Below are 54,141 nucleotides of genomic sequence, written 5' to 3'. Positions count from 1 at the left end.
GTGGCTCCTGGCTCGCCGACGGAGCCTGCGAACCCTGCTGGCAGGCCTGGGAGCCCTGGTCGCGCTGTCCACGCTGGCCCTGGGAGCCGCAGTCCGGACGGAGGCACAGATGGTGAAGACGGACGCCATGGCGGCCGCTGACGCCATGCCCTTCGAGTTCGTGCTGATCTTCGGCGGCGCAGGCTCGCTTCTCGTCGCCATCGTCTACGTGCCGGCGGCCTGGGGTCTGAAACGGCATGCCCGCCTTCTCGCTGTCAGGTTGTTCACCCTGACCGGTACGGACGAGCCTGAAGCGCTGCTGGAACGGGCCGAGCAGCGATCCCGGTTCGAGCACTTGCTGGGCGCCGAGCCGGGGCCGCTCGCCGATCTCCAAGCGGGCCTTGTGGTGCTGGCTCCTCTGCTGGCCAGCGCCGTAACCGTCTGGCTTCCCCACTGAGCGCGCGGCCCCCGCAGACCTGCGTCCGCCTCGATGCATGCCGTGACCGCGGAACCTCACGCCGCGTTCGTCTGCGGCGTGGCGGCCAGGCTCTGTTTGATCTGCCGGGTGAGCTCGTCGGCGACGATCTCGGGCCGGCCCGTCTCGATGCCGTGCAGGGCTTGGGTCGCGACGTCGGCGGCGGCGGTCTTCTGGTCGGCGGGGACAGCGGCGGCCATGTCGGTGTCCATGTATCCGACGTGCAGCGCCGAGACGGCGATGCCGCGAGGCGCCAGCTCCTCGCGGATCGCACCGCTCAGCGCCCAGGCGGCGGCCTTGGACGCGGCGTAGGAGCCAAGGGCAGCCGGGTGCACCCAGGATAGGACGGACAGGACGTTGAGCACGGCGCCGCCGCCGTTGCCCTCGATGATGGGCGCGAAGGCCCGGGTCACGCTGAGCGGTCCGAAGAAGTTGGTGTCCATCTCCCGGCGCACCTCGCCCAGGTCGCCTTCGATCAGCGGCGCACCGGTGGAGATGCCCGCGTTGTTGATGAGCAGTGTCGCGTCCGACGCGATGCGGGCGGCCTCGCGTATCGACTCCTCGTCCGTGACGTCCAGCCGCAGCGGGGTGACGCCCGGCAGGTCGACCGTCTCGGGGCGGCGGGCCGCCGCGTACACCTTGGCGCCGTGCTCGACGAGCTGGGCGGCCAGGTGCCGCCCGAGGCCCCGGTTGGCGCCGGTGACCACTGCGACCGCGTCCTTCAGCTTCATGTCTGCTCCTTCTCCTGGCGGGGGCCGTCGGGCCACCCTGGTGTTTAGATTATGCCTCCAATCTAAACACCGAGCTAGGATAGATGCCAGTCGACATCCAAACGGGAGGTGGTCATGGGCCGCGTATCGCAGGCGCAGGCGGAGGAAAATCGCAGGCGAGTGGTGGACACCGCCTCCCGGCTGTTCCGGGAGCAGGGCACTCAGATCAGCGTCGCCGACCTGATGAAGGCAGCCGGTCTCACCCACGGCGCCTTCTACAAGCAGTTCACCTCCAAGGAGGCACTTGTCGACGAGGCCACCGCCCGCGCCTTCGAAGAGCTCACCCGACACCACGCAGCCGGGCTCGAGCAGTACGACGGGCAGCGGGACGCCGCTCAGCGGGCCTTGATCGACGCCTATCTCTCCGTCGAACACCGTGACGACCCGGCGGACGGCTGCCCGGTCGCAGCCCTCGCCACCGACGTCGCGCGCGGGGACGAGGACGGCGCGGCGCGCCGCGTCTACACCGAGGGGGTGGCCGACTTCGCCGACTTCCTCGCCGATGGCGAACAGGACGGCATCGTGCGCCTCTGCACCCTGTTCGGTGCGCTGGTCCTGTCCCGGGCCACCAAGGGCTCTCCACTCTCCGAAGAGATCCTCACCGCCGCACGCGCAGCCTTGACGGCGGAGGGCTGAGCAGGGGCGGGGCGCCTTGGCGGGCCCCTGCCAGTCATGTCACAGCGGCGGCCACCGACCTGTTCATCAGTGCCATGCCACCCCAGGGCGGCACGTCATCCGGGACTGCACTTCGCCGCCAGTGTGGGACGGCCACCCCCGAGCGTGAGGATGCGGGGCTCCCCTCCGCCGCATCCTCACGAGGGCCCACCCGCAGTTGGGGATGCGGGAGTACCCCCGCTTGCCGGTGGGCGGAGGCTGGCGCCGTGTTGTCGGTGATACGGCTCCAGCCGGCCTTTGTTCTGGCTCGAGGGCTGGGAGCCTGAGGGAGTCACGCGCAGAGTGACAGCGCGCGGCCTCTTCGTCTGAGGTCAGAGTATGGCTTGATGGGGCATCAGCGATAGAGGGCCCCAGCAGCTCACCTACGAGCGTTGCCAGTTGATCGAAGGTGCTGTCCACACATCTGGATCAGTAGAACGCCCAAGTAATCAGAAGAACGCCCAAGTAACTCGACATGTCAACCTTCTCTCGAGGCAACCACCCGCATGGGTTGCCTGTCGGGCGCATGGACGTTTCTGCATCATCTTTCTTCGTACGGTGGTCGGGCGTTGCCCCAGCCCCTGGTGACGGTCCGTCGGCCGCACGCTCCCGTCCGTTGGGGGTCTCACTTCAGGAAGTGTCATGGGCATCAACGACGCGCGTTCAAGCTCGGATCTGTGCGGGGCCCACGGGCCGCCGCGGCTGCCGCATCCATCTCGGTGTGCGCGCAGTTATCGTCAGCGCGGGTTCACCGTGGTCGAGTTCTACGGAGCGATCGACGTGAGTAGCGCCCCCGGTGTCCAGGTGCATACCGACGCCGCCACTGCAGCGCCGTACGCCCGGGTGATCGTGGACTTGCGACCGGTGGAGTTCTTCGACTGCTCCGCGCTCTCGCTGCTCTGTCGGACACGGCGCAGGGCCCTCGAACTCGACGGCTACCTGGGGCTGGTCTGTACCCGGCCGTGGCACCTGCGGATCCTTGAGGTGGCCGGACTCGACGTGCTCTTCAAGCCCTTCTCCACGCTCGAGGACGCTCTCTGCTCCGGATGATCGGCCTGTCACCAGCCGCTGCCCGGCGGGCGCGAGATCGGCTGGCTCCGTCAGCTGTCCGAGTCCTCGGAGGGTGGCAGGTCGCGGAGGTCGACGTGGTCGTCGATGACGGCATGGGCCAGGTCGGACAGGGTCGTCGTCCGGGTGTGGGCGTGGGCGCGCAGCAGGGCGAGGGCTTGGCCGGTGGTGAGGGCGTGACGGTAGCTGATCATGCCGATGGCCTGGTGGACGACGGCGTCCGCAGGCAGGAGCCAGGCGTGAATGAGCTCGTCTTCGCTCGGGACGGGCATGGCGAGGAGCAGGAGGTCGGCAGCGTTGACGTGGTTCTGTGCGGTGTGCAGGTCGGCGTCGGAGATCGGTCCGGGCCGGTGGCGGTAGAGGCTGAGGACGAGGCCGGCCTGTTGTGCCGGGTCGGCGCCGTTGAGGACGGGCAGGGCGAAAGCGGCGCGGATGTGGTGTGCCTTGGCCTGTTGGGCAAAGACGGGCCAGTGCAAGGTGGCGGCCGGGTCATCGAGGTCGGCGACCAGAACCGGAGCGCGCTCGCTCAGGGCCTGTACGCAGGGGCCTTCACCGAGACTGATCTGCAGTTCCTCGCCCTTGCGTGCCAGCGGGCCGACCGCGCACAGCGAGACCCGTTGCGCCAGGGCGGCGTCGGCCGCCAGGGTGAGTCCCACGGAGTACGCGCTGTGCAGGGCCCTGCGGCACGCCTCGCCGATGCGCAGTCCGGGTTCGGCGTCGCGGGTATAGCGGGCGGCGAGGATCACGGCCTCCCGCCGGGCGGCCGTCATCGGAGACTCGGTGAGGAGGCGGGCAGGCGTGCCAACCTGAGGCGGGTGGTCATGGTGGCGTCCGAACTCCGGCATTCACCGCCGACGCTGCCCTTATCGGAAGCCAATGTCAGGGTGGGGTGGGCGAGCGGTGTCGCCTTCGGGCAGCCGGTGTCTCCACCCTACGCCTCGTCTCGTGTGCGGCGGCGTCCGCAGCCATGCGGTTGTCTGCCTGTTTCGTTCCTGGGGCGTTGGCGGAGGGGGCCGACCGCCGCGTCGGCTTCGGCAGGACACCGTAACGGGGAGGAGGGCATGCGCAGTAAGAAGCCCCCTAAACTGGGCTGGTCAGCGGTGTCCTCCGTGCCGCGGAGGTCCCTCCTGAGGCTGCTGCAAACGGGAGGTGAAGAGCGATGGGCACTGACAGTGACTTGACTGCCGTGCTGCAGAGCCTGCACCCCTCTTCCGGGGATGCGGGCCTGGCCCCGGGGAATGCGGGTCTGGTCGGCGCGGACCCGAGGCTGTGCGCCCAGGCTCTGCGGGTGGACGGCATCGCCGTCTCCGCGACCACCGGCAACGGCCTGAGCGAACTGCTGTGGTTCACGCCGGGTACCAGCGCCTGGCTGGAGGACCTGCAGTTCACCCTCGGACAGGGACCAGCCCTCCAAGCGGCCGCCACGTGCCGACCCGTCCTGGTGGCAGACCTCGCCCGCGTGCCGGCGGAGCGGTGGCCGGCGCTGGTGCCCGAAGCCACCGCGCTGGGCATCGGCGCGATCTTCTGCTTTCCCCTCACCGTCGGCTCCGCCTGCCTGGGGACGATGACTTTGCAACGCACCACACCGGGTCCGCTCTCGGACGCCGCGATGACCGACACCTGGCTGGTCACCAACGCCCTGATCCCCATCCTGCTGGAGAACAGCCCGCAACAAGAGGCCTTCGCCACCGCAGAGGACTCCGCCGACTTCTACCGGGCCGCCGTCCACCAGGCCAGCGGCATGGTCAGCGTCCAGGCCGGGGTCAGCCTCGCCCAGGCCCTGCTCCTGCTGCGCGCCCACGCCTACCGGCACGAAAGGCCCGTGCTGGAGGTAGCCAACGACGTGGTAGCCAGGCGCCTGGCCTTCCACGATGATGAAAACGGGCCGGACATTCCTGCCGGTGAAGGGACTGAAGGGCCATGAAACGCGAAGAACAACTCCTGGCAGCCATGGTCGATGCCGTGGACACCCTCGTCTGCGACTTCGACCTGATCGACTTCCTGCACCAACTGTGCGACCGGTGCAACGACTTGCTCGACGTCTCCGCCGTGGGCGTCATGCTCGCCGACCCCGCCGGGGGCCTGCAGCTGATCGCCGCATCGGACGAACACACCCGGCTGCTGGAACTCTTCGCTCTCCAAGTCGACCAGGGCCCCTGCGTGGAATGCCACCGCACCGGCACCGCCCGCTTCAACATCGCTCTGACCTCCCCCGCCCAGACGGCCGCCTTCCCCCTCTTCGCCGAGCGCGCCCGCCAGGCCGGCTACGCCACCACCCACGCTCTGCCCATGCGACTGCGGCAAAAAGTCGTGGGAGCCATGAACCTCTTCGACTCCCGCGACCAAAAACTGAGCGACGCCGACGCACGCGTGGCCCAGGCACTGGCCGACGTCGCCACCATCGCCATCCTGCAACACCGCACCGTCGTCCACGGCAACATCGAACGCGCCCAGCTCCGGGCCGCCCTCTCCAGCCGCATCGTCATCGAACAAGCCAAAGGCATCCTCGCCGAACGCTGGCAATCCACACTCGACGAAGCCTTCGACGCCCTGCGCCAACACGCCCGCGCCCACCGACAAACCCTCGCCGGACTCTGCCAGCAACTCATCGACGGCACCCTGAACTCCTCAGCCATCCAACGCCCCTGACCGCGCGACTGTCCCGATCGCCCCCCCCGGGTGCCCCGGCGGAGGGGCGCGTCCCCACCCCCGCCGCAGCAGGCCCACTGTTTCCCTTCTGCATCAGACCGGCGGGGGGTGCCCCAGGCGGGCGGTTCGTCACGGCTGGAAGTGGTTTCCACTCGCGCGCGCCGCTCGCGCCATGATCGGCTCCGCGGCCTCCTCGGCCGTATTCGGAGGCACGACAATCAGGTCCCAGCGCCCTTCGCCGGGGGCGGTAAGGATGACGGTGCGCGTGGTGCCGGCGGTCCGGCGCCTTTGCAGACGGACGACCTGACCGGCCACGAGCATCCGGCTCGGCGTCGTCGACCATGCCGCGCCGTTCAGTACGACGGTGGCGATGTGGCCCCAGTTGCGGGGCAACCCGGCGAGCAGCGCGGGGAGTTCGGTGAGCAGGTCGTACGAGCGTGGCCACCATGCCCCGTCGATCGCGCGGGGCCCGCCGGTGGGAGGTGCCAGCCGCAGGCGGAGCAAGGGTTGGGAGGGGAGTGGGGAGATCGGCGCGAGTGTCATGAGGTGCGACTCCTGCCTGCTGTGCGGTGGAAATGTGGTTCCGGGTGGGTGGAGGCGGCTCGGAGGAAGCCGTCAGAGGCGACGGGCGGCTACACGGGCCGGCGTCGGCCAGCGCACCTCGTGCACCAGGCCGAGGCGTTCGAGGAGGCGGATGACTGCGGCCGACGGGTCGAGCTGACCTCGGCCCACACCGTGGCGGGCGCTGGTCGGGTCGGCGTGGTGCAAGTTGTGCCAGCTCTCACCGAACGAGAGCAGGGCGAGCGGCCACAGGTTGGTGGCCCGGTCGTGGCGTCGGGTGCGGAACGGGCGCTCGCCGATCATGTGGCACAGCGAGTTCACGCTCCAGGTGACGTGATGCAGCAACGCGATACGGACAAGTCCCGCCCACAGCAGCCCGGTTACTCCGTGGAGCCAGCTGCCCCCGATGGCCCAGCCCAGGCCGAACGGCAGGGCGAGGGTGACAAGGCACAGCGCCGGAAAGGCGCGGGAGACCGCACGGATGTCACGGTCGGCCAGCAGGTCCGGGGCGTAACGCTCGGCTGACGTGGGGTCGTTGCGGAACAGCCAGCCGATGTGTGCGTGCAGCAGTCCGCGTAACTGGCCCCGCAGATGCGTGCCGTAGCGGTACGGGGAGTGGGGGTCGCCCGGGCGGTCGGTGAACGCGTGGTGGCGGCGGTGCGTGGCGACCCAGCCGAGGACATCGCCCTGGAAGCTCATCGATCCTGCCACCGCGAGAGCGACGCGCACGGGACGGACCGCACGGTAACTACCGTGCGTGAGACCGCGGTGGAAGCCGACCGTGACGCCGAGACCGGTGATCACGTACAGGGCGATCCCGAGAACGATGTCCCCGGGATGGATCAGACGCCCCCACAGCAGCCATCCGGCGGCACCGAGTCCTACGAACGGCAGCACGACGATCACCGCCGTCACCACCACGGCCAGGCGTTCCATACCGTCCCGCGGGGGCGCCGGCCTCCCGTCAGGAAAGGGCGAGTCGCCGTCGTAGCTCTGGTCCGGCGGGAGTGTGGCGGGATGCGTGGTGGACGTCAAGGACATCTGCGGCTCCTCGGCCTGGTTGCGAATGGCGCGGCCGGGGTCGGGGGCTGCCCCTGAACGGGTGGCGAGGGAAAAGTGAGGGTGCTCCGAGGTGATCGGGCACCGGCTTGCACACCCCCTCGCCTCCTCCACCGTACTCCTGCCTGCCCGGAAAAGGACTGGACGTACGCCGAAGCCCAACGGGCGCTACTGGTAGGCGAGTTTGAGATGTGGGCGCTTGGCGGTTTTGTTGGATCAAGGCGGAGGTAAGTGATGGCGGCGGGTCCAGCCTGGCCCTCCGGGGCGATGCGATCCCCGGTTTCCCACGTGCCCTGCACGCCGGTGAACCTGCGAATACGCCTGTGACGTCTGGTCAGCCGTGCGTGGGCGAGGTAGCCGTGCCCGAGGATGATCTGTCCTGACGTACGTGGACGGCGGCGGCCTCCGGATGGACCTCGGGCCCCGCACGATCGACAACACGGACCTTCGCATCGCCAACCCCCGTGGCGGATGGCATCGGTGGGGAAATCGGGTCGACACGCGAGCCTGCGATGCACTGTGATGGCCTCCATTACCTGCCGCTCGGGCGGGTCGATTACTGGAGCTGTTCTTGGCAGTCGACGGAGTCACGGATGTTCGTCCCTCGATGGACGCCGCGCTGGTGAGAGGTCTGATCGACGCGCAGTTTCCGCACTGGGCCGCGTTGCCCCTGAAACTGCTGGAACCGGCCGGCTCGGACCATGTGATCTACCGCTTGGGCGAGGAGTTGTCCGTCCGGCTGCCCCGCCATGCCGACGCCATTGGGCAGGCCCAGAAGGAGTCCGAGTGGCTGCCCCGGCTGGCCCCGCACCTGCCTCTGGCCATCCCCGCGCCCGTGGCCGTGGGGGAGCCCTCCTTGGGCTATCCGTGGCCGTGGGCGGTCTCCCGCTGGCTGAACGGCGAGGTGGCGACGGTCGAGGCACTGGCCGATTCGTCCGCTGCCGCCGTCGAACTCGCCGGGTTCCTGACCGCTCTCCAACGCTGCGTGCCCGAGGGAAGCTCGGCCCTGGGCGCCCGTGACGACCTCGCCGCCCCGCCGCTGGCAGCACGGGACCGGGCGACCCGAGCCGCCATCGCCACGGTCGCCGACGCGTTCGACGCCGCGGCCATGACCGAGCTGTGGGAGGCGGCGCTGGACGCTCCCCGGTGGCAGGGGCCGCCGGTCTGGGTCCACGGCGACTTCCACACCGGCAACCTGCTGACCGTCGACGGCCGTCTCAGTGCGGTCATCGACTTCGGCGGGCTCGGCATCGGCGACCCGGCCTGCGACCTCACCATCGCCTTCACCCTGATGTCGGCAGAGCCCCGGGCCGCCTTCCGCGCCGCTCTCGGCGTGGACGACGCCACCTGGTTGCGGGGCCGCGGCTGGGCCCTGGCCACCGGCCTCAACGCCTACACCTACTACGCCGCCGTCAACCCCCGGGTCGCCGCGCAGACCACCCGTCAGATCACCCAGGCCCTCATCGGCTAGCCCCGCAGGTGCACGAGAACGCCCATACGCAGCAAATGTGTGCCTGGTACGCCAGTTGGACCGGCGGACGTCAGGGGCAGAGAGTGAGACGGGGCCCTCACTGGTGTCTCGCGGGGGCCCGCGGCGACAAGTTGCAGACGCGGTGAATATCGATGCGGCAGTGGGGCACAAGATGCGACGCATACCCCTGGTAGTGGCTTTGTGGCTTTGAGGGAGGCCCTGATGCTGATGGCACACCCGGTCGTGCTGAAGAACCTGCTGGAGCAGTACGAGACGCTGACCGCCCTGCATGCTGAGAACGGCACCGATCAAGCACGTCAGCGCATGGAAGACGTCGCCTACACGCTCTGCATATCGACCGGCACCCGCCACATCGACGCCGCCCTCAGCGCAGCACGCGGACGCCTCTCCGCCTCCCACGTGGAAAGCGAGCCCGTCCTCACCGCCTGACTACGGTGGGCGGCGCCACAGCGCCGCCCCGCCAGTCCCAGTTCCTGGCGCGCAGCGGTCGTCTGCCGTTACGCCCCTGCTCAAAGGGACTGGAGCACAGTCACATGGGAACATGGAACGCGCAGTCGTTTCCGGTCCGGTGCCGGACCGGACGCCTGGTCGGTGAACCGGAACGTGTGAGGGGAGCGATCGTGATGTCGAACCCGCAGCAGCCCGAGCAGCGGCGCAGCGACAAGGGCGGGGCAACGCCCCAGGACAGCGCCGAACTAAAGGCGCGACAGCCGGGGAAGTCCCGCCGAGCCGGCGCTCACGACCATGGAACGGACAAGGGCAGCAAAGGCGGCGGCCCTGGCGGCGGGACCCCGCCCGAGGAACGCCCGGACCACCCTTAACGGCCCAGCCGGACAAGCTTGGGCCACGGTGGCCGCCCGCCCGACCGGACCGCTGACAGGAGTGGCCCAGGGAGACGGTGGCCCCAGACAGACGGTGCGCTGTCGCGACGCTACTCAACGTGCCCGGCGGCCTTCTTCACCCGGGCTTCCGTGTCCTGCCTGGCCTCACCCTGCTGCTTGGCGTACTCGGTGACCGCGCTTTGGATGTCCCGGGTGAGATCACGCCCTGCTCGCCATGCCGTCTCGTACGTCTGTGACTGGTGCTCGGACCACGGGTGGACGGTCGGCGGACCGTACTGATCCCGTAGCCGCTGCGCCTGTGCGCACGCGGCGTCGGCCGCGCGCTGCATCTCGACCAGTTCTTCAAAGGTGTGGGCCACAGGGGCAGATGGTAGGGCGGGCACGACCACGACCACCGCCGCGACCCGCGCAGAAGGGCGAGGTGTGCTCGCGGCATCACCCGGCCGCTGGAGACGGCGCCTTTATCGGCAAAGGATGGCCGAGCCCTGTGAGATCGCCGTCCGGGGCCCGGGGGCGTTCGGCTGTCGCGGTCAGCCCAGGGGGGCCCGGCGGTTACCGGATGCCGTTGGCGTCAGCATCGACGGGCGGGCGGTGGCATCCCTTCGACAAAGGCCCTGGCGGATAGCATGGCAAAAGCGGGTGAAGCCGGGCGATCGAGTCGTTTGTGCGGGATCGGCACGGCAACGCACGAGAGCGTGTTTTCAGGCAGCTGATCCGCTGCCGCGCCTCTTTGCTCATGGGATGTCGAGTGCGATGACCGAACACAGAACTGCCACCGTCGCGGCGGATGCCACCACCAGCCGTGAAATCGTCGGCGCACCTTGCTGGACGAGCTTGCTGACGCATGACCTGGCCGCTGCGGAGTCCTTCTACAGCGCGGTCTTCGGCTGGACATTCCGCCCGGCGAGTCTCGGCGAGGACTTCCGCGTCGCGCTGTACGAGGGCAAGCCCGTGGCCGGCATCGGCGCTCTCGCCTCGACGCTGCGGGTCCCTGCCACGTGGACGCCCTACTTCGCGGTCGAGGACGCCGACGAGACGGCCGCCCGGATCCGTGAGCGCTGCGCCACCGTCGCCGTGGGACCCCTGCGCTTCCCGGTGGGCCGCGGCGCCCTTGCGGCAGACCGGGACGGCGCCGTGTTCGGCATCTGGGAGGGCCGGCTGATCTCCAACTGGCACTCCTGGCGAGCGGATGCCCCCGTCTGGCTGCGCCTGGAATCATCGAACGCCTTCGAGGCAGCCATCTTCTACGGCCAGGTCCTGGACTGGGCCTGCGAACGCCCCGGCTGCTGCGACGTCGGCTATGAGCACGACGAAGTCGTCCTGAGCCAGGAGGGCAGGGTGCTCGCCCGCCTCGGCTCCGGAGCGGTCGACGCCGCGCCTGACCCGGCGGACCTGCCCCGGTGGGATGTCTACTTCACGGCCGCCGACCCACAGGCCACGGTGCGTGCGGCGCTACGGCACGGAGGTGCAGTGGTGCGCCACGGTGGCCAGGGCAGCCTCGCGACTACTCTCTGCGACCCACAGGGCAGCATCTTCACCGTCACGGGCCGCTCGGACCCTTGAGGGGAGCGCACGGCCGCGGTCGTTCCCGCAGGGCCGGGCGGGACCGTGGGCGAGGTCCGTCAGCCCTTGGCCTTCTCCTGCGTGTACGTCCAGGCGTACTGCAACCAGTCGGCCATCGTCATGGCGGCGAAGCCGGCCCCCACCAGCCGGGCACCCCGGGGAGCGAGCGCGTAGGCCCCCAGCAGACCGGTGGCCGCCCAGGGCGCCACGCAGAACGGGCACGACACCAGATCGCCCACCGCCAGCCTGAGGTCGGTGCCCCGCGGTTCGTCCATGACCTCGCCGGCCGTGGTGTCGTCGACGCGGCGGGTGAACGGCGCTCGGAGGAAACTGGTGATCTTGTCCTTGGTGAGCAGACGAGCGGTTTTGTACGTCGCCACGCCGAGGAGCGCCACATCCCACGGCGGCACACGCTCCGGCAGGACCACACCGCGCCGGCGCGCCAGCAACGCGAGGCCGCCGGCTGTGGCCGTGAACGTCGCCGCTAGAACGGCGTAACCCACGTGGGGGACGTTTCCGCTCTCGTCGTACTCATGGCCGAAAGGCTTCTCGGCGGCTGTCATGACGCCTCCAGTGAGGGGTGGGGGAGTAACACATCAGGCAAGAAAGGCATGAAAGGAGTCGGTGAGCATGACTCGGCACGCTCAACGGACGACATACGCGGTGGCGGCTTCCGGCCAATGGGTCGACGAGGAAGAGGGGCGGCGGCGACTGCCCGCCGGTGAGGCGCACGCCTGGGAGCGGGGCCGCAACGAAACGGTCTGCGGGCTCTCCCTCAGCCGCTCGCAGCTCACACGCTTCCCGCACGTGCCCTGGACGGATGCCATCCCCGAGTCCGGCGGCGCGGCCGACCGCATCCAGCGGCTGTGCAGGCGGTGCGCCTCGGTGGCCGGACGCGCGGGGGCCGACGCCAAGCCTCCGTGGCGGCGGGACAACCCCCGCCCGTGAACCGGACGCAGAGTCGGGCCCCCGACTGCTGGTCATGAGCCCGGCAACCGGCTCTCCCCGGCGGCTCCCGGAGGGGACGCCCGCACCGGGTGCCCAGCCGCCCACCCTGTCAGTCACGTCTCCGAGGCCGGCGGCAGCTCCTCGTCGGGGACGATGTGTACCGCCGCCTCCTCGGCCCCCGCCGCGCCGCCGTCGATTCCCTCGTCCGTGGCGATGACCTCCTTGGTGGTGTCCGGATGGGCGCCCTCGTCCGGCGCCACCAGACGTCCCGCGCGGCTCTCCCCGGACTCCGGGTCGAGGGGCTCCCCCTCACCGCCAGGCAGATCACCGACGCCGTCACCGGCGGGCGGCTCCGTGTCCGGGACCTCCTGCGCGAGACGCTCGTCGAGCGTTTCGCCCTCGTGCTGCTCCTCCGCCGTCGTCCCCGTCTTGGTGACGCCGAGCGGCTTCTCCGGCGGCGAATAGCCCTCGTCGAGCATGTCGTCGTAACTACGCTCGTCCACCGCGTCCTGGAGGTCCAGCGGGGAGGCGTCCGCCTGCTCCTCGTTGCCGTCGGTGGGCTGGTAGGCGTCGTCCGCCATGTTCTGGTCGCTCATGACTACCTCGCGCTAGGGGTCTCGGGAGATCGCGCTTCGTCCTTAGATCGTCGCGCGTCGGTGCTCGAAGTGCCCGTGGCCGACCTCGCCAAACGCGACACCGAGCGGTCTGCCGACGCGCCTTTGGGGCACTCCCGGGAGGCGCGTGAGAAGGGCCGCGGCCGTGCCGTCCGGCGACCCGGTGCCCATCGAAGAGGCGGCACAGAGGCTGCTGGCGGGAGATGGCGCGAGGAGCGAAGAAGCAGCAAGGAGAGCCACCAGACGCATGAGCGGTTCGGACGACCTGCCGGTCCTGCACACGCTGCGGTAACTGGCCCGTTTGGCGGAAGAACGCCGTCGCCGCCTGTACCTGCGCTGGTCCCGCGGCCCCGCCACGGACCTCGGCAAGGTGACGAGCAGAGACGACCTGACGGGCATGCGCATGCCCGTGCTCGGCGAACCCGCTCGACGTGGAGGCGTGGTGGGAGGACCGACCCGCCGACGATCAGGTCGCGATTCAGGGCGATGCGGCCGCAGTCGCGTCAGGGCGATGCGGCCAGGTAGAGGCCCCAGGTACAGGCCGGGTGAGGAGGGCCAGGACGTTGCCCGGCCGTGGCCGTGCCTCCGCGTCAAGCGCGCTGCTGGACGACTGCGACACCCGCGACGCACTCGGCGTACTCGAAGACGCGGCTGCGGGCGTCAGATCAGCAGAGGTCGACTATCCCCGGAGCAGGGTTTCCAGCGGTCTCCTGGTTTCGACCAGGAGACCGCCGCTCACTGCCGCCGCCACGCCACGCTCAGTCCTTCATCTTGCGTGGGTGTACCCGGCTTCAACCGGGGAGAGAAACGCATCCAGGACCGCTGTGACCCGCAGATCACAGCGGACGTTCTTGCTGCTCAATGTACTGACCGGGTGGCGGTGAGTGGTGCGCCGCCGCACGAAGCGGACAAGTAGGAGCGCGACCAGAAGACGGAGCCCACCCTGGCCTGGTTGATCCGGCCGGTGTTCTCGGCGCGCAGGTAGCGAGAGCTGACGCCTTTGAGGGAGTTGATCAGCCTCGCCGTTGAACTCCCGCAGTTCCACTTCGAACTTGCCACACACCTCCCCCATGATCTCCTCACTCCGCTTCAGCATGTTGTCATCGAAGGCACCGCGCCGGTACTTGGTGACGAGGTATCAGGTGGGCGTGGAGGTGGTAGGTGACGTGATGGCCGGTGTGAACATCGGGATTTGGGTTTCAGCGGGGCGACGTATGCCAGGCGTTGTAGCCTTTTCTCATCTGGCCGGGAAGGGGGTGGGCCGGGGTGAACCGTGCGTACAAGTTCCTCATGCGGCCTACCGTGGGCCAGGCCGCCGCGCTGTCGGCGATGCTCGCCGATCACTGCTCGCTCTACAACGGGGCCTTGCAGGAGCGCCGTGATGGCTACCGGCACGCCTCGAAGACGAGCATCGCGTACGGGCAGCAGTCCGCGCAGCTCAAGGAGATCAGGGCGTTCGACCCGGAGCGTCAGGGGCGGTGGTCGTTCTCCTCGCAGCAGGCCACATTGCGCCGACTGGACAAGGCATTTGCTGCGTTCTTCCGGCGGGTCAAGTCTGGTGAGGCGCCGGGCTATCCGCGCTTTCGCGGGGTCAGCTGGTTCGACACGGTGGACTTCCCCAAGGACGGCGATGGCTGCCGCTGGAACTCCACCCCGCACGATCCCGTCCCCCGCGTCCGCCTGCAAGGCATCGGCCACGTCAAGGTCAACCAGCACCGACCGGTCATCGGCAAGGTCAAGACCGTGTCAGCCAAGCGGGAAGGACGCCGCTGGTACATCATTTTGACCGCCGAGCAGCCCCAGCCCGCGTCTTGGCCCGCGACGGGCAGCGTGGTCGGCATCGACATGGGCATAACCAACTTCCTCACCACTTCCGACGGCGAGCACGTACCCAACCCGCGCCACGGCCAAAAGGCTGCCGCGAAGCTCGAAGCCGCGCAGCAGGCCCTTGCCCGGTTCCCCCGTGTCCGCCGGGACAAGCGCACTGCCAATCACCAGCGGGCCGTCCAGAAGGTTGGCGACCTGCACCGCAAGGTCCGCCGCCAACGCCTGGACCACGCACACAAGACCGCGCTCTGCCTCGTGCGGGAACACGACGTCATCGCGCACGAAGACCTCAAGATCCGCAACATGCTCAAGGCCGTCGCACCCAAGCCCGACCCCGAACAGCCGGGCAGTTTCCTGCCCAACGGGGCGGCAGCGAAGAGCGGCCTCAACCGCTCGATCTCGGATGCCGGATGGGGGGTGTTCCTCACGATCCTGCACGCCAAGGCTGAAAGCGCCGGACGGGAAGCGATCGCCGTGGACCCCCGCAACACCTCCCGAACCTGCCCCGAATGCGGGCACGTCACGAAGGACAACCGGCCCACACAAGAAAAGTTCCACTGCGTCGCGTGCGGCCACACCGCGCACGCCGACACGGTAGGCGCGATCAACGTTCTACGGGCCGGGCTGGTCCGTCGCAAAGCCCACCCGGCATAGCGAGAAGCCCCCTCATCCATGAGGAGGAGGAGTCACGGCGAACCCGTCTCTCAGCGCTTCGTAGGCGCGCAGCGCATCCCCACAGGCATCCTCTCGCTCCTTCTTGACCGCGTCGCTGTGCGCTTCCGAAGGGTGGAGCGCGCGGGCGTCGGCCCGGCAGATGCGGGCCGCCTGTTCGGCGACACCGGCGAGGGCTGAAGAGAACGGGGCGGCGGGCGCGGTCAGATCAGCATGCTCCCGGACGGCGCTGGCGAGCGTGCGTGTGGCTGCCACCAGGTGACTGACGATGCGCCTCCACTCATCGTCCATCTCTGCCGGCGGGGGCGGCACCGTGCGTCGGAAATACCTGCCGGGGTTGCACCTGGAGCTCTCCGTCGACCATTGGCGCGCTTCTGCCACCGCTGCCAGGACGGCCTCCAACCGACCGGCACGGTCGTACCACTCCTCGGCCTCGCCCACGCCCCAGTCGGCGTCCTCCCGCATGGTGCGGGCCATGGATTCCAGCAGGTCGGCGCTCTCGTGCCCCAGGCGCTGGAGCTGTTCGCGCACATCGCGCAGGTGCACCGGTGGCAGTACCAATGCGTTGACGGCGATGCCGATGCCGGCGCCGATGGCGGTTTCCAGGAGACGGTGGCCGATCTGTGCCGGCTGGTAGGAGCCGTAGGTGATCACGAAAAGGGCCGAACTCGCACCGTAGAAGCCTTGCGTGCCGAACCGCCGGTAGGTCCCGAACAGGGTGAGGAGGGGGAGAGCGAACGCCATGGCCGCCATGGTGTTGCCGTCGGTGAGGACCATCGCAAAGGATGCCGCCAAGGTGCCGGCGACGATGACGGCCAGCTGTTGCAGACCCACGCGCAGGGAGCGGTAGACAGTCACGTCCACCAGGGCCATTGCCGTCCAGGGGGCCATCAGAGCCATCGGTGCCTTCAACCACCAGCCGGCGAGGGCCCACGCCGCGATGGCCGCCCCGGCGGCTTTCAAGGCCTGCACCAAAGTGTCGCGTTCGGCGCCCTGTCGGTGAGCGGCGTTGCTCGCGCTGCGACCGATCGCGCTTGCTTCCAGGCGTAGTTGCTCCCAGGCGTCCGCAAAACGATGACGCATCGGGACCATGGGCAGCCTTCCTTTGAGGTATGGCGGTTCGCCATGTCCTCCCGCCGCGTGCGGACCAATGCCGGTCCGGACGCCCACAGCTACGGAACCTGCGAACCAGTTGAAAGATGGACAGGCGTGTGGGTACCCCGGGACCGCGGATTCCCACGCCGTTCCACCCCCCCCGAACTCGGCGGTCGGCATCGCTCGATGTTCGGCCGCGGCGCGAAGGAAGGGTGGGGGGGGAAGGCGGGCGGTCGAGCCGCACACCGCCGGCGGGCGGATTGCCACCGTCCGGGGGATTACGCGTGTCTCGCGGCGGTTTCGGGTGGTGGGCAACCCACGATGAGGCAGGACATGGCCCGCGGAACGGGGAGACAGTGTGAGCGGACGACATCGGCGCACCGCGGGGGTTGTCCTCCCCCTGTGCACGCTCCTGCTGGGATTGAGCGCCTGTGGCGGCCCAGGAGAACGCAGAGCCGCCTCGTCTGCCGCGGCCACGGCTTTCGAACGAGTACGGGACGCGGGCGATGCGGCAGCGATGTGTGCGGCACTGGCACCGCAAACGCGGCGCGAGGTGGAGGAGTCGGAGAAGAAGGCGTGCGTTGATGCCATCAGCGCGCTGGAACTTCCGGCCGGCGGCCCAGTTCGCGACGTGGATGTCCATGGCCGCCAGGCACGAGCGGCGATGGCGTCGGACACGCTGTTCCTGTCGCAGTTCCCGGACGGCTGGAAGATCGTGGCGGCAGGGTGCGAGCCGCGCCCGGGCAGGCCCTACCAGTGTTCGGTCAAAGGAGGCTGACACGTGCGTCTCATGTTCACGCTCTGTCTGACCGTGGTGTTGGGTGGCTTGGCCTACTTCATCGCGGTGGGGCTGATGTATCGATGACTGCCGACGAGTCGCCGCCCCCGCGTGACGTACAGGGCCGGACCGAGGCTGACACCACAAGGGACCACCGCGTGCGCCGCTTCGTACGGGACAACGGCATGAGCCTGGGCTTCGGCGTCGCGTTCCTGCTTGCACTGGCCGGACAAGCGGTCGCGGGATGGACGGAGTTCAACAACCAGCTCACCACCGATGGGCTCGCACACATCGGCTTCCTCGCTTATATCGCGTCCTCCGATTTCGCGGTGGACGTGACGGAGAACTGGCAGTCGGAGTACCTGCAGTTCTTCCTGTACATCTTCGCCACCGTCTGGCTCCTTCAACGAGGTTCACCGGAGTCGAAGAAGATGCACAAGGCCGGTCCGGAGTCGGACAAGGACCAGCGCATGGGCGCGCACGCACAGCCGGACTCACCGCGCTGGGCGGGGGTGGGCGGGGCACGTCAGGCGGTGTTCTCCCGCTCGCTCGGCTTGGTGATGGCCGCGCTCTTCCTTTTGTCCTGGCTGGCTCAGTCGATCGCCGGCGTTGCCGCCTACAACGAGCAGCAGCTGCGGCAGCTCCAAGCACCCATCAGCTGGACGCAGTACCTCGCGTCTGCCGACTTCTGGGACAGAAGCCTGCAGAACTGGCAGTCCGAACTCCTCGCCGTCGCCTCCATGGCCATCTTCTCGGTCTACCTGCGCCAGCGCGGTTCCCCCGAGTCCAAGCCCGTGGGAGCACCTCACTCCTCAACCGGCGTCGAGGGGTGAGCAGGCAGCCCCCGGCCCGGTGTCGTGCCGGGGGTGCCATGGTCTGCCTGCGCGTGGTGACTTCGGCAGGGGAGCGGACGGACTCTAGCGAGGGGTGACTGAGCCGTCGTAGACGTTGTCCGGAGTGGCGACCGCGGTGATCGCCCGGGCGAGGATGGTGGAGGGCTCCTGGCCCTTGCTCGTGATGTCCGTATTGATCATGATCACGAGGGTGGCCTTCTTCGCGGGCAGATAGACCGTCACGGTCTCGTACCCCGGAATGGAACCGTTGTGCCCGAGCCATCCGTTGGCCTTGAAGATGCCCAGACCGTAGCTGAGGCCGGGGATGCCCGTCGGTAGCGTCTTGAGCCGCTGTGCCTGGATCTTGGGGCTCAGGAGTTCCCCGGTGGCCAGGACCTTGGCCCAGCGGCGCAGGTCGTGCAGGTCCGAGATCATCGCACCGGCTGCCCAGGCCCAGCTCGGGTTCCAGTTCGTCGCGTCGGCGACCTTACCGCTGAGTGTCTGGTTGGTGTAGCCGCGCGGGTGCGGATGGGGAAACTCGTTGCCCTGCGGGAAGAGCGTGCGTTGCAAGTGCGCGGGGCGCAGCACCCGTTGGTGGATGAAGTCGGCCAGCCGGTGCCCGCTCACCTTCTCGATCACCAGGCCGAGCAGGACGAGATTGGAGTTGGAGTACTGGAACTTCTTGCCGGGCGCGAAGGTGTTCTTGTGCTTGAAGCCGTACGCGAGGGACTGCCGAGGGGTGAAGGTGCGCTGCGGGTCGCTCAGCAGGTCGCGGACGAAGCCGGGGTCGGCGGTGTACGGGAACAGGCCGCTGCGCATCTCCGCGAGATGACGCAGCGTGATCTTCTTCCCCTTGGGGACGCCCTTGACGTACTTGGAGATCGGATCGTCAAGTCCGATCTTGCCCTCCTGCACCAGCTTGAGCAGCGCTGTGACGGTGAAGGTCTTGGTCTCGCTGCCGATCCGGACAAAGGAGTCGGCGGACATGGGTTCGCCGGTGTGTTTGTTGGCTACCCCCTTCGCGCGGACGTAGCAGCCCTTGCCGGGCATCCACAGCCCGACGACGACTCCGGGGATCCCCGCCTTCGGGGCGATGTCGTCGATGGTCTTGTCCAGCCGGGCGGTGAGCTTGCGCCCGAGCCCGTCCGACGAGCAGTCGTTGTTGTGGGGGTGGGTGTTGCCGGTCACGTCAACGGCTGCGGCAGGAGCGGCTGCCGTCGGCGCCCATACGGCCATGGCGAGCAGCGCGGCGCAGAGCAGGCGGCGGGAGGGGGAACGTCTCATGCGGGGTACCTCATCCAGTCGGCGACATTTCGGGGACGACGGCCCAGGTCGGTCGGGGACGGTCGGTCCCGGTCGGCAAGAAGATGACCACCCCGGCCCACGACGCCTCTTGCACTGCTGATCCCGCACCGAGGAGTCCACCCGTTCGGAGTTACCGGGACGGCCCGGACAGCCCCTTCCAACTGGGCTTGCCCGCCGCCTCGTGGCCGGAGGCATGGCGGGATTGGATGGCAGCCCGCGGTGGCGTCCGGTGGCTTCCGGTGATGGAGGCGAGACGCAGGTGGCCGCACTCATCGCGGCAGCAGGCGCATCCGGCGACGAATTCGGCGCGTCGTAGAACCTCTCCCAAGCAGGCGGGACGACCAGGGCCGGCCCGGCGTCGTCAGGTGCCTGCGCTCATGGGCATTGCCCACCCTCGCCCTGCTCTTCTTTCGAGGCGCGTCGCCCGCGCGTGATCGCCAGGACGCTCCCGGCGACCCCGATCACGGCGATGGCCAGAGCGATGCTGACCCCGCCCTGAGTATCCCAGTACACGTCTTCCAGGCTGATCAGCAGTGCCGCCTCGTCGACGATGAGGGCCAGGCCCACTCCGTAGGCCAGCCCCATCCAAGCGCGCGTCCGTGCTGAGCGATCTACCAGGCCTGCCGCGCCGACCGCCGCCAGCAAGAGGATTCCCCACACGTAGTGGTGGATGTGTAGCCCGCCGGCCTCCATGTCACCCACCCCGGCCACGTCGATGTGGATGAGCCACGTCAACAACCGCATCCCGCCGAACGTGAGGGAGAACCCCCACCAGGCCAGTACGAAGCCGCGCCGCTTGGGGGAGATGCCGGGCAGCAGACGCAGCCAAGGGGAGGGACGTCGGGTCTGCTCGGGCCGTGCAGGGACAGGAGCCTTTGATGACGTCACCCAAGTTCCCCCGGTTCCCCGGCCGTGAACTTTTGGATCAGCGATGCCACCGCATCTGGCGCACTGTAATGGCACGCATGGGCAGCCCCCGGGATCTCGACCGCTCGTTCGTCGCCGACCAGTTGTGCTACCCGTCGACACCAGGGACCGGAGGCGACGGTGTCGCCCGCTCCTCGTACGACGAGTGTCGGCACGCTGATCTTGGTCAGGTTCACCTCGAAGGACTCAGCCGAGTCCCGCAGGGCGTGGCGGAAGGAAGCAGCGCAGCGCAACGGGCCGGTCAGCAGGTAATCCAGCACAGCAACGGAGAGCAGGCCGAGGGGCTCGCGGGGCGCGTCGCACAAGAGCCGGCCGCATTGGCGCCAGCCCGACGCACCTGGGTCGAGCGCCGGACCGACCATCACCATGCGGCTCACCAGGAGGGGGTGGCGGGCGGCGAAGGCCGCGGCCACCTGGCAGCCGACCGAGTTGGCCACCAGCAGACTCGGCCCCAGCGAGAGCCGCTGGTGCCAGCGCGCCAACGCTTCGGCCAGCTCTCCGACGCCGGGCGCACGGGCCGCGACGGCCCGCGAACGCGCATTGCCCGGCAGGTCCGGCACGAGCAGGGTCGCCCCGCTTGCGGCCAGCCGCCGTGCGAGCGGCACGAAGTAGCGCCCCGAGAGCCCAAGTCCGTGTACCAGTACGGTGGCTGGGGCACCTTCGCGCGGCCGCGCTCCGAACCTGCGGGTGAAGAGCCCGGCTTCTGTCGTCTCGTCCACTGACCCACCATCACCGCTTTCACGGCCGCGGTCTTCGCGCCCTCTGCGGGGCGGATCGTTCACCACCCTTGCGGTGCGGCAAATGGGGGAGGCGTGGGACTGACAGACCTGAACGTCTAACGGGGCTGCTCCAAGAGGTCCTCGCCTGTCGGGCTGGTCAGTTCCGTCCGGTCGTTCATGCCGCGTCCGGCCGAGGCCGCAGGCCGAGCAGGACGTCCTGGACGAGATCGGCGCTGCGCCTGACCGCGTCGTCGCCGAAGCCCAGGAAGTGCCGGTAGTGAATCGGCGCGTAAAAGAGGTCGACCATCACGTCGGTGGGTACGTCGGAGCGGAGCTGCCCGGCGGCGACGGCGGAATCCAGGCGGGCCCGGCACTCCACGATGCTGGGCTCGAGGATGGTTTCACGAAACGCCTTCATCAGCGCGGGGTCGTTCTGGGCCTCGCCCATGACGCCCTTGAAGGCCTCGCTGATCCTGCCGGTGATCAGCCGTTGGCTCACCGCGGTGATCTGGGTCTTGAGGTCGGCGGCGATATCGCCGGTGTCCGGAAAGGCGAAGTCGTCGCCGAGTTCCTCGCTCATCGCCTCCAGCACCACCGCGCCCTTGGAGCGCCACCAACGGTAGATCGTGGGCTTGCCCACGCCTGCCTGAGCAGCGATGGCTTCGATGGTCACCTTCGCGAAGCCCTTGCGGCTCACCAGGTCGAACGCCGCATCAAGGGTCGCCCTGCGGGCGCGCTCGCTGCGCCGTTCACTGTTCGGATCGGGGGTCATGGTTCGCACCCTATCGCTCGCGTGACGTTACGTTTCGTTTCGCGTTGACAAGGCGCTCAGGTTGTCCTAGCTTCCATGGCGTTACGAAACGTTCCGTAACGTCAGTCGCGGGCCTGAGACCGCCGGGCCCGCCGAAACAGGGGAGAGGCATGTCGTCCAGCAACGAGAGCGCAGCCGCCGAGGGGTCCATCGAGAAGATCGCGACGAAGCCGGACTGGTACGAGCCGTACCTGATATCGCAGGCCGTCAGGGCCGGGGGCTTCGTGTACGTGTCCGGCCAGGTGGGCTTGGGGGAGGACGGGACGACCGTCGAGGGAGGGTTCCTGGCCCAGGGGCGGCAGGCGTTCAGGAACGTCGGACGGGTGCTGGAAGCGGCCGGCCTGTCCTTCACGGACGTGGTCAAGGTCGGCATCTTCGTTCGGGACATGGCGACGAACCTCCCGCACGTGATCACGCTGCGCGGCGAGTTCCTGTCAGAGCCCTACCCCGCCGACACACTCGTCGAGGTCGTCTCACTGGCGCAGCCCGACTGGCAGATCGAGGTCGAGGTCATCGCGCTGGACCGGAGCGCCGCATAAGCCAGGGACGCGTGACGGGGCATGCGACGCGTCGCGAGAGGAACTTCCCTGCCTTATAGGGATGCAGGAGCCCCGGCTGGACGGGGGAGACCAGCCGGGGCCGAAGGCGGTGACTGGCGGAGGGCGGTCGCCTCTCGGCGAAAGGCTCCACGGGGCTTCAGCCGAACGATCGTCCCCGTGGGCTATAGGTGAGGCCCGGGGACACTGTCCCCTCCGCAGCCACATCTAGATGAACGATGGGCCGTACACGGGTGTTCCCGGCCCAGGGCCCCTTCCGGGGTGAACTGGGGCACACTGCTGGAGGCCGCCGCCGTGCGATGCAGGAGCGAGGGCGACCGACCGTCGGGTCCGGACACGGCACCAAGGTCGCTTCAGGCCGGCTTGGTGACTCGGTGGCCCTCGTCGCCAGTGTGCGCGGGAGGAGCAACCCGAAGACGTGCGTCTGAGCGCCTCCGAAAAGACGTGCGCGCCTCTGCCGTTCGGGGAAGCGGGACCGTCACTATCGGTGCATGACGACGCGAGACGAAACGAACGCGTCCGGCCCGCAGAACCAGCTGCCGCCGCTTCCCGAGGACTGGGAGCGATGTCTGGCAGTGGCGGCGCATCCGGACGACATCGAGTACGGCGCGGCCTCGGCCGTCGCCCGCTGGACCGCTCAGGGCAAGCGGGTGACGTATTTGCTCGCGACTCGTGGTGAAGCGGGCATCGACGGTCTGCACCCCGCCGAGGCCGGACCGCTGCGCGAGGCCGAGGAACGGGCCGGAGCCCGCGAGGTCGGCGTAGATACGGTGGAGTTCCTCGACCACCGCGACGGCGTGGTGGAGTACGGTCTCGACCTGCGCCGCGACATCGTGCGCGCGATGCGCCGGCACCGGCCCGAGGTGGTGGTGACGGGCGCGTTCACCGTCCGGATGATCGCCGGTGTCACCAACCAGGCCGATCACCGCATGGTCGGCCTCGCAGCCCTGGACGCCGCGAGGGACGCGGGGAACCGCTGGGTCTTCCCGGAACTGGCCGACGAAGGCCTCGAACCCTGGGGCGGCGTCCGCCTCGTGTGCATGGCCGGCCCCGAACGTCCCACCCACGCCGTGGACGTCACCGGAGAACCCTTGGAACGCGGCATCGCCTCGCTGTCCGCCCACGTCGAGTACACCAAGGGGCTGGGGGAGCAAAGCTTTGAACCCCGTCCGTTCCTGACCTGGGCGGCGCGGATGGGCGGCCCCGCGCTCGGGGTCGAGGCGGCGGTCCTGTTCGACGTGCACCACCTGGCGTTCGAGGGGAAGCCGCCCTGGGTCGAGTAGGCTCCACGCCGCGCGTGGCCCGCGCCGAATTCCTGGTGGAAGAAAGGCGCAGAAAGGCAAGGCCTATAGCGGGGATGACGCGGTTCGCCGGGGGCTCGTGAAAGGTCGACTGGAACTTCGCGCACAGGTCGTGGCGGTGCGCCGTGGCGACGCACGCGAGCGGGAATCCTTGCGTCAAGACACCTCACATTGCTGTGCCGTCAAGTCGGAAGGCGGATGCCGAGCGCATGCGTGACGGCGTGAGGCCGTGGTCCTTCGTCGCGAGCGGTGCCCCGTTCCACGAGGGCCTGCTTGTTCGTACTGATGCCGCTTCGGTGGCGGCCTGCCTGGAGATCTGCCTCCCGCGGCTGCGTGCCCGTGGTCTGGTCATCCCTGAGTGACACAGGCGCGGTTGGCCGGGGTTGTGCGACCGCCTGTGTGCTTTCGAGCGGGTTCATAGAGGTGAGGCGCGAATAGGTAGCCGGCATGGTTGAGCCGATCGCTCGTCACCATCCTTATGCACCTTCATCCACCTTCATGCACCTTCACCCACCGCTGGGGGATGGATGACTTCGTGCCGGAGGCTGCGGTGACCAGCAACGGGCCGGGGTATGCGCCCGTGCACGTGGTGCCGTTGACCGCGAAATCGGTGGGCGCTGCATTCGCGCCGCTGTAGGTGAATTGCGCGTCCGTCCTGGCGGCGGTGGCCGCGATCTTCGCGTTGCACGAAAAGGCTTTTCGCGGTGATCGCTTTACCGGGCTGCGGCCGGATCGCGTTCCGGCCGCTGGCCGGTTTCTGGTTGCCGTTGTGGGTGTAGGTGAGGGTCCGGGAAGAGCGGTGAGCTCGGCGAGCGGTGGTGCCGGCTTGCCCGAGTCGGCGTCCCAATGACAGCGGTCCAATGCCGCCGGGCCCGTCTTTGTGGCATGCCTGGGGTCCTCCTTGCGGTTCGAAGAGCGAGGGGTGGCGTTGTGATGTGGGCGTCACAACCTGTGAACCAGTGGGAGCGCTCCCAAGGATGGGCACGGAGGAAATAGAGGTCAAGAGGCTTGAAGAGTCGAATTAATTCGACAGTGCAGAATTCCCAACTCCTCTATTGCTTGACGGGAGTTCAGTCTCTACAGTCCAGCAGCAACCAGTGGGAGCGGTTCCATCAGTCGACGCGACGGCCATGTGCCGGTCGCGCCCGAGCTGCAAGGAGTCGCTCATGCGCCACCCCCCGCGTCATTCGTTACACGCAATTCTGCTCGCGTGCGTCGTTTCGGCGGCCACGTTCGTCCCCATGACCGACGCCGCGTCCGCGGCCGCCCCCGCATGCTCGGTGGAGTACTCCGTCACCGGCCAGTGGGACAGCGGCTTCCAGGCTGCCGTGAAGGTCACCAACCACGCTGCGGCCAAGGACGGGTGGAGCCTTTCCTTCGCCTTCGCCGACGGACAGAAGGTCACCCAGGGCTGGGCCGCGAAGTGGTCCCAGTCCCAGGCGGCCGTGACCGCCACCAACGAATCCTGGAACGGCGCGCTTCCCTCCGGCGCAAGCCTCTCGGCCGGGTTCATCGGATCGCGATCGGGCGCCAACACCGCACCGACGGCCTTCAAGCTGAACGGCGCGACCTGCAACATCGACGTCACCGACCCGACCGACCCCACGGACCCGACCGATCCGGGCGGCGAGGGCGAGGCTCCGGCCCTGAAGGTCTCCGGCAACAAGCTCGTCGACGCCTCCGGCGCCACCCGCCGCATCCTCGGCGTGAACCGTTCCGGCGCCGAGTTCATGTGCGTACAGGGCCACGGAATCTTCGACGGCCCGGTCGATGACGCGTCAGTCGCAGCCATCGCCAACTGGAAGGCCAACGCTGTCCGGATCCCGCTCAACGAGGAGTGCTGGCTCGGCCTCGACAACATCAAGCCCGAGTACGCGGGCGACAACTACCGATCCGCCATCAAGGAGTTGGTCACCAAGGTCAAGGCCCACGGGATGACGCCGATCCTGGAGATGCACTGGTCGTACGGTCAGTACACCGGGAACTCGGCGGGCTGCGCTGACGTCCACGCCACCTGCCAGAAGCCGATGCCGGACGCCCGGTACGCACCTGATTTCTGGTCGTCGGTCGCCGGCACCTACAAGGACGATCCGACGGTCGTCTTCGACCTCTTCAACGAGCCCTATCCGGACCGCGCCACCTCCAACCTCTCGGATGCATGGGCCTGCTGGAAGGACGGCGGCACCTGCCCCGGCATCGGCTACGAAGTCGCCGGCATGCAGGATCTCATCGACTCGGTCCGTGCCACGGGCGCCAAGAACGTGATTCTCGCCGGTGGCCTCGCCTACTCCAACGACCTCGGTCAGTGGCTCGCCCACCGCCCCTCCGACCCGGCCGGCAATCTCGCCGCGGCCTGGCACGTCTACAACTTCAACACCTGCTCCACCGAGAGCTGCTGGGACTCCACCCTCGCACCCGTAGCGGCCCAAGTTCCGCTGGTGGCAGGGGAGATCGGCGAGAACACCTGCTCGCACGCGTTCATCGACCGCGTCATGAAGTGGTTCGACGACCGGAAGCTGTCGTACCTCGGCTGGACCTGGAACACCTGGGACTGCTCATCGGGGCCGTCCCTGATCAGCTCCTACGACGGCACACCGACCGCCTTCGGGATCGGCCTGCGCGATCACCTGCGCACCGTGAACGGATGACCGCCCCGCGCCGTGCGACCACCCCGCACCGTACGACCCACCTCCTCTCCAAAAACCGCCTCTTCTCCAAAACCCGTACGACCCACCTCCACTCAGGAAAGGGACACCGCACACCATGAGCCGTATCAGATCGCGAGCCGGTACCGCCGTGCTCACTGCCCTCGCCCTCACCGGCGCCGCCTGCGCCGGAACCGCCGTCGCACAGCCCGACGTCGGGGCCGCGGCCCCCGCCTGCACCGTCGACTACAAGGTGCAAAACCAGTGGGGCAGCGGCTTCACCACCGCCGTCACCGTCACCAACAACGGTGCCGCGGTCAACAGCTGGGACCTCACCTGGTCCTACGCGGGCAACCAGAAGGTCACCAACAGCTGGAACGCCGACCTCTCCCAGTCCGGCGCCGCCGTCACCGCCAAGAATGCCTCCTACAACGGCACGCTCGCCACCGGCGCCTCCGCCTCCTTCGGCTTCAACGCCTCCTACAGCGGCAGCAACGCCCTGCCCACCACCTTCAAGCTGAACGGCGTCACCTGTAACGGGGACACCGACCCCACGGACCCGACCGATCCCACGGATCCGACCGAGCCCGGAGACCGCGTCGACAACCCGTACGCCGGAGCCAAGGTGTACGTGAACCCGGAGTGGTCCGCGAAGGCCAAGGCCGAAACGGGCGGCTCCCGCATCGCGAACCAGCCCACCGGCGTGTGGCTCGACCGCATCGCCGCCATCAACGGTGTGGGCGACGGCATGGGCCTGCGCGACCACCTCGACGCGGCCCTCGCCCAGAAGGGCAGCGGTGAACAAGTCGTCCAGCTCGTCGTCTACGACCTGCCGGGCCGCGACTGCGCCGCTCTCGCCTCCAACGGTGAACTCGGCCCCACAGAGATCGACAAGTACAAGACGGACTTCATCGACCCGATCGCCGCGATCCTTGCCGACAGCAAGTACGCGGATCTGCGCATCGTCACCACGATCGAGATCGACTCGCTGCCCAACCTCGTCACCAACGTCTCCGGTCGGCCCACGGCCACGCCCAACTGCGACGTGATGAAGGCCAACGGCAACTACCAGAAGGGCGTCGCCTACGCTCTCGACAAGCTCGGTGACATCGGCAACGTCTACAACTACATCGATGCGGGCCACCACGGCTGGCTCGGCTGGGACGACAACTTCGGCCCCTCCGCCGAACTGTTCAAGACGACTGCCTCGGGCAACGGCGCGAAGCTGTCCGATGTCCACGGCTTCATCGTGAACACGGCCAACTACAGCGCGCTCAAGGAGAACAACTTCGCCATCGGCGACACCGTCGCGGGCAAGTCGGTACGCGAGTCCAAGTGGGTCGACTGGAACCGCTACACGGACGAGCTGTCGTACGCCCAGGCCATGCGCACCAAGCTGGTCTCGCTCGGCTTCGACCAGAACCTCGGCATGCTGATCGACACGTCCCGCAACGGCTGGGGCGGCACCGCACGGCCGGCCGGACCCGGCGCCACCACGGACGTCGACACCTATGTGAACGGCGGGCGCTATGACCGCCGCATCCACCTCGGCAACTGGTGCAACCAGTCCGGCGCCGGCCTCGGCGAGCGGCCGCAGGCCAACCCGGCCACCGGTATCGATGCCTACGTGTGGATGAAGCCGCCGGGGGAGTCCGACGGTTCGAGCAAGGCCATCGACAACGACGAGGGCAAGGGCTTCGACCGCATGTGCGACCCGACGTACACCGGTAACCCGCGCAACAACAACAACATGTCCGGGGCGCTGCCCAACGCGCCGGTGTCCGGACACTGGTTCTCCGCCCAGTTCCAGGAGCTCATGAAGAACGCCTACCCCGCGCTGTAGGCGCACTGCACTCCGCCGAGGTCCGGGCCCGTACGCTGCCGGGCCCCGGCGGAGGATCTCCTGCTGGTGGCCGTCAGCGCACCGATGCTCCCACCCCCTGCCGACCGTGCATGCGCCCAGTCGGCAGGGGGTGATCGGTGAGCGCCTGCGGGCCGCCCCCGGCCGGTGGCTCCCGACCGGATCAGCCCTGGGACGTAAGCCCGCGGGCTACAGCAATCGGCGTGCAGTTCATCGACGGGCCGATGCCGCGAGGGTGGGGCAGGTGACAGCGTCGTCCTGTGTCCGCGGGCTGGCCGCGGGCCACGGTTGACGGACCGTCACCAGGGGAGGGCCCATGAGCACCACACCGTTCATCAGCCGGAGAAGCCTGACACGCCGCCACATCCTGGGAGCTGCCCTGGCTGCCGGGGCGGCCGTGCCGCTCGCCGGCGTTGCCGCCCCCGCGTGGGCCGGCCCGGTCGCGCGGCGGCTGGTACTGCCGGGGCCCAGGGGGCCGTACCCGGTGGGCACGATCCCACTGCACCTCGTCGACCGGTCGCGGCCGGACGACATCGCGGGCCCCGGCCACTTCCGCGAGCTGATGGCCACGGTCTGGTACCCCGCGCGGGATGCCAGGCGGTATCCGGTGGCGCCCTGGATGCCGGACGGTGCGTTTCAGGCATTCATCGCCGACGCCGGGTACAGCGATCTGGCCTCGCTGGGGCCGCTGACCGCCGGACGTGTGGGTGCTCCGGTGCGCCGAACGGACCGACGGCTGCCCGTCGTCGTGTTCTCACACGGCGCGCACAGCCACCAGGGCGACCACACCGTGGTGGTCCAAGAGCTCGCCAGCCACGGGTACGCGGTGATGACGGTGGCTCACCAGCACGACACCTACACCCAGTTCCCGGACGGCCGGGTCGCCGTCCCGCTCGATGACAGGCAGGCGCCGACGCTGCCCGGGGATTTCGCCGCTGACCTGCGGTTCGTCCTGGACTGCGTCGAGCAGCTCGCCGCCGGGGGCAACCCCGACGCCGGCCACAGAAAGCTGCCGTCCGGCCTTCGGGGCTCCCTCGACGTACGGCGCATCGGCGTGTTCGGCTGGTCCAAGGGCGGAACAGCCACCGCCTGCGCCATGCTCGCGGACGAGCGGATCCGGGCCGGGCTGAGCCTGGACGGCCCGATGCAGATGAAGCCGCCGCTGAGCGGGGATCTGGAGCGGCCGTTCATGATGATGTCGGCCGAGTTCACCCGGGCCACGGTCCCCGAAGCCGCGGCGTTCTGGTCGCACCTGCGGGGCTGGCGGCTGGACATCCAAGCGCGGGGCGCCGCCCACATCTCGTACGGAGACAACGAGGCGCTCTTCCCGCAGGTGGCGAAGCTGTACGGATGGAGCAGAGAACAGCTGCAGGACATGATCGGCACTCTCGATCCCGATCAGGCGGTCAGGATCCAGCAGGCGTATCCGCTCGCGTTCTTCGACGAGCACCTGCGTCAGCGCCGGGGGCAGCTGCTCGACGGCCCGTCCCCGGCCTTCCCGGCAGTGATGTTCCTGCCCTGAGGGCCCAGGGCGCAGTCGTGTCCCGAGTCAGGCGTCCATCCGTTCCTCCAGGCGAATGGTCACGGTGTCGCCTTCTTCCTTGCTGATCGCCTTGCGCACGTCCGCCTTCACGGGCAGTTTGTGCGTGCCGTCCCCCAGAGCCATGAACGAACTCTGGAACGGATGACCATCGATCGTGCCCCTGACCTTCACCAGGCCGCGGGTGCCGAAATACTCGACCGACTGGGGCCACACGACGTAGGTCCAGCCCCCCTTGTTCGGGCTCTTCTGCAGGGTCGCGGTGAATTGCTTGTCCATCTCGGTACCACCTGTTCAGGAGTTCTCGATCTTTCTCTGCGTTCACCAGGTCAGACAGAGAAAGACGGCGAAACTCATCGCTGGCCCACGAAAAGTCGACGACAGCCAGTTTTGACCCTCGATGAAGGTCGTGGCGCTGAAGGTCGTGGCGCTGGGGCACTCACTTCACTGCACACGCCGCATGGGGCAGGAGCAGCGGCCCGTCACTGCCCGGGACGGCGGGGGGAACTGGTGCGCTGCTTCTCGTTCCGGGCCCCGCCCCCGGTCATGTCGCCGATCAGCTCGGGCAGACCTGGGCGCTGGGACGGGCCCCCTTCCAGGTCGAGACGGTTGCAGGCCTCGGCGAACCGCAGGTAGGTGTCGACGCTGGCGATGACGACCCGCACGTCGATCTTGATGAGCTCGATGCCGATGACCGAGATGCGAATCTCCGCATCGATGACCAGTCCTCGCTCGAGGATGAGCTCCAGGACGTCGTACAGTCCACTGGTTCCCCGTGCGGAGCCACCCTGCTGTGCCGGGAGCATCGCAGCTACCTCCGTATGCCGTCCAAACCGAGTGATTCAGCTCCTCGCGCGCGGTTCCGGGACTCGCTCGCTCTCCTTCAGTCTGTCCGGGCCTTCACACTGCTTCTCTGCAGAGCGCAAGACTTCGCACCTCGCCGGGTGCTGCCTCTGCCGGTTGCCCTGTGGGCAGAGGCGGAAACAAGTTCACGCATAGCCCCTGCCGGAATCCGGAGGATCGCGAGGCCGGCAAGGGCTCTTGGCGGGGCGTTTGCGCTCAGGTGCTCTTCTTGAAGACAAGTACCTCAGTGGAAGCGACACCCATGGGGGCCAGGAATCCGGCCTCCAGGATGCAGCCGAGCGTCGCGAAGAGGTCCACGCATGTCCGGCGGGGCATGGCCGCCGGGTAAGAGCCGTGCCCCTCGCCGCCCTTCGTCGCCCACGTGCGCATCGTGGCCGGGTCCAGGCAGTTCTCCGTCATCACATCGAAAACGATGCGGCCACCGGGGCGCGTGACGCGTGCCATCTCGAAGTAGTAGCGGGAGGCGCAGAGAAAGGTCACGGTGTTGAAGACCTTATGGGCCTGTACGAGATCGATGCTGGCGTCGGGTGTCGGGGCGAGACTGCACCCTTCGGTCGGTCGGGCGACCACTTTGTGGGTGTCCACGAGGTAATCGGCCCAGGGGCCGGCAGTCTCGTAGATCTCGTACCGGTCCGGTGAGCACTCCTTCAGTGTCTTCTCCAGGTATCGCCCGGAGCCGGGGCCGATCTCCAGCACCGCGCTGGGGCGGCCAGCGAAGACGCCGAGGGCGCGTAGTTCATCGATGGTGGACTGGGTGGCACCGGGCGTCCCGTTCATGACCTCGTCGACATAGTCGCCGACCGACAGACCAGCCGCCCGCGCAGCGCGCATCGTGGCCTCGAACGGAATGAAGTCGTCCACCCCGCCGCGGCTGTTGGTGCTCCGAACGATGTCGAAGCCAGTACGTCCCAGGAGTCGCTTGACCCCTGTCTTTAACACTGACTTTGCAGACCCTGCTGTGCTCATCAGGCATGACCCCCCGGGTCGTAAGAGCGTGAACGCAGACGCGCAGCTGTGGCGGCGACATACACCGCGCGCGGCTACCTACCCGTGCACACCGTGCCCGTACACCTGTGGGCTTCTCCGCCGAACATTCCTCGCCTGCTGACGCGCCCACGCCGGGGTCTGGGTGTTGAACGGTGGTCTGCCGCGCATTCGCACGCACCAAAAATCCGGTGACGTCGACGCGCATCCCGGGATACTGATCGCCATGGATGAGGTCAACGTCATCGTCGCCCATCACGAGCGCGCGACGCTGCGGGTCGGCGACGTGTTCCTGAAGATCGACGCCGATCAAGGGCGCACCGACATCGAGGTCGAGGCAATGGCCCTGGCGCCGATCCCGACCCCCGAGGTCCTCTGGCGCAAACCGTCCGTGCTCGCGATCGCCGCGCTTCCGGGGACGGCGCTCGGCCGCTTGGGCGAGCCGTCGACCGCGTCCCCGGCGGCGTGGGCGGCGGCGGGTGCCGCCATCCGGAAGCTGCACGATGCGCCGCTGCCTCCCCGGCCCGGCCGGGCCGGCCGGAACCTCGACGAGGTGAGGGCGGAACTCAACGGCGAATGCGAGTGGCTCGTGGCAAACGGTGTCCTGCCCGCCGACCTGATCACTCGCAACCGCCAGGTGGCCGAGGCCGCGCTCCGTCCGCGGACTCCGGCGTTCACGCACGGCGACCTGCAGATCGCTCACGTCTTCGTGGACAGCGACGAGATCACAGGCATCATCGACTGGTCCGAGGCAGGCCAGGGCGATGCCCTGTACGACATCGCCACCCTTGCCCTCGGACACGAGGAGCACCTCGACGACCTCCTCGCGGGCTATGGCACCGACGTCGACCGCGACGTGATCCGTGCGTGGGGATCGTTGCGCAGCCTGCTGGGAGTTCGCTGGCTGGTCGAGCACGGCTTCGACCCGACCGCGCCGGGCTGCGAGGTCGACGTGCTGAAATCCCGGATGTGAGGAGCGCGGGCCCGACTGTTGCGAGTGCGTTCTGGCACATCGCATAGGCCACTGTCTGGGGGCGAGTTGCCCGCCCTTACGGCATGCGTGCGCCGGTACGTCTGCCCCGCCCCCCCCGCCTGCGCCCGTAGCCGCCCGCCACCCGGGAGGGCGTGGGGCGCTGGCTCAACCTGCATGATCTCGGCGGCGGTTGCCCCTCGCCCCAGACGGGTTCGATCTGAGATTCGCCCACCTGATGCGTAACCCAGCAGTTACGCTTTGGATGTGGACGACCTGAGCAAGGTGGCCGACGCCATCGCCGATCCGGTGCGCCGGGAGATCCTGATGATGTTGCGCCCTGCCCCGCTGACGGTGGGCGACATAGCTGCCCGGTTCGCCATCAGCCGACCCGCGATCAGCCGTCACCTGCGTGTACTGCGGGAGAGCGGCCTGGTCCAAGACCAGCAGATCGGCCGTTATCGGCGTTACTCCCTCGTCCGCTCCCGGCTGAGCGACCTCACCGCCTGGCTCACTCAGCTCGCGACCCAGCACGTCAACTGGTCGCAGCGCCTGGCGGCGTTGGACACCGAAGTCCACCGCACCCGACGGGATCACAAACGGGCTGAGCCCGTCACCGATCAGCCCACCGCGCGTCACTCCAAGGAGGACACGGCATGACCCTTGAGCCCACCGGACAACTGGTCCCTACACCGACGGGGCACGACCTGATCCTCACCCGCAACTACCGCGCCTCCATCGACGACGTCTGGGCGAGTGTCACCGAGTCGGAGCGCACCGCCCGCTGGTTCGGCCCCTGGCGCGGCCGTGCGGCGGTCGGCCGCACCGTCGAGGTGCAGATGGCGTTCGAGGAGTCGGCACCCTGGTGTCCCCTACGAATCGAAGCCTGCGAACCGCCGCGCCGACTCGCCGTCTCCATGGAGGACGAGGCCGGATTCTGGTCGATGGAACTGCTGCTGGCCGAGAGTGGCGGAACCACCGAACTGCGGCTGATCCAGCACCTCACCTCCACAGACCAGCTTGGCCAGACAGGTCCGGGCTGGGAGTACTACCTGGACATGCTCACCGCCGCACGCACCGGCGGGCCACAGCCTGACTTCGAGGACTATTACCCCGCGCAGAAGGCGTACTTCGAGTCCCTGGCTTGAGCGGCGCGTCGTTTTCTTCGTTCTGCGGCGGCGCGCCGTGGTTCTCCACGAGTACGGGGTTGCTGATGGAACTGCGGTCTCCAACTTCGCCCCCGCTGTGAGGTGAGGGTGAAGTACGGGCAGCGTCGCTCCACTTGCCCGGTGCACACGTGGCCGCAAGCTGCAACGGGGCACTGGCTCTACTTGGTGGTGTGGGTGGGGTAGACCTGGACGTCGGTGTAGGCGCCCTTGATGGCGCCTGCGCCTGCGGGCCAGTCCAGGGTCACGGAGTGGGTCTCGTTCGGGGGCGTCACTAGGATGTTGGTCGGGGACGTAAGGCTGTTGCCGCTGCTGTCGATGGTGTAGGCGAGGTTGAAGACGGCGGCGTCGCCGGGCTTGAGGGTGGTGATGCGGGGCTGGGCGGGGCCGCGCTCGATGGGGTTCGAGGTGTGGTCGGCGTCCTTGATGTCGACACCCGCGAAGCCGGTCGCCGAGCAGGTGGTCGATCCTCGGTTGATCATGGTGATGTTGATCCTGCCGGAGGTCTCGTCGGGCGCGGCGTCGACGGCGTCGATGGCCAGGTCCTCGGTCTTGCAGAAGGCGACCTTGGTGCTGGTCTGCGTCGTGCCCTTCGTGGCTGTCTCTGCCGTGGTGCCCTTCCCGGAGCCCGCCTCGGCGTTGCCGGCCGTCGAGCCGCTGGTGCCCGAGCCGCCTTCCGCCTTCGAGCCGCCCTCTGCCTTCGCGCCGCCTTCCGCGGACGACGAGGAGGAACCCTTGGCGGACGCGTCTGTTCCGGAGTCGCCGTTGCCGCAGGCGGTGAGTGAGAGGCCCGCGGCCACGGTCAGGGTCGCGGCGGCAAAGCGCAGCGTGCGGCGGCGGTTTCCACGGATGGTGGTGGTGGAGCGCATGGGGGGTCCTTCGCTAGGTGGTGAGTGGTGCTCCCTCCTTGGGAACAACACCCACTCTGTTCGCGGCCGCTACCGTCCAGTTGACGTCCCGCTAACGTCCGCCTAACGGAGATCACGCACACCCGCTCTGGTCCAGATTCCGTCCGTGCGCAGAAGCTTGTTTGCAGGAACGAACTGCAGGCACTCCCTCGACTGATCGACACTGTTTTCCGGAAAGCGGTCCGGGCAATCGGAGAAGCATGAATCGCGACGCAGTCATTCAAGCCGCCTCTGACGACGCCAGCAGCTCAGTCCTCATCCCGATCCTGTGTCTTTTCCTGATCATGGGACTGGTGCAGGTCATACGCCCTCAACTGCTCTGGAGAATGAACAGAAACATGCAGAGAGGGTGGGTGAAGGATCCGGATGCGACCGAACCCACTGCCAAGGGGTACGCGATGACGCGGGTGAGCGGGGTGCTTGTCCTGGCATTCGTCATATGGATGCTGGTGCGGCAGATCTGAGCGTGAGCGCGGAGGCGACGCGGGGAGGGGGCTTGGCGGGTACTCGCGGGTGCCATCAACCTGGGCTCGACGCACCGTCGCGTGTGGCTGCTAAAGGTGCTGGCCTACTCTGGCTCAGGAGGCGGACATGGAGCGAGGTTGTGGGGCCGCCACGGTGTCCGGGCCGGATGAGTCGGCACGCCACCGACGTACGAGGGATGGGGAGCACATGACTCTGAAAGCAGGCCAGCGGGTGGTGCTGGCAGCGGACACCAGGCTGACCGATTCGGCCGAGGTGTCGGGGGTCGTCGTCGGGTTCCTGTCCTTGGCGGCGGGTACGGGCGGGACCGTCGAGCAGGTGATCGGCCACCAGGACGAGAGCGAGGACGTGCGCGAGTACGAGCGGCTCAAGTCGCTGCTCGACGCCTTCGGGGGCGAGATGCCCACGGAAAGCAGGAGGCAGCTCGAAGAGAAGGTCGCTTCTCTGGAACCCGCGTGGACCGCCTTCCAGGAACGGGCGCCTCGCGTGAGCGTGCGTGTCCGCTTCGACAACGGGTTCATCCTCGACGGGGCCGACGAGGACGTCTTCGTCCCTGCCTGAGCGCCCCGGGGCAAACCGGTGGCCGGCGCCCGCCCCTACTTCAGCCGGCGCGTGGCGGCGCGTCCGGGTGGGGGGATACTGATGGTGACAGTGGCCCCGGTTTTGGGCCGGCCCCGGACTCGGGCTCGGTTGGCGGGCCCGCGACGTTGTTGATGTCTTTGAGGGGGCCGTTCATGACTACGGCGAAAGACCTGTTCATCATTGCCATGGACTCGAAGCGTTCCGTGGGGCAGGGCGACCTGTCTCTCGCACTGGCCGGAGCCGAGCTGATCGATCTCATCGCTGCGGGGGCCGCCTCCGTGGACGGCGACCGTATCGTGCCGGCCGGGCAGCCGACGCTGGACGACCGGTTCATGGCCGAGGCCGGGGCAGGCCTCACCCGGCAGACGCCCTATGAATTGATCGAGGACTGGCTGTGGCGCCGGGGCCGCGATCTCGCGGCCGCCTACCAGGCCGCTCTGGAGAAGAACGGCGAGCTGAAGCCGCAGCCCAGCGGCCGGTCGCACTTCGGCCCCGAACGCGTCGAACCTGTCGATACGCCGGCACGCCGCCGTGCCGGCGACCGCTGGAGAGACAAGGAACCCGTCCTGGCCGCCCTCGCCTGGGCTGTGGGTATCCACGACGAACCGTCCGACGACAAGTTTGGCTCCGAAGACCAGGCGGTGACGACCGTGCTGGCGGCCGTCCAGGACGCGGTGATGGAGCTGGAGGCCGTACGGCAGAGGCGCACCATCGAGAACACGGCCTTCGCCAACCTCTGGCGCGGACCGTGAACTCCCCAAGCCGACACCGTGGAGTTCGACGGCGGCGACAGCCCGGTCGCACCTCGGCCGGGCGGCGCCTGCAGCACTCTTGCGGCCCTCGTTCGGCCAGGTCAGGGTCAAGCGGCCTGGATCTGGAAACCGGGTGACGTGCGGGGCCGCATCTATAGCTGCCATGTCGCCGACCTGGCCGTTGACCTGCCGCTGACGTGAGGACCCGCCCGGTGAGGGGTCGTCAGCCGCGCCCCAGACTGCGCACGTCCGAGCGCCGAGCCCTACTCCCAGCCGTCAGCCGACGACTGGTTCGCCGCCCGCGCGTCGCTCGGGCAACCGGTGCTCCGGCGGGGCGCGGCGAGTTGGTCCGGCCTGCTTGGGCCGGAACGGATCATGTTCAGGGGGCGGACCCGGTAGCCTCAGCGCATGGCCAACATCAACTTCAGCGCTCCGGTCGGTGTCTGGTGGACCAGCGATCGGTGGCCGATCACTGACGTGATCACCCGGGCACGCGAGATGGAGCAGCTCGGGTACGGATCGTTGTTCTACGGCGAAGCCGGAGGCAAGGAGTCCTTGACCCAAGCCGCGGCTCTGCTCGGCGCTACCGAGCGGCTGGTGGTCGGGACGGGCATCGCCAACATCCACGCTCGCAGCGCCCCAGCCAGCGAAGCGGGCGCCCGTACGTTGGGGGCGCTGCACCCGGGTCGTTTCGTGCTGGGCCTGGGTGTCAGCCACGCTCCGCTGGTGGAGCACAGTTACGCAGGCTCCTATGACAAGCCCCTCAGCACCATGCGGGAGTATTTGCGGGTCATGGACGCGGTGCCGGCCGAGGTCGAACCGGGAGGGCAGCGCCCCGCCCGGCTGCTGGCCGCGCTGGGCCCGAAGATGATCGAGCTGTCCGCCACGGCTGCCGACGGGGCACACCCGTACCTGGTGACTCCGGAGCAGACCGCGAGGACGCGCGATCGGGTGGGGCCTGACAAGTGGGTCGTCAGCGAGCAGGCGGTCGCGCTCACCACCGACCGTGAAGAGGGCCTGCGCCGGGCCCACCAGCACCTGCACATGTACTCGCAGCTGCCGAACTACCGCAATTCCTGGCTGCGTCAGGGGTTCGACGAGTCCGACGTCGTTGTGGGGGGTTCGGACAAGCTGGCTGACGCCATGGTCGCCATTGGCGACACACAGGATGTTGCTGTGCGCGTGCAGCAGCACCTGGATGCGGGCGCCGACCACGTGGTCGTACAGGTGCTCGGCGAAGATCCCTCATCCGACCCGCTGCCCACGCTGCGCGAACTCGCCTCGGCTCTCCACCTGAGCAGCACGTGACCGAACATGTCGTCCTGTAGCAACGGGCGATCGACGGCGGGCGCCTGCTTCTCCGAACCTTCGGCAGGCACGAAATGCTCAGCCCTGATCAGCGAACGCACCATCGACCGGACACAGACCTGCTGAATTCGGGCCTGGTGAGCTACGGGAGGGCAGGAAGGGCAGGAAGGGCAGGGAGCGTATGACGGCCTGCCACGACGTTCTGATACGAGTCCGCGGTAGTGAGCAGCATCGGGGCTCACGCACGCACTGACGTCGACGGGGATGGGGGGAAGACGCGACGATGGACAATTCCACGGCAGGCAACAGCGGTCCACCGGCTTGGCTGACTGAGGCCGAGGCAGGGATGTGGCAGGCGTTTCGCAATGGGAGCGTCTACGACCTGCGCACGGGTGAGGGAGACATCGACGATCCGCACGGCGGGCATGCTTGGGGTCCCGCGCGCAGTGTGCGCGCACGGGTCGTGGCGTGGCTGCTGCTCCACCGGCCGCCCGCCCTGGAGGGCAAGGTCTCCTCACTCAAGCTCCGGGGCGTGCAGATCACCGACGTGCTGGATGTCGCGGGCGGCGCCGTCATCCCGTACGTCGAGATGAAGCAGTGCCGCTTCGAGAAAGAGCTGTTGATCTCGAAGGCGCGCTTCACGACGCTGCGGCTCGTGGAGTGCTCGGTGCCGCACCTGGCAGGGGACCGCGTCTGCACCGAGGATGACCTCGACTTGTCCCGCAGCCGCTTCCACCAAGGCATTCGCCTGGCCTACGCCCGCATCGGTGGGGACCTTATGCTCAACCAGGCCGTGGTGTTCCGCGACCGCCGCGGCAACTCAATCTTGGGCGACGGGTTGTCGGTCGGGCAGGATCTGCAGGCCGAGTTGCTGGAGTCGCACGGCCAACTGAGCCTGCGCGGCGCGACGGTAGGTGTCTCTTTCAGTCTGCGCGGAGGCAAGCTCGTCAATCCGTACGGCCGGCGCGCGTTCTACGCGCCGCAGATGACTGTGGAACGCACCCTCTACATGACGCCCGCCACCCTCGGCGACCGGCTTCAGACCGGCCAGATCCCTGCCTCGGGCACCCGCTTACGGCGCTTCGAGTGCCAGGGCGGTATCCAGCTCGACGACGGCCTCTTCGGAGACGCCGTCGACCTGGACGGGGCGCGCTTCGTCCTGGAGGACGACCAGGCGGTGTCGCTGCGCCGCGTCCGGACGGCTGAACTGCGCTTCCTCGGGGAGGCCCCCGAGCGCGGCAAGGTCATTCTGTCCGGTGCCAAGGTCGTCAACCTCGTCGACAGGTCGACCAGTTGGCCGGGCCCTGGTCGCCTGCAGTTGGGCGGATTCGGCTACGAGAACCTCGTCCCGCTGGGCAGCTTCCCGCTGTCCCGGCGGCTGAGCTGGCTGGCGGCCGCGACCCCCGAGTACGACCCCGAGCCGTACCAGCAGTTGGCCACAGCCCTGCGCAACGGCGGCGAGGACGCCGACGCCCGCCAGGTCCATCGTGCTCAACAGCGGCGCTGGCGAGCCACCCTGCCGTGGCCGCAGCGAGCATGGCACGCGGTGCGGGCCGTTCCAGGCAGCTCGGTGATCCTGTGGGCCCTCATCGTGACCGCGCTGCTGGCGGCGGCCTGGGCCAGTACGCGGGCGGTTCTGTCAGACGTCAGCCACGGTGCCGGGCTGGGGCCATCCGACGCGCCCCCCGCGGTAGTTGCCGCCGTCAGCCTCATCACGGCCTCCGGAGTGCTCATCGGTGGCATCCTCAACGGACTTGCCAAGTTCGTCAGAGCTCGGGGGCAGAACGCCTCCGACATCGTCCAAGTCCGCGGGCAGGCAGATGCCGACCTCATCCGCGCACAGGCCGAGATGAGAAGAGCCGAAGCCGACATGCTCCGCGCCCGCGCCGGCCTCCCTCCGGGAGAGCCGCTCCTACCCGATCCGGGTAACACCCTGGGCAACGGCCCCTTCGCTCCTCCTGCTCTGCCCGCAAACGACGACGGGGCGCCACCGCCGCCCTGACCACCGTGGCCTACCCGCAAGGGCACACGCGCTACGTGCGTGGCGGCCGGATGATCGACTACCTCGGCCTGACAGCCGAGGGTGATCTCCTCAAGGAGCGCGACCCTGAGAGCGGTGATGGCATGGCGTGTAGGAGCCCTTTGTCGCCTCGTCGCCTTGTCGCCTTCAGAGGTCAGGCGCCGTCAGCCCTGTCGGACACGGTCGCGCTGACCGGTGTGCCAGCCTCGACGGTGCGGCTGACCGTGCAGAGCCGATCGTGCGAAGTCTTCACGGCCCGGGGCAGGATGGTGCGGGCGCGCTCCCCTGACGGCCCGTCCGGGAATGTGACAGCGAAGGTGACCTCGAGGTCGGACATCCGGTTGCCGCCCTCGTCCTCGACCTTGCTGCCGGTCACAGTGACGGAGAACGTGGTCGGCTCTTCGTGACGACTCGTGGCGACCTCCACGTCGACCGCGGTACAGCCGCCGATCGCCGCCAGGAACAACTCGACCGGCGTGAAGTCGGCTCCCTCGCCGGTGCCGAAGCTCAGCGTGCCCCCGCGGGTGTTGGTCGCGGTGAACCGGCCCGGGCCGGCCCGCTTGATGGTGACAGAACGCAGCGAATTGTCAGTCATGGCGACGACAGTACTGTCACGTTCCGCCGACCGTCTTCATGCCGCGCCAGCCCGCGTACTGGGCCGCGCCCGCCCGTACTCCGTGCCGCGCCCGCCCACACTCCGGGCACCGACAGCCGGGGTCACCGGATGCAAGTGGCGTGGCCGAAGCGGCGGCAGGCCACCAGGCTTCGACGAGCTCGCACTACTGCGCGTCGAGGATTCCAGGGGTGTCGTGCACGACAACACTCTGTTCAAGAGGGACGCGTCCCATGTGGAAGCTGTTCGCCGGTGCGGCCAGGTCGGCGTTGCCGAAAGAGATGCCGAACAGCAGCTTGAGATCCTCGGGGACCCCCAGGAACTCCCGGACGGTGTCGGCGTACATCCCGAGCATGGTCTGCGGAATGCCGCCGAGTCCCCGGGCCGTCAGTGAGAGCAGGAAGTTCTGTGCGTACATGCCGATGTCACCGGCCACCCGCACGCCGTCGCCGAACGCGGGCATGAAGAGAAATGCGGCGTGGGGGGCTCCGTGGAAATTCAGGTTCTCCCGGGCATGCGCGTTCCTTGCTGCCCGGTCCGAGCGGGGTATCCCCAGAGCTCCGTAGACGGTCGCGGCGTGGTCGTGCGCCCGGTCGAGGTAGGCGCCCTCGCCGAAGTCAGCGTAGCTGAAGGAGAAGTCGGACGAGAAGCGCTCTTCCTCGTCGGCCTTGAGCAGTTCCTTGCTCAGGGCGTCGCGCGCCGCGCCCGAGATGACGTGCACCGTCCAGGGCTGGGTGTTGCAGTTCGAAGGGGCAGCTTGAGCGTCTTCCAGCACGCCGCGGATGTCGGACGGGGACAGCGGTGTGGGGTGGAACTTCCGCACGGAGTACCGGGACCGCACGATGTCGGTAATGGGCGAAGCTGTGGCAGGCAAAACGATTCCTTCCAGGGGGAGCGGTCGGGTGACCGCGGTTGCGTCTGAGGGGGCGTTGCAGGCTTGGCGAGCGTGCCGGGGGGCCGCGTCAGCGGTGGAGGGAACGGTTGAGCTCGACAGTCTCGTCCAGCGTGGGCATGGAGGTCAGGGCGGCGAAGCGCTCCATCTGGCGGTCCCGGTTGCGCGGGGCCTCGGCCTTGTCGGCTCGTTCCAAGGCCAACTTCAGTTCCGGCAGGTCCAGTTCGGTGCAGTAGGCGGGCGTCATCGGCTGCTGGCGCCAGGAATTGGCCAGTGCTCCGGCGTCGTACGGGTCGAAGCCGCTCTCGTCCACCAGAAGCATGGCCACGCGCCGCGCTTCTTCGGAGTCGGCGGCGACGGGGAGCGCGATACGGCCGGGAGTTCCGGCCGGCACGCCCCTGGACTGCAAGGTGCCGGCCAGGGCTGCGTTCCACGCTTTGACGACGGGCCGTCCCAGTTGCTCGGCGACCCACAGGCTCTCGACCTGACCCTGCTCCACCGCGTCGATGGAACCGCTCAGGTGGGGGAAGTAATTCGAGGAATCGATGACGACGGTCTCGTCGGCCACGGCGGCGAAGAGGGGCCTCAGGGACGGGATCCGTCCGAAGGGGACGGAGAGGATGACCACGTCCTTGTCCTGAACGGCGTCGGCAGCGCGCACCGCGTGCGCGCCGTATTCCAGCGCGGCGGCGTCGATCGTCTCGGGTCCCCGGGAGTTCGCCACCTGGACCTCGTGTCCGGCCGCGCTGAACTTGCGCGTCAGCGTGGCCCCGACCGCTCCCGCACCGATAACACTTATTTTCATGATTTGTTCCTCACAATGTCGCACTGCCCCCAGGGAGGGGGCGGCAGGGTGTGGCGGTTGACCGCGCGGAGAAGGTCCCCGGGGCGCTCGACGGCGTCGGCAGCGGCGGCCAGCCGCGAGGAAAGCGGCGACCAGTCGCCTAACCCTCGTCGCTCTGTGCGCGCTGTTCGCGGTATCCGCTCTCGATGAGCGTGCGCAGGCGGCCGAGTGATTCTTCGTCGGCAGCGCCGGTGCCGCTGATCCAGGCGGTGGAGACGGCCGCGAGGTACAGGTCATACCCCGTCACCGAAGGCCGCGCGTGCCCTGCGGCCTGCGCGGCGCGCAGATACGCGTCGGTGGTGGCGATGAGGTCGTCGCAGGGAAGGGTCAGCGGGTTGTCCGGCTCCCGCTCCCTGGCCGCGGTCATGAGGGGTTCCGGCAGCCCGCTGAAGGCGCTGAAGTACTCCTCCATCGCGCGCAGCCACCGCCGGAGTCGCTCGGAGGCGTCACCGAGCCGTGCGATCTCCGCCCGGCGGGCCACCAGCTCCTCGGAGCGCATCTGGAGCACGGCCGCGAGCAGCGCCTCCCGGGTCGGGAAGTGCCTGTACAGCGTGGCGGGCCCGACACCGGCCTCCTTGGCCACCCCCTCCAAAGAGGCACCGACGCCGTCCTTCAGGAAGTGACGCTGCGCTGCTTCCAGGAGAGCCGCACGGTTGCGCTGGACATCCGCACGGGGCTTGCGCTCTCGTTGTTCCTTGACGCCCATGCAACCTCCGACCTCGTGCTTTTCTGCGATCACAACAAAACGGAGGCTGACTCCGTACTGGGTCGAGAGTAAAACGGAGGCGGCATCCGGTCAACTCGTCGCTACTGCTTCGCCCACACCGGGTCGGGACGGGGATCGTCGGGCCTGCTCACACGACGCTGAAGAAGGCGCTTCGCCAACCGGGGGTAAAACGCCGTCAAAGCGGAACCTGCTAAGCCCTCGCCCGCTCTGAATGGAGCGGCCTACGAGACTGTTGCCTGCTGGGGCCGTGCCTGGCGTGATCCTGTTGGGTCCGGGCCTGGTGTGGGCGAGGCGGTCGACGATGGGCGCACTTCGAACAGCTGGGGGGCGTCGTCGGATTTCATGGTGGAGACCCGGACGTCGCAGGGTGTCTCCACTGTTGCCACGAGCCCTTCGCTGCTGAGCGGCGACGGGCCTCGCGCAGGGGCGTGGTGCTCGCACCCAGAGACTCCGCGAGGTCGCATTTCCTCGCGACCGCCGCTCGAGCAGCCGGCCGGTCCGGCAGATGCAGGCCCTACTGGCGAGTGAAGTCGTGGGCGGGTTGCCAGATGTGGCCGTTCATTGAGTGGGCGCAGTGAAGGTCATGCAGTGCCAGCACCGCGCACCTCGGAAGGGCGGGTGTCGGCAAACCGAAGCTGCAGCTAGGCGCCCTGCGCCCGGCGCCCAGCGTCTGCGCGAGAGCGCGAGCGGTCAGGCAGGAGTGCGTAGCCCCGCCAAGAGCCGGTCGAGCGCCTGTTCCCCGGCCTGCGGGTCCCCGCCTCGCGCGATCCAGAGCGCGGCCTCGTTCATCGCACCCGAGAGCAGTCGGGCCAGGGGCTCCACCGGCTGTTCGTCGATGATCCCGGCTGCGGCGAGCGCTGTCAGGGCCTCTGCGAGGTGCCGCGCGGACGACTCTTCGTCCAGGGCCCGCCACTCGTCCCAACCCAGTACGGTCGGGGCGTCGACCAGCAGGATCAGCCGCACCGCCGGGTCGGTCCCCGCGGCCAGGAAGGCCCGGCAGCCGGCCCGGAGCTGCTCCCAGAGATCCTGATGCCGCTCGGCTGCGGCAGCGACCCGCTCACCCAGTTCCCGTTGGACCTCGGAGACGACAGCCCGGAAGAGCCCCGCTTTGCTGTCGAAGTGGTGGTAGGCGGCCCCCTTGGTGACTCCGGCTGCGCGCGCCACCTCCGCCAGCACCACGTGGTGGTACCCGTCAGCGGCGAACTGCCGCCGTCCTTCGGCCAGCAGCGCCTGCCGCGTGGCCGCCCGCTGCTCCGCCCGGTTCACCGCCACCGTGCGCACCGCCCTTCCCATTTCGCATACCCGAGGTATGCTAACTCACCGGTTCGCATACCCAGGGTATGCGAGATCGACGTGAAAGGACTTCTGCCATGACGAACGTGCCCACGACCAAACTCGGCGGCTTCTACCCGGTGCTCGCCACCCGGGACGTGGCTACCTCCCGCGACTTCTACACCCGCCACTTCGGGTTCGAGGTGACCTTCGAGGCGACTTGGTACGTCAGCCTGCGCCGCCCGGACGCCCCGCAGTACGAGCTGGCCCTCCTGGACCATGCTCACCCGACCGTCCCCGCGGGCCACCGGGGCGCGCTCCAGGGCGGCTTGCTGCTGAACTTCGAGGTGGACGACGTGGATTCCGAACACCAGCGGCTCGTGGCGAAGGCAGGCCTGGACGAGGTGCTGCCGCTGCGTACGGAGGAGTTCGGCCAGCGCCACTTCATCGTCGCCGCCCCCGACGGTGTGCTGATCGATGTCATCACCGTCGTCCCGCCCAGTCAGGAGTACGCCGCCCAGTACGCCGGCGTCTGATCCTGCCGTTTCTCCCAGCTGATCCTGCTCACCCTGCGGATCCCCGCGGCCATCTCGGAAACCTCGCCTCGGGCTGCGCGTTGCCGCCGCCGGTCGAGGCGATGCGGATAGTCGATCCCAAGGAGGCCGGCACACGGAAACCCGCAGTCGGCGAGGTCGGAGCCGCTCCCGGCCTGGATCACTCTGCTCGACCTCGCCGGCTCCGGTCAGCTCCCGGCGTCACATCAATGAGAAGTTGGATACGTTGTCTAGATCTAGAAAGCCAGTCTAATGTGGGGTGGTGGGGTGTTCACCGCGCCGCGGCGCCCCTCAGCGGCAGCACACGTCGAGCGAGGAGAAGCCGGGACCGTCCATGAATGCCGAACAGCACTCAGCCGTCACTGCCCCGGACCTGTACGACCGGTCGGGAAAGCGCTATTCCCTGGACGACCCGCGCTGGCGGGGCGAGGACGGCAGCCCCCTCGCCGTCAGTGCACTGCCGGGTCTGCGTCCCGATCAGATCGACACCGCCGAGCGGTCCCTGTGGCGCTACTGTGCGTCCCTGCCCGTTCCGGCCGCCCGCCGGGTGAGCCTCGGCGAAGGATGTACGCCGATGATCCCTGTCAACTGGGCCGGTCGGCGGGTCCACTTCAAGCTGGAGTGGTTCAACCCGACCTCCAGCTTCAAGGACCGGGGCGTATCGATGATGATCTCCCACCTCGCCGCACACGGCATGGACCGGGTGCTCGAGGACAGTTCGGGCAACGGCGGTTCTGCGGTGGCCGCCTACGCCGCTGCCGCAGGCATCCGCGCCAAAATCATCGTTCCCGCCGCCACTTCGGCGGCCAAGATCCTGCAGGCCCGCGCCTACGGAGCCGAGATCGAGCTCGTGGCTGGCACCCGCGATGAGGTCTCGGACGAAGCGATCCGCCAGTCGGAGCACATCCATTACGCCAGCCACAACTGGCACCCCATGTTCATCCAAGGCACCAAGACCATCGCCTACGAGATGTGGGAGTCGCTCGGCTTCACCGCGCCCGACAACGTCGTCCTGGTGGCCGGGGCGGGCAGCAACATCATCGGGTGCGACCTAGCCTTCGGCGAGCTGCTCGCCGCCGGTCAGATCGACAGGCGCCCGCGCCTGTTCGTCGGGCAGCCCGAGCACTGGGCGACCATCGCCGACACGTTCAACGGCATCGACCCGGCCCGCCGTGGCGAGCGAGTACCGACGATCGCTGAAGGCGCTTCCATCGCCCACCCGGTCCGGCTGCCCGAGGCGGTGGAGGCCATCCGCCGCTCCGGTGGCGCCGCCTGCGCCGTCCCCGAGGCGAACATCCACGCCGCGGTCCGCGCACTGAGCGCGCGAGGGTTGTACGCAGAGCCGACCAGCAGCGTTGCCGCGGCGACCCTCGACCACTTCATCGAGACGGGGGCCATTGCTCCGGGAGAGACGACCGTGGTCGTGCTCACCGGTGCGGGGCTGAAGTCCGCCGAGAAAATGGCCTCAGTGTTCGCCGGACCATCCGACTGAGGCCGTACGAGGAAGGAGAGCACGTTGGCACACCCCGCCGAAGAGGATCGCACCGACGAGCACGTCGTACGGGAGGACGAGGACCCCGTACGGGAGGACGAGCACCTCGTTCGGGAGGACGAGCACCTCGTACGAGAAGCCGAGCGCATCGCCGTTGCCATCGGGCGCATGTTCCCGGGCCTGTGCGAAGTCGTCCTGCACGATCTTCGCCGGCCCGACAGCGCCATCCGCGTGATCGAGAACAACCTGTCCGGGCGGCAGGTCGGCGACTCCGCCACCGAGCTGGGGCTGCACCGCATCGCGGACCCCGAGTACCCCAGCGTCATCCAGAACTACAGCAACCAATTCCCCGACGGACGCCCGGCCAAGAGCACCTCGATCGGCATCAAGAACGCCGACGGGCGTTACGTCGCGGCCCTCTGCCTGAACCTGGACGTCAGCACGCTGTCCCCGCTGGCACTGACTCTGGCCAACCTGGTCGCCACGGACGCCGAACACCGAGGCGAGACCCTGGAGACGCTGCGTGATCGCACCGGACGTGAACTCCGGTCACACATCGACTCCTTCGCCGCCGCGCGCTCCAGTACTCCCCGCGGCCTCACCCGCGATCAGAAGCGCGAACTGGTCCGGCAGCTGCATCACGAGGGGTTCTTCGAGACCCGGAGTTCCGCACAGCTCATCGCCGACCAGCTCGGCGTCTCCCGGGCGACTGTCTACAACTACACGAAGTAGCCACCGCGCTTACCCGCAAAAAGATCCCTGCTCAGACCGACAAAGTAAGTTCCAGGTAGCTGAATTCGTTGCCGCGTTGGCGGGCGTCGGTGTTAAAGAGTGCACCGGGCTCCGTGTGAATCCCGGGGTGCGCTGCCGACTCTTTGGACGCCGACCCGGGCCAGGGGCAGGGACGGTGCCTGGGGTGGGGGAGTGGTCACGGGCAGTCCCCCTGGTGTGGTGGAAGCGAGGCGGCTGTGCCGGGTCGACGCGGCTCGGCCTCTCAGCGAGTTGGGGACCTCGACCAATTGGTCGGCCTCGACCGGTTGGTCGACCACCATGCCCCGACCACGGTGACGAAGAGGTCATACGTGGCCCGCCGGGGTGGTAGCTGCTACCAGCACCCGCCACTGCGGCCACTGCGGGGGCCTGGTGTGCGCAGCGGCCGTGACGGCCTTGCGCGCACCCTGTCCCGTCGCCGGGCGTGGTGAACAGAGCGGTGGCATCCCTGCCGCAATGGCGGCTGCGCAGGCGCCGATGAGCAGGTAGGGCATACGTGGTGTGTTGGCCTCGGAACAGTGGTGTGGCCTGCAGAGGCCGGGGGGTACGGCGCGGATGGTCGGGGCGGCGTGGATGTGGTGGTCGGTATCTACCACGGGTGCAAGCCGGTCGGGAGTTTACGCAGGGCCGATGCGCAGCGGCCCTGTGCTTTCGCATGGACTGGCCGGTGCCGACCGATGACTGACGGCCGCCCCGGGGCAAGCGATGAGCCCGTACTCGCCTCGCGCGGTGACGATCCCGACGCGCGCGGTGCACCGGCGTGTGGCTGCTGTCCTTGCAACGTCGCCGATCATGCGCGTCGTTGCGCGGGCTGGTTCGAGAACGTGGGGTGTGCCGGCTTCCCGCGAGGTCCTTCACTCGCGACGCGGGATGACGGGTGAGGGCGGGCCGATTGTCTTCGCCCGCAGGGGATCAAGGGCTGTGCACCGGGCGCCGCGAAGCGGGCTCTCTGATGGTCTTGCGGGTAGAGCCTGGTCAGCCTCCGCTGCCGCGCAGGCTGGGCCGTGCCGTCAGAGGCCATCACTGCCAGCCAGCCAGCCAGTCCGCCGAGCCGGCGATCAGGATCGTCACTCGCTCGTTTAGGTGGGGTGGCGCATGCCGTGGTGGTCGCAGGGCAGTTCGGCGGCCTTGTGGTGGGTGAGGAAGTCGCGGTTGGCTTGCCGCCCGGCTTCGGTGATGGCAGTGGGCTGGACATCGATGATGCCGCCGAAGGGGCGGTCGACGTCGCGGATGATGCACAAGGTGGTGGTCAACAGCGCGGTGATGACGACCAGGGTGATGATTTGGCCGCGGTTGTTGCGGCGGGGCAGGCAGACTCCGAGGGCGACGACGGTGATGACGAGAGTGGCGAGCAGGAACCACAGGATGGCGCTGGGGATGCTCGCGGTGGCCTGGGTGAGGCGTTCCTCGCGTTCGTCGGAGCGCTTGTTGTCGGCGGAGACCAGCATGCCGAAGACCGGCTTGTCCTGGACCTCACGAAAGACGCGTCGGAAGTCGGTGGACCAGACGCTGGGGGCCGCGGAGCCCTTGCCGTCGGCCATGGCCGGCCATTCCTTCTCGCGTACGGCGCGGGCGTAGCAGACCGCGTCCGCCTGGATCTCGGCCCGCTGCTTCTCGGGCGCGTACTCGGCGGCCTCGACGAGCTGGTCGACGGCGCGGGCCTCACCGCGGGAGGCGACCTCGGCCTTGCCGTAGGAACCGTTGGCGGTGACCAAGACGAAGGCGAGCAACAGCACGGTCAGGGTGAGCAGGGGCCCGACCAGGTCTTTCACGGCCATGCCGGTGTCGTCGTCCTCGCTCAGGACGCGGGGGCGCAGGTAACGGTTGGCGGCGAGGCCGGCCAGCAAAGCCACTGCGGCGACGACAATGACAAGGATCACGGACACACTCCTGCGGAAAGCGTCGGGCAAAGGCCTGATACGGGACGCCGGGATGATCTTCCGCACGCGGTGTCGGACGCAACAGCAAAATCGTCTCCTCGCCTCCGAACGAGCGATGTCCTTGGGCCGAAGAGCCCCGGCCCTTGTGATCAACACACGGGTCGCGTGTCCCGGCAGCGCCCCGACGCGCACCGCCGCTCCAGGCCCGCCACCAGCCCCGGCACACTGGAGGCGCCAGACCCGGCACACCGGTGGCAAGGCCCTCACTGCGCCCGTGGGTTGCCAAGGGACGGCTGCCTTGCGTATCCCAACAGCAGAAGGGGCATGCGAGGAACTGGCGGAGAGCTGCTGCAAGTTGGCCGCTGCACTCCTCCAGCGCTGTCACCTTGACGGCGTGCCGTTTGTCGCTGCACGCGAGCGGTGTCCCGGCAGGGGGAGGGGCGGCCTGTTCGTCGAGGGCCGTTCGGACTATGGCGAGGGCGAGGGCGTGGATGGCTCAACTATGTTGCCGTTAGCCATGAGCGACATGTGCCAGCACTCCTCGACACGACATGCGTCAGCACCCCTCGACCTCGCGGGCTCGCTCGATGGCGGCCTCGGCCTGCTCGGCGTGGGCGTACGGCTGGTGGAGGTCATCGTCGGTGATCGTGTCGGTGCTGGGCTCCTGCAGGGGTGCGTCGGCCCAGAGGTCGGGCGGCCGGGGGCTCGTCGTCCCCGTCGCCACTGCTGGGCTGTCACGGACACACCTTGGGGTAGTCGGGACACATGGACTTAAGAGACAGGCCCCTCGTGGTTCGGTTGGCGATGACGTTCCCGTCGGCGGCGTTGTATGCGCTCGCGGTGCATGCGATTCGGCGGGAGTCGTGGGCGGACACGGGGTGGCGGTTCCTCGTGTTTCTGGGGACATTGTGGGTGTTGGTGTTCATGCAGGTGGGTTGGCGTAGGTGGAGGCAGCGGTGACCGGGGGCGCCCCCGGCTAGGTCGAGGTGAGCCGGGACGCGTTGGAGTTCCGCTTCCGGCGACGCGCCGTCCCCGCGGGAGCGGGCTGTACCCTTCCCCGGTCCCCGCATCGACCGGAAGGGCACGGCATGACAGTTGAGCAGAGCATCCGGTTGAACTCGACCCTCCGGGCTGAGATCAATCTGCCGTGCCCCGCCGAGGGCGACGCCTACCGGCAATTGGCCCACGACTGGATCACCGGGGCCACGGGGCTGCTCGCCGGGCCACTCGGGGACGGCTTCCACTACGGCCTGGACCTCACCGCCCAGGCCCTGGCCAACGACGGCGTCGGGCCCTGCGGGGCACCCGGAGCGCTCTGGGCATCCTTCGTCTACTACGAGACCACCCGACGACGGCAGCGGCTCGTCGAGACCTACTTCTCTCCTGCCAACTGGCAGGACTTTCTCGCCCAGCTGGAGCACCGGCCCCTCGACGCGCAACTGCGGTAGGCCCTGCTCGACACCGATGGCCAGCCTGGTGAGCCCTGGCTCGAGGTCTCGATCACCCGTGACAGCGACGCGCCGGATGCGGTGTCCCTGGTCGCCGTGCGCACGTCGGAGGAGTTCGAGGACCCCGCGACGGCGGACGAGGCACAGCAGCGCTGGGAGTCCTTGCTGCGCAGCCAGGTCCAGAGCCATGGCGGCGTCCTCTACGCCTACGTGGCCGACGACTCCGAATACATCTCGGGGCGCACGGCCCTCGAAGACGGTATTGGCCTGCTCCTGGGCGACACCCTGCCCGAACTGGAGACCACGCTGCGCGGGTACGGGTGGCTGACGGTCTGCTCCCACGGCGTGGTCACAGCCCTGGGCGGCATCGCCGCCCTACGGGCGTGTGAAGCGTTCGCCGAGGTGAGCCCCTTGGCCGACGGTGGTGCTTGGCTCAAGGCGACCGACCGTATTCACGGCTACACGCCCGCCCGCGTACGGGCCGTCTTCGACGCACTCGCACCGGTCCTGCCCCCGGACAGTCCGGTGCCGACACTCGCATCCGAGACACGGCGCCTGGTGTACGAGGCTCCTGGCGGTGCGCGCTGACTCCAGTTGCTCCACCTGAGCCCGCCGCAGCCCGTCGAGGCGTTCTCTGCCCCCCATCGCCGTCGTGCCCTTCGGGTTCTCGCCCGGGCAGCCCGCGCGGTCGAAGGAGGGGCTTGCGCACCGGGACGGGGACGGATGTAGCCGACGTACGGACTACGTGCACGTCAGTCCGAGTGGAATTCTGCTGTCAGGCAGGCCAGTAGCCGGGCCGGTGCGTCTTCCTGCAGGAGATGGCCGGCGTCCTCGATCCAGTGCAGTTCGGCATGCGGAAGGCGCTCGTGCAACCACTCGGCGTACTGCGGAGGGAGAATGCGGTCCTCGCGGCCCCACACGAGCCGTACCGGAATCGACACGTCGCCCAGCAAGTGCTCATACGCGAGGGTGTCCGCCTGCCTGATCTGGCTGTACTGATGGTAGAACGCGGCCTGGCCCGAGTCTCCCCGCCACGGTGCGAGGAACGCATCGAGAACTCCCGGCCGGAAGCCGGCGTGCGTGGCGTGCCGCAGGTGGCTGGCCACCAGTGCTTCGTGCGCGTAGTCGGGAAGCTTCTGGAAAACCTCCTTGTGATCCAGGAAGAGCTGGAAGAGCCCTCGTTCCCACTCGCCGCCGCTCACCGCGTCGAAGAGGGTCAGATCCCGGTAGCTCCTGCCCTCCAGCAGCAATGTCCGAAGCGCCACCGCTCCGCCGATGTCGTGGGCGACGACGCTGGGACAGGACAGCTCCCAGTGGTCGAGGAGCCGGGCGAAGTTTCTCGCGTGAGCCGCCAGGCTGAGGTCCTGGCCCTCGCGCTGATCCGACTGGCCGAAGCCGAGATGGTCGAAGAAGAAGACTTTGCGGGTACGGGCGAGCGCCGGAGCGATGTCTCGCCAAAGGAACGAAGAGTACGGGGTTCCATGCACCAGCACGATCGGGTCTCCACTACCCATGGCCCCCCACCGCACCGCGCCTTCGGGTGTCTCCAATACCTCGCCAAGTGTCCAGTCCATCACTGGCCTCCTCCCGTGCCTCATGAACAACGCCTTCCACTTTTAGCGGCCCTCAATACCCCTGCATCAGAAAGTCTCCGCGCTCCCGGGGCGGGTGGGGGTGTCAGCCGGCGATGCGGGTGACGATCTTGCCGAAGATGCCGAAGATGCCGAAGATGCCGAAGGTACCGAGGGCGAGGTGTTCGTATGGCCGCTGGTGAGCGCGTGGACGGCTGTCGGCGAGGGCTGAAGAGTGAACCAGTGACGACCGAACAGAACCGGTCCGCGCGATCGCGAGGAATCTGGGGATCGTAAGGCCCGCCAGCCACAACGGCGGGCAAGGTGGCCATGTAGACCGCAGGTTCATCGTGTGATCGGCGTGGCGCCGGTCACGGCGAGCGACAGTTGCCAGAGTCGGGCCGCCTCGTCGGGGTCGACGGCGTATGCGCGTACGCCGCCGTCGTCCATGGGGGTGCCGGGGGCGGAGAGACGGGCGACGTCGCAGTCCTCCAGATAGAGACCGCCCAGGCCGTCGAGGAGCGGGGACGTGGCGGCCCACAGGCCGGTGGCGGCCCCCTGGGAGGGAGTCTTGAAACCATCGCCGATGACATCGCCGTGCTCGTCCACCCAGCCACGGTCGATCTGTGCCTGCAGGGTCATCTCCCGCTGCAGCCCGGTGATGATCTTGCCTGGGTGGAGGGCAAAGGCCCGGACGCCGTCGTTCTTCCCGAGGGCGTCGAGGTGTACGGCGAACAGAGCGTTGGCGGTCTTGGCCTGGCCGTAGGCCAGCCACTTGTCGTAGCCGGTACGGAAGTGCGGGTCGTGCCAGCGGATGCCGGTCAAGGTGTGTCCGGCCGAGCTGTTGGCGACGACGCGCGCGCCGTCCGCGGCGGCCAGCAGCGGGTAAAGCTCGCAGGTCAGGGTGAAGTGCCCGAAGTGGTTGGCGGTCAACTGGCCTTCCCAGCCGGGCCCGACGCGCCGCTCCGGGGTGGCCATGACTCCGGCAACGGCCATCAGGAGGTCGAGCCGATCGAGACGCCTGCTGATGTGCGTACAGGCCGAGCGGACGCTGTCGAGGTCGGTCAGATCCATGGGGATGACCTCGCAGTTCTTCACCTCCTGCAGGGCGGCACGGGCAGCGTCGGGACGGCGGGCGGGAACGAGGACCCGGGCTCCGGCGGCCGTCAGTGACCGGGTGGTCTCCAGCCCGAGACCGGAGTAGCCCCCGGTCACCACGGCCGTCTTCCCGGAGAGATCGAGGCTGGCCACGATGTCCTCGGCGGTGGTGGCGGCGGAAAAGGGTGAGCCGAGGGGCTGCTGTTCAGTGATGGTCATGCTGCGGACGTTACGATCTAGAGCGAGGTCTAGATCAAGTCCAGGGGGAGCGGCATGACGACCACCGAGACCGGCGGGCAGTCGCTGAGCATCGGCGAGGTGGCCGAGCGGACCGGACTGAGCGTGCACGCCCTGCGCTTCTACGAGCGCGAGGGCCTGCTCGTCGGACCGGTCCAGCGCACGTCGGGCGGCCGACGGCGCTACACCGCCTTCGACGTCGAATGGCTGCTGATCTGCGTCAAGCTCCGCGAATCCGGCATGCCGCTCGCCGACCTCAAGCACTTCGCCGAACTGGTACGCCAAGGGCCGGGCAACGAGGAGTTGCGTCTGCGGCTGCTCGACGCCCATCGACAGCGCGTCGACGCACAGATCCAGGCGCTGGAAGAGTGCCGATCTGTGATTGCCTGGAAGGTCGGCGTATATGCCGAGCACCTTGCCCGCGGTGAAGCCGACGGACTCTGGGACCCGACAACCTGAGGCAAGCGTGGGCAACCGCGTCGTGTGCGCTGTGCTGGCAGCTGGGCTGGCGATGGAACGACAGGCCGTGGCTCGCCGACCACAAGAGTGTGCAAACTGAAAGTGTCATCAACGCCCGGGCCCGCAACAGCCAAGGCTTGTCCCGCAATGGTCGGTTGGGCGTCAGATGGCCTGGGTGGCTGGGCGTCCTCGGTCCATCCGGCGAGGGCGAGATTGTGGAGGCGGGCGATACCGAGCATCGCGTGGTGAACGCCGTCGCCCTTGAGGCGGCAGTCGCGAAGGATCTTCCACCCTTTCATTCGGGCGAAAGGGTGCTCAACGCGCGCGCGGACCTTGCGGTGTGAACGGTTGCGTTACTCCTTCCAGCGCCTCCCGTGTGCCCGGCTCATGGGAGGGCTTCGAGACGCTCTTTGTGGTCCTCGCCCCACTGGCCGAGTGGGGTGAGAGCGGTAAGGAGCGAGTGACCGAACTCGGTCAGTGAGTACTCCACCTTCGGTGGCACCTGGTGATGGACCTCGCGGTGCACCAGGCCACTGGCCTCCAGCTCCCGCAGATGCAGGATCAGCATCCGCTCACTGATGCCGGCCACCGCTCGGCGTAACTCGCCGAATCGCAGCGGCCCCTCGCCGAGCCAGAACAGGATCAATCCCTTCCATTTTCCTCCCATGACGTCGATGGCAGCGTCCAGGCCGCAGGTATAA

56 protein-coding genes and 4 pseudogenes (1 of these 60 running past the window's edge) are annotated in these 54,141 nt (G+C 68.5%); 32 read left to right on the top strand and 28 right to left on the bottom strand.

The window, feature by feature from the left end:
* A protein-coding gene (locus tag ACWGIH_RS10340; RefSeq protein WP_453448205.1) for a hypothetical protein crosses the window boundary here: on the top strand, positions 1-436 show its final stretch. Its footprint begins 443 nt before the window's first position; 436 of the gene's 879 nt are visible here — the last part of the coding sequence; its start codon lies beyond the left edge, outside the window; the stop codon is at positions 434-436.
* Positions 437-492: 56 nt separating this feature from the next.
* Here the strand turns inward: ACWGIH_RS10340 and ACWGIH_RS10335 are convergent, their stop codons facing one another.
* Entirely contained in the window at positions 493-1,185 is a 693-nt protein-coding gene (locus ACWGIH_RS10335) for an SDR family oxidoreductase (RefSeq protein WP_453448204.1), read from the bottom strand.
* A gap of 114 nt (positions 1,186-1,299) precedes the next feature.
* Here ACWGIH_RS10335 and ACWGIH_RS10330 point away from each other — a divergent pair, with 114 nt between their 5' ends.
* Both ACWGIH_RS10330 and ACWGIH_RS10325 read left to right on the top strand, forming a co-directional pair.
* Positions 1,300-1,860 carry a TetR/AcrR family transcriptional regulator gene (locus ACWGIH_RS10330; protein ID WP_453448203.1) on the top strand — a complete coding sequence of 187 codons (561 nt, stop codon included), beginning with the start codon at positions 1,300-1,302 and terminating at the stop codon, positions 1,858-1,860.
* A gap of 660 nt (positions 1,861-2,520) precedes the next feature.
* The gene (locus ACWGIH_RS10325; protein WP_453448202.1) at positions 2,521-2,928 is read left to right on the top strand and encodes an STAS domain-containing protein; all 408 of its coding nucleotides are present in this window, start codon (positions 2,521-2,523) and stop codon (positions 2,926-2,928) included.
* Positions 2,929-2,978: 50 nt separating this feature from the next.
* Here ACWGIH_RS10325 and ACWGIH_RS10320 read toward each other — a convergent pair whose 3' ends face one another.
* Positions 2,979-3,716, bottom strand: a complete 738-nt coding sequence (locus ACWGIH_RS10320) for a GAF and ANTAR domain-containing protein (protein ID WP_453448201.1) — start codon at positions 3,714-3,716, stop codon at positions 2,979-2,981.
* 389 nt (positions 3,717-4,105) lie between these two features.
* On the opposite strand from ACWGIH_RS10320, the gene ACWGIH_RS10315 reads away from it, so the two are divergent.
* Together ACWGIH_RS10315 and ACWGIH_RS10310 are read left to right on the top strand one after the other, a co-directional pair.
* Complete coding sequence (locus ACWGIH_RS10315; RefSeq protein ID WP_453691626.1) at positions 4,106-4,870, top strand: GAF domain-containing protein; 765 nt, start codon at positions 4,106-4,108, stop codon at positions 4,868-4,870.
* Complete coding sequence (locus ACWGIH_RS10310; RefSeq protein WP_453691624.1) at positions 4,867-5,595, top strand: GAF and ANTAR domain-containing protein; 729 nt, start codon at positions 4,867-4,869, stop codon at positions 5,593-5,595. The genes ACWGIH_RS10315 and ACWGIH_RS10310 overlap by 4 nt, the downstream gene beginning before the upstream one ends.
* Positions 5,596-5,724: 129 nt before the next feature.
* Here the strand turns inward: ACWGIH_RS10310 and ACWGIH_RS10305 are convergent, their stop codons facing one another.
* Positions 5,725-6,138, bottom strand: a complete 414-nt coding sequence (locus tag ACWGIH_RS10305; protein ID WP_453446715.1) for a DUF5994 family protein — start codon at positions 6,136-6,138, stop codon at positions 5,725-5,727.
* 72 nt (positions 6,139-6,210) lie between these two features.
* On the bottom strand, positions 6,211-7,197 hold the full coding sequence (locus ACWGIH_RS10300; RefSeq protein ID WP_453446717.1) for an acyl-CoA desaturase: 987 nt from the start codon (positions 7,195-7,197) through the stop codon (positions 6,211-6,213).
* 625 nt (positions 7,198-7,822) lie between these two features.
* Between ACWGIH_RS10300 and ACWGIH_RS10295 the strand changes: the two genes are divergently transcribed.
* On the top strand, positions 7,823-8,686 hold the full coding sequence (locus ACWGIH_RS10295) for an aminoglycoside phosphotransferase family protein (RefSeq protein WP_453446927.1): 864 nt from the start codon (positions 7,823-7,825) through the stop codon (positions 8,684-8,686).
* 222 nt (positions 8,687-8,908) lie between these two features.
* On the top strand, positions 8,909-9,136 hold the full coding sequence (locus ACWGIH_RS10290) for a DUF5133 domain-containing protein (RefSeq protein WP_453446719.1): 228 nt from the start codon (positions 8,909-8,911) through the stop codon (positions 9,134-9,136).
* 502 nt (positions 9,137-9,638) lie between these two features.
* On the opposite strand, the gene ACWGIH_RS10285 is transcribed toward ACWGIH_RS10290, so the two are convergent.
* Complete coding sequence (locus ACWGIH_RS10285) at positions 9,639-9,908, bottom strand: hypothetical protein (RefSeq protein ID WP_453446720.1); 270 nt, start codon at positions 9,906-9,908, stop codon at positions 9,639-9,641.
* Between the two features lie 394 nt (positions 9,909-10,302).
* Between ACWGIH_RS10285 and ACWGIH_RS10280 the strand changes: the two genes are divergently transcribed.
* Entirely contained in the window at positions 10,303-11,112 is an 810-nt protein-coding gene (locus ACWGIH_RS10280; RefSeq protein WP_453446722.1) for a VOC family protein, read from the top strand.
* 59 nt (positions 11,113-11,171) lie between these two features.
* Here the strand turns inward: ACWGIH_RS10280 and ACWGIH_RS10275 are convergent, their stop codons facing one another.
* Entirely contained in the window at positions 11,172-11,675 is a 504-nt protein-coding gene (locus ACWGIH_RS10275) for a DUF1360 domain-containing protein (RefSeq protein WP_453446724.1), read from the bottom strand.
* Positions 11,676-11,742: 67 nt separating this feature from the next.
* Between ACWGIH_RS10275 and ACWGIH_RS10270 the strand changes: the two genes are divergently transcribed.
* A complete protein-coding gene (locus tag ACWGIH_RS10270; RefSeq protein ID WP_453446726.1) occupies positions 11,743-12,060 on the top strand; it encodes a hypothetical protein in 318 nt (105 codons plus the stop codon).
* Between the two features lie 113 nt (positions 12,061-12,173).
* Here ACWGIH_RS10270 and ACWGIH_RS10265 read toward each other — a convergent pair whose 3' ends face one another.
* The gene (locus ACWGIH_RS10265) at positions 12,174-12,656 is read right to left on the bottom strand and encodes a DUF5709 domain-containing protein (protein WP_453446728.1); all 483 of its coding nucleotides are present in this window, start codon (positions 12,654-12,656) and stop codon (positions 12,174-12,176) included.
* 319 nt (positions 12,657-12,975) lie between these two features.
* Here ACWGIH_RS10265 and ACWGIH_RS10260 point away from each other — a divergent pair.
* Positions 12,976-13,035 (top strand): annotated as a pseudogene (locus ACWGIH_RS10260) (hypothetical protein); the annotation flags it as partial.
* 475 nt (positions 13,036-13,510) lie between these two features.
* Here ACWGIH_RS10260 and ACWGIH_RS10255 read toward each other — a convergent pair.
* Positions 13,511-13,816 (bottom strand): annotated as a pseudogene (locus tag ACWGIH_RS10255) (IS200/IS605 family transposase).
* 124 nt (positions 13,817-13,940) lie between these two features.
* Here ACWGIH_RS10255 and ACWGIH_RS10250 point away from each other — a divergent pair.
* Entirely contained in the window at positions 13,941-15,155 is a 1,215-nt protein-coding gene (locus ACWGIH_RS10250) for an RNA-guided endonuclease InsQ/TnpB family protein (protein ID WP_453446730.1), read from the top strand.
* 12 nt (positions 15,156-15,167) lie between these two features.
* Here the strand turns inward: ACWGIH_RS10250 and ACWGIH_RS10245 are convergent, their stop codons facing one another.
* Positions 15,168-16,265, bottom strand: coding sequence for an FUSC family protein (locus tag ACWGIH_RS10245; RefSeq protein WP_453446732.1), 1,098 nt, complete (start codon positions 16,263-16,265; stop codon positions 15,168-15,170).
* Between the two features lie 556 nt (positions 16,266-16,821).
* Here ACWGIH_RS10245 and ACWGIH_RS10240 point away from each other — a divergent pair.
* A complete protein-coding gene (locus ACWGIH_RS10240; protein WP_453446734.1) occupies positions 16,822-17,046 on the top strand; it encodes a hypothetical protein in 225 nt (74 codons plus the stop codon).
* A gap of 83 nt (positions 17,047-17,129) precedes the next feature.
* Entirely contained in the window at positions 17,130-17,879 is a 750-nt protein-coding gene (locus ACWGIH_RS10235) for a DUF6766 family protein (RefSeq protein ID WP_453446736.1), read from the top strand.
* Between the two features lie 84 nt (positions 17,880-17,963).
* On the opposite strand, the gene ACWGIH_RS10230 is transcribed toward ACWGIH_RS10235, so the two are convergent.
* The 4 genes from ACWGIH_RS10230 to ACWGIH_RS10215 form a co-directional block, all read right to left on the bottom strand.
* Entirely contained in the window at positions 17,964-19,163 is a 1,200-nt protein-coding gene (locus ACWGIH_RS10230) for a serine hydrolase domain-containing protein (RefSeq protein WP_453446738.1), read from the bottom strand.
* A 396-nt stretch (positions 19,164-19,559) separates the two neighbouring features.
* Positions 19,560-19,928, bottom strand: coding sequence for a hypothetical protein (locus ACWGIH_RS10225; protein ID WP_453510305.1), 369 nt, complete (start codon positions 19,926-19,928; stop codon positions 19,560-19,562).
* Positions 19,929-20,068: 140 nt separating this feature from the next.
* Positions 20,069-20,830, bottom strand: coding sequence for an alpha/beta fold hydrolase (locus ACWGIH_RS10220; protein WP_453446741.1), 762 nt, complete (start codon positions 20,828-20,830; stop codon positions 20,069-20,071).
* 175 nt (positions 20,831-21,005) lie between these two features.
* Positions 21,006-21,602 (bottom strand): TetR/AcrR family transcriptional regulator, encoded by a 597-nt coding sequence (locus ACWGIH_RS10215; protein WP_453446743.1) that lies wholly within the window; start codon positions 21,600-21,602, stop codon positions 21,006-21,008.
* A 149-nt stretch (positions 21,603-21,751) separates the two neighbouring features.
* Between ACWGIH_RS10215 and ACWGIH_RS10210 the strand changes: the two genes are divergently transcribed.
* From ACWGIH_RS10210 to ACWGIH_RS10190, 5 genes are all read left to right on the top strand, one after another.
* Positions 21,752-22,180 (top strand): RidA family protein, encoded by a 429-nt coding sequence (locus tag ACWGIH_RS10210; RefSeq protein WP_453446745.1) that lies wholly within the window; start codon positions 21,752-21,754, stop codon positions 22,178-22,180.
* A gap of 509 nt (positions 22,181-22,689) precedes the next feature.
* Entirely contained in the window at positions 22,690-23,481 is a 792-nt protein-coding gene (locus tag ACWGIH_RS10205) for a PIG-L deacetylase family protein (RefSeq protein WP_453446747.1), read from the top strand.
* 1,259 nt (positions 23,482-24,740) lie between these two features.
* Positions 24,741-26,147 (top strand): cellulase family glycosylhydrolase, encoded by a 1,407-nt coding sequence (locus ACWGIH_RS10200; RefSeq protein WP_453446748.1) that lies wholly within the window; start codon positions 24,741-24,743, stop codon positions 26,145-26,147.
* Positions 26,148-26,262: 115 nt separating this feature from the next.
* Complete coding sequence (locus tag ACWGIH_RS10195) at positions 26,263-27,987, top strand: glycoside hydrolase family 6 protein (protein ID WP_453446750.1); 1,725 nt, start codon at positions 26,263-26,265, stop codon at positions 27,985-27,987.
* A gap of 334 nt (positions 27,988-28,321) precedes the next feature.
* Positions 28,322-29,527 carry an alpha/beta hydrolase family protein gene (locus ACWGIH_RS10190; RefSeq protein WP_453446751.1) on the top strand — a complete coding sequence of 402 codons (1,206 nt, stop codon included), beginning with the start codon at positions 28,322-28,324 and terminating at the stop codon, positions 29,525-29,527.
* A 27-nt stretch (positions 29,528-29,554) separates the two neighbouring features.
* Here the strand turns inward: ACWGIH_RS10190 and ACWGIH_RS10185 are convergent, their stop codons facing one another.
* The 3 genes and pseudogenes from ACWGIH_RS10185 to ACWGIH_RS10175 form a co-directional block, all read right to left on the bottom strand.
* A complete protein-coding gene (locus tag ACWGIH_RS10185) occupies positions 29,555-29,824 on the bottom strand; it encodes a DUF1905 domain-containing protein (RefSeq protein WP_453446753.1) in 270 nt (89 codons plus the stop codon).
* A 236-nt stretch (positions 29,825-30,060) separates the two neighbouring features.
* A pseudogene (gene gvpJ / locus ACWGIH_RS10180) lies at positions 30,061-30,351 on the bottom strand (gas vesicle protein GvpJ); the annotation flags it as partial.
* Between the two features lie 253 nt (positions 30,352-30,604).
* Positions 30,605-31,375, bottom strand: a complete 771-nt coding sequence (locus ACWGIH_RS10175; RefSeq protein WP_453446754.1) for a methyltransferase domain-containing protein — start codon at positions 31,373-31,375, stop codon at positions 30,605-30,607.
* A 244-nt stretch (positions 31,376-31,619) separates the two neighbouring features.
* Between ACWGIH_RS10175 and ACWGIH_RS10170 the strand changes: the two genes are divergently transcribed.
* The 3 genes from ACWGIH_RS10170 (at position 31,620) to ACWGIH_RS10160 (ending at position 33,511) form a co-directional block, all read left to right on the top strand.
* Positions 31,620-32,366, top strand: a complete 747-nt coding sequence (locus ACWGIH_RS10170) for a phosphotransferase family protein (RefSeq protein WP_453446929.1) — start codon at positions 31,620-31,622, stop codon at positions 32,364-32,366.
* A gap of 264 nt (positions 32,367-32,630) precedes the next feature.
* Positions 32,631-33,023, top strand: coding sequence for a metalloregulator ArsR/SmtB family transcription factor (locus tag ACWGIH_RS10165; RefSeq protein ID WP_453446756.1), 393 nt, complete (start codon positions 32,631-32,633; stop codon positions 33,021-33,023).
* Positions 33,020-33,511 carry an SRPBCC family protein gene (locus ACWGIH_RS10160; RefSeq protein WP_453446758.1) on the top strand — a complete coding sequence of 164 codons (492 nt, stop codon included), beginning with the start codon at positions 33,020-33,022 and terminating at the stop codon, positions 33,509-33,511. The genes ACWGIH_RS10165 and ACWGIH_RS10160 overlap by 4 nt, the downstream gene beginning before the upstream one ends.
* A 179-nt stretch (positions 33,512-33,690) precedes the next feature.
* Here the strand turns inward: ACWGIH_RS10160 and ACWGIH_RS10155 are convergent, their stop codons facing one another.
* Positions 33,691-34,398: a DUF4232 domain-containing protein gene (locus ACWGIH_RS10155; protein WP_453446759.1), complete on the bottom strand. Its 708-nt coding sequence runs from the start codon at positions 34,396-34,398 to the stop codon at positions 33,691-33,693.
* A gap of 239 nt (positions 34,399-34,637) precedes the next feature.
* On the opposite strand from ACWGIH_RS10155, the gene ACWGIH_RS10150 reads away from it, so the two are divergent.
* From ACWGIH_RS10150 to ACWGIH_RS10130, 5 genes are all read left to right on the top strand, one after another.
* The gene (locus tag ACWGIH_RS10150) at positions 34,638-34,901 is read left to right on the top strand and encodes a DUF6199 family natural product biosynthesis protein (RefSeq protein ID WP_453446761.1); all 264 of its coding nucleotides are present in this window, start codon (positions 34,638-34,640) and stop codon (positions 34,899-34,901) included.
* Between the two features lie 208 nt (positions 34,902-35,109).
* A complete protein-coding gene (locus tag ACWGIH_RS10145; RefSeq protein ID WP_453446763.1) occupies positions 35,110-35,481 on the top strand; it encodes a hypothetical protein in 372 nt (123 codons plus the stop codon).
* Between the two features lie 173 nt (positions 35,482-35,654).
* Positions 35,655-36,254, top strand: a complete 600-nt coding sequence (locus ACWGIH_RS10140) for a GOLPH3/VPS74 family protein (protein WP_453446764.1) — start codon at positions 35,655-35,657, stop codon at positions 36,252-36,254.
* 408 nt (positions 36,255-36,662) lie between these two features.
* Positions 36,663-37,562, top strand: a complete 900-nt coding sequence (locus ACWGIH_RS10135; RefSeq protein WP_453446766.1) for an LLM class F420-dependent oxidoreductase — start codon at positions 36,663-36,665, stop codon at positions 37,560-37,562.
* A 283-nt stretch (positions 37,563-37,845) separates the two neighbouring features.
* Positions 37,846-39,564 (top strand): oxidoreductase, encoded by a 1,719-nt coding sequence (locus ACWGIH_RS10130; protein ID WP_453446767.1) that lies wholly within the window; start codon positions 37,846-37,848, stop codon positions 39,562-39,564.
* Between the two features lie 172 nt (positions 39,565-39,736).
* On the opposite strand, the gene ACWGIH_RS10125 is transcribed toward ACWGIH_RS10130, so the two are convergent.
* From ACWGIH_RS10125 to ACWGIH_RS10105, 5 genes are all read right to left on the bottom strand, one after another.
* Positions 39,737-40,177 (bottom strand): OsmC family protein, encoded by a 441-nt coding sequence (locus ACWGIH_RS10125; protein ID WP_453446769.1) that lies wholly within the window; start codon positions 40,175-40,177, stop codon positions 39,737-39,739.
* A 184-nt stretch (positions 40,178-40,361) separates the two neighbouring features.
* On the bottom strand, positions 40,362-41,069 hold the full coding sequence (locus ACWGIH_RS10120; protein ID WP_453446770.1) for a nitroreductase: 708 nt from the start codon (positions 41,067-41,069) through the stop codon (positions 40,362-40,364).
* A gap of 88 nt (positions 41,070-41,157) precedes the next feature.
* On the bottom strand, positions 41,158-41,892 hold the full coding sequence (locus tag ACWGIH_RS10115) for an NADPH-dependent F420 reductase (protein WP_453446771.1): 735 nt from the start codon (positions 41,890-41,892) through the stop codon (positions 41,158-41,160).
* Positions 41,893-42,031: 139 nt separating this feature from the next.
* The gene (locus tag ACWGIH_RS10110) at positions 42,032-42,637 is read right to left on the bottom strand and encodes a TetR/AcrR family transcriptional regulator (RefSeq protein ID WP_453446773.1); all 606 of its coding nucleotides are present in this window, start codon (positions 42,635-42,637) and stop codon (positions 42,032-42,034) included.
* Between the two features lie 711 nt (positions 42,638-43,348).
* Entirely contained in the window at positions 43,349-43,951 is a 603-nt protein-coding gene (locus ACWGIH_RS10105; RefSeq protein ID WP_453446774.1) for a TetR/AcrR family transcriptional regulator, read from the bottom strand.
* A 77-nt stretch (positions 43,952-44,028) separates the two neighbouring features.
* On the opposite strand from ACWGIH_RS10105, the gene ACWGIH_RS10100 reads away from it, so the two are divergent.
* The 3 genes from ACWGIH_RS10100 to ACWGIH_RS10090 all read left to right on the top strand — a co-directional run bounded on the left by ACWGIH_RS10100 (position 44,029) and on the right by ACWGIH_RS10090 (position 46,708).
* The gene (locus ACWGIH_RS10100; protein WP_453446775.1) at positions 44,029-44,466 is read left to right on the top strand and encodes a VOC family protein; all 438 of its coding nucleotides are present in this window, start codon (positions 44,029-44,031) and stop codon (positions 44,464-44,466) included.
* A 352-nt stretch (positions 44,467-44,818) separates the two neighbouring features.
* Positions 44,819-45,976 (top strand): pyridoxal-phosphate dependent enzyme, encoded by a 1,158-nt coding sequence (locus ACWGIH_RS10095; protein WP_453446777.1) that lies wholly within the window; start codon positions 44,819-44,821, stop codon positions 45,974-45,976.
* Positions 45,977-46,123: 147 nt separating this feature from the next.
* Complete coding sequence (locus tag ACWGIH_RS10090; protein WP_453446931.1) at positions 46,124-46,708, top strand: helix-turn-helix transcriptional regulator; 585 nt, start codon at positions 46,124-46,126, stop codon at positions 46,706-46,708.
* Positions 46,709-47,826: 1,118 nt separating this feature from the next.
* On the opposite strand, the gene ACWGIH_RS10085 is transcribed toward ACWGIH_RS10090, so the two are convergent.
* Entirely contained in the window at positions 47,827-48,627 is an 801-nt protein-coding gene (locus tag ACWGIH_RS10085) for a bestrophin-like domain (RefSeq protein ID WP_453446778.1), read from the bottom strand.
* 556 nt (positions 48,628-49,183) lie between these two features.
* Positions 49,184-49,351 carry a hypothetical protein gene (locus tag ACWGIH_RS10080; RefSeq protein ID WP_453446780.1) on the bottom strand — a complete coding sequence of 56 codons (168 nt, stop codon included), beginning with the start codon at positions 49,349-49,351 and terminating at the stop codon, positions 49,184-49,186.
* Between the two features lie 364 nt (positions 49,352-49,715).
* Between ACWGIH_RS10080 and ACWGIH_RS10075 the strand changes: the two genes are divergently transcribed.
* Positions 49,716-50,075, top strand: a complete 360-nt coding sequence (locus ACWGIH_RS10075; RefSeq protein WP_453446782.1) for a hypothetical protein — start codon at positions 49,716-49,718, stop codon at positions 50,073-50,075.
* A 96-nt stretch (positions 50,076-50,171) separates the two neighbouring features.
* Positions 50,172-50,663, top strand: coding sequence for a hypothetical protein (locus ACWGIH_RS10070; RefSeq protein WP_453446784.1), 492 nt, complete (start codon positions 50,172-50,174; stop codon positions 50,661-50,663).
* Positions 50,664-50,827: 164 nt separating this feature from the next.
* On the opposite strand, the gene ACWGIH_RS10065 is transcribed toward ACWGIH_RS10070, so the two are convergent.
* Positions 50,828-51,649, bottom strand: a complete 822-nt coding sequence (locus ACWGIH_RS10065; RefSeq protein ID WP_453446786.1) for an alpha/beta fold hydrolase — start codon at positions 51,647-51,649, stop codon at positions 50,828-50,830.
* Positions 51,650-51,991: 342 nt separating this feature from the next.
* On the bottom strand, positions 51,992-52,963 hold the full coding sequence (locus tag ACWGIH_RS10060) for an oxidoreductase (RefSeq protein ID WP_453446788.1): 972 nt from the start codon (positions 52,961-52,963) through the stop codon (positions 51,992-51,994).
* Between the two features lie 54 nt (positions 52,964-53,017).
* On the opposite strand from ACWGIH_RS10060, the gene ACWGIH_RS10055 reads away from it, so the two are divergent.
* Positions 53,018-53,440, top strand: a complete 423-nt coding sequence (locus ACWGIH_RS10055; RefSeq protein WP_453446790.1) for a MerR family transcriptional regulator — start codon at positions 53,018-53,020, stop codon at positions 53,438-53,440.
* A gap of 197 nt (positions 53,441-53,637) precedes the next feature.
* Here ACWGIH_RS10055 and ACWGIH_RS10050 read toward each other — a convergent pair.
* Both ACWGIH_RS10050 and ACWGIH_RS10045 read right to left on the bottom strand, forming a co-directional pair.
* A pseudogene (locus ACWGIH_RS10050) lies at positions 53,638-53,790 on the bottom strand (transposase); the annotation flags it as partial.
* Between the two features lie 35 nt (positions 53,791-53,825).
* On the bottom strand, positions 53,826-54,107 hold the full coding sequence (locus tag ACWGIH_RS10045; protein WP_453446791.1) for a winged helix-turn-helix transcriptional regulator: 282 nt from the start codon (positions 54,105-54,107) through the stop codon (positions 53,826-53,828).
* Between the last annotated feature and the right edge of the window lie 34 nt (positions 54,108-54,141).

The organism is Streptomyces sp. NPDC054872 (assembly GCF_053610705.1).
The sequence above is the reverse complement of the archived record's forward strand: the minus strand, read 5'-3'. Positions and strand labels throughout refer to the sequence as shown.

What these genes read in the sequence shown, in the direction of transcription:
- ACWGIH_RS10335 (WP_453448204.1), bottom strand. Translation starts at nt 1,185, where the DNA reads ATGAAGCTGAAGGACGCGGTCGCAGTGGTCACCGGCGCCAACCGGGGC.
- ACWGIH_RS10330 (WP_453448203.1), top strand. Translation starts at nt 1,300, where the DNA reads ATGGGCCGCGTATCGCAGGCGCAGGCGGAGGAAAATCGCAGGCGAGTG.
- ACWGIH_RS10325 (WP_453448202.1), top strand. Translation starts at nt 2,521, where the DNA reads ATGGGCATCAACGACGCGCGTTCAAGCTCGGATCTGTGCGGGGCCCAC.
- ACWGIH_RS10320 (WP_453448201.1), bottom strand. Translation starts at nt 3,716, where the DNA reads ATGACGGCCGCCCGGCGGGAGGCCGTGATCCTCGCCGCCCGCTATACC.
- ACWGIH_RS10315 (WP_453691626.1), top strand. Translation starts at nt 4,106, where the DNA reads ATGGGCACTGACAGTGACTTGACTGCCGTGCTGCAGAGCCTGCACCCC.
- ACWGIH_RS10310 (WP_453691624.1), top strand. Translation starts at nt 4,867, where the DNA reads ATGAAACGCGAAGAACAACTCCTGGCAGCCATGGTCGATGCCGTGGAC.
- ACWGIH_RS10305 (WP_453446715.1), bottom strand. Translation starts at nt 6,138, where the DNA reads ATGACACTCGCGCCGATCTCCCCACTCCCCTCCCAACCCTTGCTCCGC.
- ACWGIH_RS10300 (WP_453446717.1), bottom strand. Translation starts at nt 7,197, where the DNA reads ATGTCCTTGACGTCCACCACGCATCCCGCCACACTCCCGCCGGACCAG.
- ACWGIH_RS10295 (WP_453446927.1), top strand. Translation starts at nt 7,823, where the DNA reads ATGGACGCCGCGCTGGTGAGAGGTCTGATCGACGCGCAGTTTCCGCAC.
- ACWGIH_RS10290 (WP_453446719.1), top strand. Translation starts at nt 8,909, where the DNA reads ATGCTGATGGCACACCCGGTCGTGCTGAAGAACCTGCTGGAGCAGTAC.
- ACWGIH_RS10280 (WP_453446722.1), top strand. Translation starts at nt 10,303, where the DNA reads ATGACCGAACACAGAACTGCCACCGTCGCGGCGGATGCCACCACCAGC.
- ACWGIH_RS10275 (WP_453446724.1), bottom strand. Translation starts at nt 11,675, where the DNA reads ATGACAGCCGCCGAGAAGCCTTTCGGCCATGAGTACGACGAGAGCGGA.
- ACWGIH_RS10270 (WP_453446726.1), top strand. Translation starts at nt 11,743, where the DNA reads ATGACTCGGCACGCTCAACGGACGACATACGCGGTGGCGGCTTCCGGC.
- ACWGIH_RS10265 (WP_453446728.1), bottom strand. Translation starts at nt 12,656, where the DNA reads ATGAGCGACCAGAACATGGCGGACGACGCCTACCAGCCCACCGACGGC.
- ACWGIH_RS10245 (WP_453446732.1), bottom strand. Translation starts at nt 16,265, where the DNA reads ATGGTCCCGATGCGTCATCGTTTTGCGGACGCCTGGGAGCAACTACGC.
- ACWGIH_RS10235 (WP_453446736.1), top strand. Translation starts at nt 17,130, where the DNA reads ATGACTGCCGACGAGTCGCCGCCCCCGCGTGACGTACAGGGCCGGACC.
- ACWGIH_RS10230 (WP_453446738.1), bottom strand. Translation starts at nt 19,163, where the DNA reads ATGAGACGTTCCCCCTCCCGCCGCCTGCTCTGCGCCGCGCTGCTCGCC.
- ACWGIH_RS10225 (WP_453510305.1), bottom strand. Translation starts at nt 19,928, where the DNA reads ATGCGGTTGTTGACGTGGCTCATCCACATCGACGTGGCCGGGGTGGGT.
- ACWGIH_RS10215 (WP_453446743.1), bottom strand. Translation starts at nt 21,602, where the DNA reads ATGACCCCCGATCCGAACAGTGAACGGCGCAGCGAGCGCGCCCGCAGG.
- ACWGIH_RS10210 (WP_453446745.1), top strand. Translation starts at nt 21,752, where the DNA reads ATGTCGTCCAGCAACGAGAGCGCAGCCGCCGAGGGGTCCATCGAGAAG.
- ACWGIH_RS10205 (WP_453446747.1), top strand. Translation starts at nt 22,690, where the DNA reads ATGACGACGCGAGACGAAACGAACGCGTCCGGCCCGCAGAACCAGCTG.
- ACWGIH_RS10200 (WP_453446748.1), top strand. Translation starts at nt 24,741, where the DNA reads ATGACCGACGCCGCGTCCGCGGCCGCCCCCGCATGCTCGGTGGAGTAC.
- ACWGIH_RS10195 (WP_453446750.1), top strand. Translation starts at nt 26,263, where the DNA reads ATGAGCCGTATCAGATCGCGAGCCGGTACCGCCGTGCTCACTGCCCTC.
- ACWGIH_RS10190 (WP_453446751.1), top strand. Translation starts at nt 28,322, where the DNA reads ATGAGCACCACACCGTTCATCAGCCGGAGAAGCCTGACACGCCGCCAC.
- ACWGIH_RS10185 (WP_453446753.1), bottom strand. Translation starts at nt 29,824, where the DNA reads ATGGACAAGCAATTCACCGCGACCCTGCAGAAGAGCCCGAACAAGGGG.
- ACWGIH_RS10175 (WP_453446754.1), bottom strand. Translation starts at nt 31,375, where the DNA reads ATGAGCACAGCAGGGTCTGCAAAGTCAGTGTTAAAGACAGGGGTCAAG.
- ACWGIH_RS10170 (WP_453446929.1), top strand. Translation starts at nt 31,620, where the DNA reads ATGGATGAGGTCAACGTCATCGTCGCCCATCACGAGCGCGCGACGCTG.
- ACWGIH_RS10160 (WP_453446758.1), top strand. Translation starts at nt 33,020, where the DNA reads ATGACCCTTGAGCCCACCGGACAACTGGTCCCTACACCGACGGGGCAC.
- ACWGIH_RS10155 (WP_453446759.1), bottom strand. Translation starts at nt 34,398, where the DNA reads ATGCGCTCCACCACCACCATCCGTGGAAACCGCCGCCGCACGCTGCGC.
- ACWGIH_RS10150 (WP_453446761.1), top strand. Translation starts at nt 34,638, where the DNA reads ATGAATCGCGACGCAGTCATTCAAGCCGCCTCTGACGACGCCAGCAGC.
- ACWGIH_RS10145 (WP_453446763.1), top strand. Translation starts at nt 35,110, where the DNA reads ATGACTCTGAAAGCAGGCCAGCGGGTGGTGCTGGCAGCGGACACCAGG.
- ACWGIH_RS10140 (WP_453446764.1), top strand. Translation starts at nt 35,655, where the DNA reads ATGACTACGGCGAAAGACCTGTTCATCATTGCCATGGACTCGAAGCGT.
- ACWGIH_RS10135 (WP_453446766.1), top strand. Translation starts at nt 36,663, where the DNA reads ATGGCCAACATCAACTTCAGCGCTCCGGTCGGTGTCTGGTGGACCAGC.
- ACWGIH_RS10130 (WP_453446767.1), top strand. Translation starts at nt 37,846, where the DNA reads ATGGACAATTCCACGGCAGGCAACAGCGGTCCACCGGCTTGGCTGACT.
- ACWGIH_RS10125 (WP_453446769.1), bottom strand. Translation starts at nt 40,177, where the DNA reads ATGACTGACAATTCGCTGCGTTCTGTCACCATCAAGCGGGCCGGCCCG.
- ACWGIH_RS10115 (WP_453446771.1), bottom strand. Translation starts at nt 41,892, where the DNA reads ATGAAAATAAGTGTTATCGGTGCGGGAGCGGTCGGGGCCACGCTGACG.
- ACWGIH_RS10110 (WP_453446773.1), bottom strand. Translation starts at nt 42,637, where the DNA reads ATGGGCGTCAAGGAACAACGAGAGCGCAAGCCCCGTGCGGATGTCCAG.
- ACWGIH_RS10105 (WP_453446774.1), bottom strand. Translation starts at nt 43,951, where the DNA reads ATGGGAAGGGCGGTGCGCACGGTGGCGGTGAACCGGGCGGAGCAGCGG.
- ACWGIH_RS10100 (WP_453446775.1), top strand. Translation starts at nt 44,029, where the DNA reads ATGACGAACGTGCCCACGACCAAACTCGGCGGCTTCTACCCGGTGCTC.
- ACWGIH_RS10095 (WP_453446777.1), top strand. Translation starts at nt 44,819, where the DNA reads ATGAATGCCGAACAGCACTCAGCCGTCACTGCCCCGGACCTGTACGAC.
- ACWGIH_RS10075 (WP_453446782.1), top strand. Translation starts at nt 49,716, where the DNA reads ATGACAGTTGAGCAGAGCATCCGGTTGAACTCGACCCTCCGGGCTGAG.
- ACWGIH_RS10065 (WP_453446786.1), bottom strand. Translation starts at nt 51,649, where the DNA reads ATGGACTGGACACTTGGCGAGGTATTGGAGACACCCGAAGGCGCGGTG.
- ACWGIH_RS10060 (WP_453446788.1), bottom strand. Translation starts at nt 52,963, where the DNA reads ATGACCATCACTGAACAGCAGCCCCTCGGCTCACCCTTTTCCGCCGCC.
- ACWGIH_RS10055 (WP_453446790.1), top strand. Translation starts at nt 53,018, where the DNA reads ATGACGACCACCGAGACCGGCGGGCAGTCGCTGAGCATCGGCGAGGTG.
- ACWGIH_RS10045 (WP_453446791.1), bottom strand. Translation starts at nt 54,107, where the DNA reads ATGGGAGGAAAATGGAAGGGATTGATCCTGTTCTGGCTCGGCGAGGGG.